This window comes from Streptomyces sp. NH27 (genome assembly GCF_056859195.1).
The window spans coordinates 1-57,671 of the sequence record NZ_JACEGK010000002.1; the positions used below are offsets into that span (position 1 = coordinate 1).

The 57,671-nt window shown below is 68.9% G+C and carries 36 protein-coding genes (1 of these 36 running past the window's edge); 11 read left to right on the plus strand and 25 right to left on the minus strand.

Going from position 1 to position 57,671, the window contains the following annotated elements; all coding sequences use genetic code 11:
- Nucleotides 1–1,138, plus strand: a 1,138-nt coding sequence (locus tag AC13HU_RS00550) for a glycosyl hydrolase family 8 (RefSeq protein ID WP_483039658.1), incomplete at its 5' end; no start/stop codon positions are given.
- 541 nt (nt 1,139–1,679) lie between these two features.
- Nucleotides 1,680–3,707 carry a HelD family protein gene (locus AC13HU_RS00555; RefSeq protein WP_483039659.1) on the plus strand — a complete coding sequence of 676 codons (2,028 nt, stop codon included), beginning with the start codon at nt 1,680–1,682 and terminating at the stop codon, nt 3,705–3,707.
- A gap of 206 nt (nt 3,708–3,913) precedes the next feature.
- On the opposite strand, the gene AC13HU_RS00560 is transcribed toward AC13HU_RS00555, so the two are convergent.
- The 17 genes from AC13HU_RS00560 to AC13HU_RS00640 all read right to left on the minus strand — a co-directional run bounded on the left by AC13HU_RS00560 (nt 3,914) and on the right by AC13HU_RS00640 (nt 36,526).
- Nucleotides 3,914–7,645 carry a beta-galactosidase gene (locus AC13HU_RS00560; protein WP_483039660.1) on the minus strand — a complete coding sequence of 1,244 codons (3,732 nt, stop codon included), beginning with the start codon at nt 7,643–7,645 and terminating at the stop codon, nt 3,914–3,916.
- Nucleotides 7,646–7,832: 187 nt separating this feature from the next.
- Entirely contained in the window at nt 7,833–10,745 is a 2,913-nt protein-coding gene (locus AC13HU_RS00565; RefSeq protein ID WP_483039661.1) for an RICIN domain-containing protein, read from the minus strand.
- 318 nt (nt 10,746–11,063) lie between these two features.
- Nucleotides 11,064–12,827, minus strand: coding sequence for a glycoside hydrolase family 35 protein (locus AC13HU_RS00570; RefSeq protein ID WP_483039662.1), 1,764 nt, complete (start codon nt 12,825–12,827; stop codon nt 11,064–11,066).
- Nucleotides 12,828–12,944: 117 nt separating this feature from the next.
- Nucleotides 12,945–14,585 (minus strand): ABC transporter substrate-binding protein, encoded by a 1,641-nt coding sequence (locus AC13HU_RS00575; protein WP_483039663.1) that lies wholly within the window; start codon nt 14,583–14,585, stop codon nt 12,945–12,947.
- A complete protein-coding gene (locus tag AC13HU_RS00580) occupies nt 14,582–15,643 on the minus strand; it encodes an ABC transporter ATP-binding protein (protein WP_483039664.1) in 1,062 nt (353 codons plus the stop codon). Before AC13HU_RS00580 ends, AC13HU_RS00575 begins: the two co-directional genes overlap by 4 nt.
- Nucleotides 15,640–16,638: an ABC transporter ATP-binding protein gene (locus tag AC13HU_RS00585; RefSeq protein ID WP_483039692.1), complete on the minus strand. Its 999-nt coding sequence runs from the start codon at nt 16,636–16,638 to the stop codon at nt 15,640–15,642. The genes AC13HU_RS00580 and AC13HU_RS00585 overlap by 4 nt, the downstream gene beginning before the upstream one ends.
- A gap of 89 nt (nt 16,639–16,727) precedes the next feature.
- On the minus strand, nt 16,728–17,645 hold the full coding sequence (locus tag AC13HU_RS00590) for an ABC transporter permease (protein ID WP_483039665.1): 918 nt from the start codon (nt 17,643–17,645) through the stop codon (nt 16,728–16,730).
- Nucleotides 17,642–18,721 carry an ABC transporter permease gene (locus tag AC13HU_RS00595; protein ID WP_483039666.1) on the minus strand — a complete coding sequence of 360 codons (1,080 nt, stop codon included), beginning with the start codon at nt 18,719–18,721 and terminating at the stop codon, nt 17,642–17,644. The genes AC13HU_RS00590 and AC13HU_RS00595 overlap by 4 nt, the downstream gene beginning before the upstream one ends.
- A gap of 105 nt (nt 18,722–18,826) precedes the next feature.
- The gene (locus AC13HU_RS00600; protein WP_483039667.1) at nt 18,827–22,441 is read right to left on the minus strand and encodes an NEW3 domain-containing protein; all 3,615 of its coding nucleotides are present in this window, start codon (nt 22,439–22,441) and stop codon (nt 18,827–18,829) included.
- A gap of 224 nt (nt 22,442–22,665) precedes the next feature.
- Nucleotides 22,666–23,052 carry an Ig-like domain-containing protein gene (locus AC13HU_RS00605; RefSeq protein ID WP_483039668.1) on the minus strand — a complete coding sequence of 129 codons (387 nt, stop codon included), beginning with the start codon at nt 23,050–23,052 and terminating at the stop codon, nt 22,666–22,668.
- 220 nt (nt 23,053–23,272) lie between these two features.
- A complete protein-coding gene (locus AC13HU_RS00610) occupies nt 23,273–26,905 on the minus strand; it encodes a glycoside hydrolase family 3 C-terminal domain-containing protein (protein ID WP_483039669.1) in 3,633 nt (1,210 codons plus the stop codon).
- A gap of 84 nt (nt 26,906–26,989) precedes the next feature.
- Complete coding sequence (locus AC13HU_RS00615; RefSeq protein ID WP_483039670.1) at nt 26,990–28,894, minus strand: beta-galactosidase; 1,905 nt, start codon at nt 28,892–28,894, stop codon at nt 26,990–26,992.
- Between the two features lie 174 nt (nt 28,895–29,068).
- Complete coding sequence (locus AC13HU_RS00620) at nt 29,069–31,879, minus strand: NEW3 domain-containing protein (RefSeq protein ID WP_483039671.1); 2,811 nt, start codon at nt 31,877–31,879, stop codon at nt 29,069–29,071.
- Between the two features lie 228 nt (nt 31,880–32,107).
- Entirely contained in the window at nt 32,108–33,328 is a 1,221-nt protein-coding gene (locus AC13HU_RS00625; protein ID WP_483039672.1) for a Gfo/Idh/MocA family protein, read from the minus strand.
- A gap of 67 nt (nt 33,329–33,395) precedes the next feature.
- Complete coding sequence (locus tag AC13HU_RS00630) at nt 33,396–34,247, minus strand: carbohydrate ABC transporter permease (RefSeq protein WP_483039673.1); 852 nt, start codon at nt 34,245–34,247, stop codon at nt 33,396–33,398.
- Nucleotides 34,240–35,220: a carbohydrate ABC transporter permease gene (locus AC13HU_RS00635; protein WP_483039693.1), complete on the minus strand. Its 981-nt coding sequence runs from the start codon at nt 35,218–35,220 to the stop codon at nt 34,240–34,242. The genes AC13HU_RS00630 and AC13HU_RS00635 overlap by 8 nt, the downstream gene beginning before the upstream one ends.
- 7 nt (nt 35,221–35,227) lie before the next feature.
- Complete coding sequence (locus AC13HU_RS00640; protein WP_483039674.1) at nt 35,228–36,526, minus strand: ABC transporter substrate-binding protein; 1,299 nt, start codon at nt 36,524–36,526, stop codon at nt 35,228–35,230.
- A 328-nt stretch (nt 36,527–36,854) separates the two neighbouring features.
- On the opposite strand from AC13HU_RS00640, the gene AC13HU_RS00645 reads away from it, so the two are divergent.
- Both AC13HU_RS00645 and AC13HU_RS00650 read left to right on the plus strand, forming a co-directional pair.
- Nucleotides 36,855–37,622, plus strand: a complete 768-nt coding sequence (locus AC13HU_RS00645) for a FadR/GntR family transcriptional regulator (protein WP_483039675.1) — start codon at nt 36,855–36,857, stop codon at nt 37,620–37,622.
- A 61-nt stretch (nt 37,623–37,683) separates the two neighbouring features.
- Nucleotides 37,684–38,727, plus strand: a complete 1,044-nt coding sequence (locus tag AC13HU_RS00650) for an enolase C-terminal domain-like protein (protein ID WP_483039676.1) — start codon at nt 37,684–37,686, stop codon at nt 38,725–38,727.
- A 338-nt stretch (nt 38,728–39,065) separates the two neighbouring features.
- Here the strand turns inward: AC13HU_RS00650 and AC13HU_RS00655 are convergent, their stop codons facing one another.
- The 6 genes from AC13HU_RS00655 to AC13HU_RS00680 are packed head-to-tail and all read right to left on the minus strand — an operon-like array spanning nt 39,066 to nt 44,697.
- A complete protein-coding gene (locus tag AC13HU_RS00655; protein ID WP_483039677.1) occupies nt 39,066–40,100 on the minus strand; it encodes a mannonate dehydratase in 1,035 nt (344 codons plus the stop codon).
- A complete protein-coding gene (locus tag AC13HU_RS00660) occupies nt 40,097–40,945 on the minus strand; it encodes a fumarylacetoacetate hydrolase family protein (protein WP_483039678.1) in 849 nt (282 codons plus the stop codon). Before AC13HU_RS00660 ends, AC13HU_RS00655 begins: the two co-directional genes overlap by 4 nt.
- A gap of 53 nt (nt 40,946–40,998) precedes the next feature.
- A complete protein-coding gene (locus AC13HU_RS00665; RefSeq protein WP_483039679.1) occupies nt 40,999–41,736 on the minus strand; it encodes an SDR family NAD(P)-dependent oxidoreductase in 738 nt (245 codons plus the stop codon).
- A complete protein-coding gene (gene eno, locus AC13HU_RS00670) occupies nt 41,733–43,016 on the minus strand; it encodes a phosphopyruvate hydratase (protein ID WP_483039680.1) in 1,284 nt (427 codons plus the stop codon). Before eno ends, AC13HU_RS00665 begins: the two co-directional genes overlap by 4 nt.
- Nucleotides 43,010–44,029 (minus strand): phosphotransferase family protein, encoded by a 1,020-nt coding sequence (locus AC13HU_RS00675; protein WP_483039681.1) that lies wholly within the window; start codon nt 44,027–44,029, stop codon nt 43,010–43,012. The genes eno and AC13HU_RS00675 overlap by 7 nt, the downstream gene beginning before the upstream one ends.
- Complete coding sequence (locus tag AC13HU_RS00680) at nt 44,026–44,697, minus strand: GntR family transcriptional regulator (protein ID WP_483039682.1); 672 nt, start codon at nt 44,695–44,697, stop codon at nt 44,026–44,028. Before AC13HU_RS00680 ends, AC13HU_RS00675 begins: the two co-directional genes overlap by 4 nt.
- 176 nt (nt 44,698–44,873) lie before the next feature.
- On the opposite strand from AC13HU_RS00680, the gene AC13HU_RS00685 reads away from it, so the two are divergent.
- The 7 genes from AC13HU_RS00685 (at nt 44,874) to AC13HU_RS00715 (ending at nt 51,410) form a co-directional block, all read left to right on the plus strand.
- Complete coding sequence (locus tag AC13HU_RS00685; protein ID WP_483039683.1) at nt 44,874–45,698, plus strand: ATP-binding cassette domain-containing protein; 825 nt, start codon at nt 44,874–44,876, stop codon at nt 45,696–45,698.
- Nucleotides 45,695–46,744 (plus strand): ABC transporter permease, encoded by a 1,050-nt coding sequence (locus tag AC13HU_RS00690; protein ID WP_483039684.1) that lies wholly within the window; start codon nt 45,695–45,697, stop codon nt 46,742–46,744. Before AC13HU_RS00685 ends, AC13HU_RS00690 begins: the two co-directional genes overlap by 4 nt.
- Before the next feature lie 79 nt (nt 46,745–46,823).
- A complete protein-coding gene (locus tag AC13HU_RS00695; protein ID WP_483039685.1) occupies nt 46,824–47,807 on the plus strand; it encodes a substrate-binding domain-containing protein in 984 nt (327 codons plus the stop codon).
- 113 nt (nt 47,808–47,920) lie between these two features.
- Nucleotides 47,921–48,688 (plus strand): SDR family oxidoreductase, encoded by a 768-nt coding sequence (locus tag AC13HU_RS00700; protein ID WP_483039686.1) that lies wholly within the window; start codon nt 47,921–47,923, stop codon nt 48,686–48,688.
- Nucleotides 48,689–48,694: 6 nt separating this feature from the next.
- Entirely contained in the window at nt 48,695–49,567 is an 873-nt protein-coding gene (locus AC13HU_RS00705) for an SMP-30/gluconolactonase/LRE family protein (protein ID WP_483039687.1), read from the plus strand.
- 4 nt (nt 49,568–49,571) lie between these two features.
- Entirely contained in the window at nt 49,572–50,522 is a 951-nt protein-coding gene (locus tag AC13HU_RS00710; RefSeq protein WP_483039688.1) for an aldose 1-epimerase, read from the plus strand.
- Between the two features lie 168 nt (nt 50,523–50,690).
- A complete protein-coding gene (locus AC13HU_RS00715; protein WP_483039689.1) occupies nt 50,691–51,410 on the plus strand; it encodes a GntR family transcriptional regulator in 720 nt (239 codons plus the stop codon).
- A 38-nt stretch (nt 51,411–51,448) separates the two neighbouring features.
- On the opposite strand, the gene AC13HU_RS00720 is transcribed toward AC13HU_RS00715, so the two are convergent.
- Together AC13HU_RS00720 and AC13HU_RS00725 are read right to left on the minus strand one after the other, a co-directional pair.
- The gene (locus AC13HU_RS00720) at nt 51,449–54,322 is read right to left on the minus strand and encodes a LamG domain-containing protein (RefSeq protein WP_483039690.1); all 2,874 of its coding nucleotides are present in this window, start codon (nt 54,320–54,322) and stop codon (nt 51,449–51,451) included.
- Nucleotides 54,323–54,579: 257 nt separating this feature from the next.
- Nucleotides 54,580–57,671, minus strand: partial view of a polysaccharide lyase family protein gene (locus tag AC13HU_RS00725; protein WP_483039691.1) — the 3' portion only. The gene runs 1,303 nt beyond the window's last position; 3,092 of the gene's 4,395 nt are visible here — the last part of the coding sequence; the start codon falls outside the window, past its right edge — the gene reads right to left on this strand; it ends in the stop codon at nt 54,580–54,582.

A 57,671-nucleotide genomic window follows, 5' to 3' on the forward strand; every position in this document is an offset into this window, starting at 1 on the left:
CGCCTTCCCCACCCACACGACCTACAAGGTCGGCGTCAGCCCCTCCGCCTCCCAGTCCGCCCGCGACGCCCTCGTCGAGAAGACCTACGACTCCTGGAAGTCGACCTACCTGGTGAAGGGCTGCGCCTCCGACGAGTACTACGTCTCCACCAAGGGCGATGACGACGCCCCCCACAACGGCACGGTCTCCGAGGCCCAGGGGTACGGCATGAACATCGTGCCGCTGATGGCCGGATACGACACCAACGCGCAGACCGAGTTCAACGGGCTGTGGCAACTGGTGAAGGACCACAAGGACCCCGACGGCCTCATGGAGTGGCAACTCGACGGCTCCAGCTGCAAGTACACCGACAGTGGCACCCCGGACTCGGCGACCGACGGCGACCTCGACATCGGCTACGGCCTGATCCTCGCCGACCGCCAGTGGGGCGGCTACACCGCCGATGCCAAGGCGTGGCTCGCCTCGTTCTACGCCCACGACGTCGCCCCCGACGGCCACCTCAAGGCCGAGGACGACGGGCCCGACACCGACACCCGGCCCTCCGACATGATGCTCGACCACCTGCGGGCGTTCGCCGCCTACGACACCGCCCACGACTGGAACAAGGTCGTCACCCGCACCGAAGCCGTCGTCAGCGAGTTCACCTCCGCGTACTCCTCGTCGGCCGGGCTGCTCTCCGACTTCGTGGTGAAGGCCGACACCACCAGCCCCAAGCCCGCACCCGCGGACTACCAGGAGGACCAGCCGGACAACATCGTCGGCTACAACTCGATCCGCGTGCCCTGGCACATGGGCACCGACGCGCTGCTCAACGGCTCCACCACGGCGGCGGTCGCCTACTCCACCGCCAAGAAGGAGTCGGCGTGCCTGAAGTCCTTGTCCGGCGGCAAGCCGGCCAAGGTGCAGCCGCACATCAAGCTCAACTGTGCCAACGGCAACGTCTCGGGCGACACCGAGGCGGAGGAGGCCGGGGACTCGGCCGGCCCCGCGGCGATGGCCTCCGGTGACCAGGCGTGGACCGACGCGATCTGGGCGCAGCTCGCCACGAACCCCTTCGAGGACGCCTACTACGGGGAGACGATCAAGATGATCGTCTCCATCGTGATGGCGGGTGACTACTGGAACCCGGCCGCCTGACGTCCTTCCGGCGGGGCGGGGCCGGGCGCTGCCGCCCTGCCCCGCCCCCGCTTTTCCCGAGCGCGGAAAAACATCGCAGTTGTTCAAGGGCGGGATATCCCATAAGGCAGACGGGCATCGGGATCGCGACCGGCAATAAACGGAACGGCGGAATGCGTGATACGTCATACGGTCAACCGTCATGGATTCGGTCGACAGGTCATGATGCGGTCCCGTACGCCCTCGGTCCTGCCGCTTCCGTCAAGTGCATCGCCAGGACCGGCGGACGGCTCCAGGTCATCGTCGTATGCACCACGTCAGACGCTCATTCGATACTCGGGGGAGTCGCGGCAGACCTTCATTTGCCCAGGTCGGAGCCTTCTTGACGCCATGACTGACGAACCCACCGCGAAACAGGACCAGGGCCACGGAACCACCGAGTAAGTCAAGACTTATCTTCGGGGAATTGTGACCGTATGATGTGGCTCGAATCGAAGGAGCCCCCCTGTTGTCACAAGTGAACGACCCTGCTGTGTGTGCGGTTGAATCGGAGCGGGCTTATGTGTCCACCTTGTACGAGCTGCTCACCGAGCGGCTTTCCGAGGCGCGAGTACACCGGGCGAGTGTGCTGAAGGCCCCGGCGGAAAGCGCTGGTGAGGCCCACGAGCGAGAGATCGCCGCTGAGCGTCTGGCCAGGGAAATCGGCCGGCTGGAGGGCGCCGAAAGAGGGCTGGTCTTCGGCCGCATCGACGGGACGGATGGCACGGCTCTGCGCATCGGGCGGATCGGCCTGCACAAGGAGGACGACGAGCTGCCTCTGCTCGTGGACTGGCGCGCGAACGCGGCGCGGCCCTTCTACGAGGCGACGCCGATCCACCCGATGAATCTGCGCCGCCGCCGGCACCTGCGCCTTGAGGAGCGCACGGTGATCTCGGTGAGCGACGAACTGCTCGACGGTACCGCCCCGACCGACGAAGACGTCGTGGGTGACGGCCCGTTGACCGAGGCCCTGTCGGCACGGCGTACGGGCAGGATGCACGCGGCTGTCGCGACGCTGCAGGTCGAGCAGGACGAGATCGTCCGCTCCGCGCACCGCGGGGTGACAGTGGTGCAGGGCGGGCCCGGTACCGGCAAGACGGTGGTCGCCCTGCACCGGGCGGCGTATGTCCTGTACGCGTTCCCGCGCGCCGCGGAGCAAGGTGTCCTGGTGGTCGGCCCGAATGCCCGGTTCCTCGACTACATCTCCCAGGTCCTTCCCTCGCTCGGTGAGAACGACGTCGTCCTGGCGACCTGCCACGCACTGGCCGGAGTGTCCACGGACACGGTGGACCCGTTCGATACGGCGCGTCTCAAGGGCAGTTCCGACCTCGCCGACGCTCTGGCCGGCCTGTTGCGCGTCCACCAAGCTCCCCATGGCGACTTCACCGTGCGGGTCGGACGGGAACCGGTTCACCTGTCCGGCGAGGAAGTCGCCACGGCACGCGAAACCGCCGTGGCAGCCGCACCGGGACACAACCCCGCACGGCAGGTGTTCAAAGAGCTCCTGGTCGACGCCGTCACCGACGCGATGCAACGAGACATGGGCGACCTTCTGGAGCAGATCGACGCCGACGCCACCGAGATGACGGGCATGGACCTCGACCGGTTCACCGGAGCCGCCCAGCGCCATGTCGAAGGTGCGGCCGACTCGGGTCCGGTCCACGAGCTGGACGTGGACGCCATCCGGGCCGATCTCCTCGACGACGCCGGCGTCGACCGAGCGGTCGAGGTGTTGTGGCCGCGGCTGATGCCCGGTGACCTCGTGAAGGCGCTCCTGACGGACGCCGACGCTCTCGCCGAGCACCTGCCCCGATCGACCGCGGAGGAGCGGTCACTTCTGCTGCGCGGCCCGGAACACCCGTGGACCGATGCCGATGCGCCGTTGCTGGACGAGGCGGCGAGCCTGGTCGACGGCCCGCCGGAGCGGACCTACGGGCACGTCGTCGTCGACGAGGCGCAGGAACTGACCGCCATGCAGTGGCGGATGATCGTCCGCCACTGCCCGGCAAGGGCGATGACCCTGGTGGGCGACTTCGCCCAGGCCGGCCCGGTCGCGACAGCCCGCGACTGGAAGGAAGCACTGAGCCCGCACGTCGGACCGCGGTTCAAACTGCACAACCTGACCGTCAGTTACCGCACCACGCAGGAGATTCTGGAGAGCGTCCGAGAACTGCTCGCGCGGATCGCTCCGGACCAGAAGCCGACCCGGTCACTGCGAAGCGGTGAGAGCCCTCGCACCGTGACCACGCCTCCGGACGGGTTGGTCACCGCCGTCGCCCAGGAACTCCGAGCCCAGAGCGCCGCGTACCCGGGCGAACTGCTGGGAGTGATCTGCGCGGACACCAGGGTGGGCGAACTGACGGCCCAAGGCATCGCACAACACGCACGCGTCGTGCCGGCATCCGAAGCACGCGGCCTGGAATTCGACGGTGTCGTCGTCATGAACCCCGAGGAGATCAGCACGGCCCGCCCCGGTGGGGAAAGGGACTTGTACGTAGCCCTGACCCGGGCCACCAAGCGCCTTTGCACCATCACCGTCCAGCCCGCCTGACGGATCAGCGCCCGCGTCGTCGCCGCGGGCGCCGACCGGGTGCGCCGCGACCCCGCCCTCGCAGCCGTCGACGCCGACTTCGTCCGCACCAAAGGCAATGCCGACGCCCCCGGGCCGACGGCGAGGAGCGGGATCTTCAGAACGGCTCTCCGGCCTGCACAACCCGTCGGGGTTGTGCAGGCCGGTGTTGTCGATCGCCTCGGGCCCTAACTGCAGGTGAGGATGGGGTCGGCCCAGTCGCCGTGGTCGTTGCCGTTGCCGTTGCCGCCGTCGCCGACGTTCAGGTCGAGGACCTGGCCGTCGGTGACGGGGACGTCGATGGTGACCGGTGTCGACTGCCCGGTGAGGACGGGGGTGGTGGTGAGGGCCTTGCCGTCGAGGATGACGGAGAAGGTGGACGAGCCCGGGTCGCCGTTGTCGATTCCGACGGTCGCGGTGAACCTGGTGCACTGTCCACCGAGGTAGATCTGCACGTCGCTGGGCGAGTTGGTGCCCAGGCCCTTGGCGTAGACGGTGCCGCCCAGCGTGAGCGGAGTGCCGTCGTTCGCGGCCTGCCCGCCGACGCTCTGGTCGCGTTCGACCGGGCCCCAGCCGTTGGTGGCCGACAGGAACGTCAGATCACTGACCTGGTTGGTGCCGGCGTGCGGCGGTTCGGGTATCGACCCGATGATCCGCTCGTCGGTGACGGTCTGGGAGTGGCCGCTCTGTTCGAACCGCACGGTGGTGGTGAGCGGGTTCACCTTGCCGGGGGTGGCCGGTGGGGTGACGTCCCAGGTGAAGGTGGCCGATGTGCCCGCGCGGACCCGTACGGAGCCGCCCGCCGCGGTGTGCCGGGTGACGGTCCAACCGTCGGGGGCCGCGAGGGTGGCGGTCACGTGGGAGGCCGCGGGCGTGCCGGCGGGCACCTCGACCGTCGTGGTCGCGGTGAAGGACTTGCCGCCCTGGACCGATCCGGGCACCTGGAGGGCGACCGACGGCTGGTGCGGGGAAGGCATGGCGTACTGCTTCTCGTTGTACCGGGGGCTGTTGTTCTGCGGGACGTTCAGGGAGGAGGCGTAGCTGCCGTAGTTGGTGAGCTCGACCTTGCCGAGCCCGCCGGTGCTTCCGTCGAGGTTCCACACGGCGATGGCGATGGTGTTCTTGCCGTCCGGGTTCAGCACCCCGTTGGGGACGGGGAAGCTGTGCTGGGGGCCGAGGTAGTTGACGTAGTTGCCCATGTCCCAGCCGTTGACGTAGATCTCGGCACGGTACTTGCGGGACGGGTCGTCGGTGAGGGTGAGCCCGAGCGAGGTGTCCTGGCCCTTGGGCAGGTGCAGGTTGACGTCGGTGGTGTACCAGGAGACGCCGGGGGTGGTGTCGGTGGCGGGCAGGGTGGTCGGGGTCCAGTTCCCGGTCGGGTAGCCGGGCAGCATGTAGCCGGCGCGCTCGCCGTACAGGCCGCCGGTGGCCAGCGGGCCGCGGACGGTGTCGACCGGGGTCTCACCGCCGCGGTTGCCCTGCAGCCGCCAGGTGATGGAGCTCAGCGGGTTCCCCACCAGGACGGCGCTGGTCAGACCGCGGACCGTGCTGTCGTCGGACCGTCCCCAGTTCTCGTCGTGTCCCATGTCCACGGTCAGGACGGAGACGACGTTGTCGCCGCCGGGCTTCACCAGGCCCGCGGGGAAGGTGTACGTCTTCTGGCCGTCGGCGGTGGAACTGCCCAGGAAGGTGCCGTTGAGCCACACCGAGGAGGCCGCCGCCCCGCCGCCGCTCGTGGTGGACAAGGTGATGCCGGTCGTCTTGCCGTCGCCGGTGAAGCGGCCGCGGTACCAGGTGGACCCGGTGTGGAAGCCGTAGTCGTCGGCGAACAGCACCGGAAGGGTGGCCGGAGTGGTGATGTCCGACGTGGTCTTGTCGGCCACCTGCCAGGACGAGTCGTTGAAGCCGGGTTGCGATTCGGGCGACTCCTGGATGTGCTTCCAGCCGGTGAGCGCGGGCACGGTGACCGCCGCCGCGGTCGGGAGCGTGCCGGTGAGGCTGCCGTCCTCCGTCGCGTGGGTGTGGACCGATCGCCCGTTCCAGGTCAGGGACTTGGCCGCGGACCAGACCTGGACCGAGCCGTCGGTGCCGATGTCGCCGGTGAGGGCGAGGGCCGTACGGTCGGCGGACGCGCCGCGCAGCAGGTGGGTGCCGCGGACCAGGACCGGGCCGGCCGCGGTGTCCTGCCGCCAGAAGGTCTTGGCGGTCGCGGTGTCGGCGAGCAGGAGCAGCAGCGGGTGACCGCCGCCGCTGATCTGGACCTGGGCCAGGCCGGTGTGCTGGTAGTTCAGCCGCAGGTCGCCGGTCGTCGCGTCCCAACTGGACGTCACGGTGCCGCCGGTGGAGGTGACGGTGGGCTTCTTGTCGTAGTGCAGGACGGTTTCGCCGTCGGAGCCGTGGTCGCCGTAGAGGACCGCGACGTCCCGGCCGCCGATGGTGGCGTTCGTCAGGATCTGCGAGGTCGAGTAGCGCAGCAGGTTCTTCGCGCCGAGGTCGTAGTCCGCCACGACGATCGAGGACTCACGGCCGTCGAGGGTCAGGGACGTGCCGGGCTGCTGCGGAACGGAGTAGGTCTGCGCGCCGAGGTCGATCTTCAGGTGCGCGCTGTCGGTGCTGGTCGCGTTCGAGTCGGCGTGCCGCAGCACATGGAACTGCGTACCGGTGTCGGGGTTGACCCGTGCGGTGTCCACGATCTTGGTGTTGTCGGTCGGGACCGCGGGCATCGCGTCGGTCTTGGTGAGCGGGGCGACGGCCTGGGTGAAGTAGCCGATCAGCTTGTCCTGGTCGTACTTCGGGTCGAGTTGGCGCGTCTCACGGATCGCGGCGCCGTAGTCGTAGGACGTGTAGTGGCTCATCATGCCCAGCCAGCCCCAGTTGGTGCCGCCGTAGGCCATGTAGAAGTTCTGCATGGTGGCGCCGACGGCGATGTTCTGCTTGTAGTACACGTCGGCGAACTGGTCGTTGTACTGCTTCGCGTAGGTGTCGTAGCCGGGCCCGCCCCAGTTGTCGAACCAGCCCCCCTGGTACTCCGCGGTCACCACCGGCTTTCCGGCCGGGTGGTCGTAGCTGATGTCCGGGACACCGCACTGCGACGGGTCGGCGCAGAACCCTCCGGGGTAGGAGTCGACTCCGTCCACGTCCAGGGCGCCCGTGCCGGAGTTGAACGTGCCGTTGTTGTTGCCGACCAGCGGCACGCTGATGCCGTCCGCCCTGGCCTTGTCCTCCAGGTGCTGCATGTACGCCCGGGCATCCGCACCGCTGTCGTAGAACTCGTTCTCGACCTGGTACTGGATCACCGTGCCGGTGCCGTTGGTGAGCTGGTGGCGGGCGAGGATGCGGTCGATCTGCGTCTGCCACTGGTCGGAGTACTTCAACCACGTCGGGTCGGTGGTGCGGGTGGAGGTGACCTTGTTGTGCAGCCAGGCGGGGAATCCCCCGCCGTCCACTTCGCCGTTGATGTACGGGCCGGGACGGGCGATCACGTACATGCCCAACTGGTCCGCCATGTCCAGCAGCTTGTCCACGTCACGCACGCCGGTGAAGTCGTAGACCCCCGGCGCGGGCGAGTGGTAGCCCCAGTCGAAGTACACCGACACGGCGTTGAAGCCGGCCGCCTTCATCTTCTGCAGCACATCGAGCCACTCGCCCTGGCTGGGCAGCCGGAAGTAGTGGAACTCGCCGGACCACAGATAGGTGCGCTTGCCGTCGATCAGGTACGAGTAACCGTCGTACGTCACCGAGTGTTTGCTGCCCGGCGGACTCGCGATCTGGCCGGATCGGCCGGACTGCGCGGCCACCGGCCGCGGCGCCGCCGTCGCACCGCCGGCCGCACTCAACCCCAGGCCGCCCAGCAGGGCGACGACCGTACCGGTCGCCAGGAAACGGTGCCGGAGCCGGCGTCTGACGCCTCTCAAGCTCATGGAAACCTCCACTAGTTGGATCACAGCGCTGAAGCGCTCCCGCTGCGGTCCCGCAGCATCGGGAGCGATCAGAGTTCGTGGACGCGGCCCGCCGGGTGGGCGCGTGCAAGGGGCCGCTCGACCGGCGCCGGTTGGTGCCGGCCGAGGGCCTGGTGTCGTATCGGCTAATCGGTGATGGTGGAGTTGCCTACTGGGCGATCACCGGGTAGTTCCATTGCTGGCTCGGCCTGGTGGCGTCGCAGGTCAGCTGCACGAGCGATGCGCCGTCGCTCGTGGAGGCTCCGTCCACGTCGAGGCACTTGCCGCTGCCGACCGAGATCACCTGGTACGCGCCGCTGCCGGGGACCTGAGCGAACCTCCACTGCTGGCTCGGCCTGGTGGTGTCGCAGGTCCACTGGACGATGGGTGCTGCGTCGCTGGTGGACGCCGCGGTCACATCGAGGCACTTGCCGCTGCTGCCCGACACCAACTGGTACGCGCCGTCGGCTGCGGGCGCCCGGACGAACTGCCATGTCTGGTTGGGCTTGTTGGTACCGCAGGGCCACTGGATGATCGATCCTCCGTCACTGGTGGACCCACCGGACACATCCACGCACTTCCCGCTGTTCCCGTTGGTGATGGGGCCCCTGTCGGTGGAGTTGACGCTGATCTCCGCCGCGGACGCGTAGCCACCGGTGGTGGAGTCGGCTTCGAGGCGGACGTAGCGAGCCGCCTGGGCGGGGAAGACCACGGTCCGGGGATCGGTGCCCGCCCGCCACTTGCCGGTGGCCACCTTGCGGAAGGCGGTGCCATCGGTGCTGGTGCAGATGGTGTAGCTCTTGATCGTGCCCTTGGCGCCACGGCCCTGCGGAGGCACGTAGGTCAGCGCGCCGACCTTGTTCACTCCGCCGAGGTCGACGGTGACGGACTGGGGCCTGCTGGACTTCTCGCTGCTCCAGACGGTCGCCGGGTCGCCGTCGAGGGCATTGCGGACCTCGCTCCCGGCGCGCTGGCTGGTGGCGGTGGCCGTGGCCTGCGCGGTGCCGGCGGGAGCGGTGACGGTGACATGGGTGAAGTCGACGTTGGCGAAGCTTCCGACCTCGAAGCCGGTCTGCCCGGTGGCGTGGCTGGTGTCGGTGACGGACGCGACACGCGTGTGGTCGATGTACGCCTCGATGGTCGAGCCCTGCATGTTCAGTGCCAGGTTGTGCCAGCTACCGGTGCCGGGCGCGGTGACGGTGCCGCCGGCCAGGGTGGTGTCGGTCGAGCTCTGGCTCTCGGTGTACAGGCTCCAGGAGCCGTCGGTGGCGAGCTTGAGGTGGTACGCGGAGCGGTCGTGGTCGGCGTGGTCGACGCGGCCGAGCAGTTCCGCCGAGGTCGACGGTTGCTCGAACCTGACGTCGGCGCCGGCCTGGTAGTCCTTCCACGCGGGGTCGCCGAGGAAGGTGGTGGGGGTGTAGTTCATGTCCGGGTGCCACGGGAGCGGGGCATGGGTGATGACCTGGCGCAGGCACCCCGTCGTTCCGGAGCCGCTGGGGCAGGTCGCGGCCTCGAACGCGCCGGCCCAGTCGTGGAAGTACCGGGGCGAGGTGCCGGCCGGGTAGGTGGAGAAGTCGTTGCGGTACGGCAGCGGTTGGGTCTGCGAGGGCGGCGGGACGGCACTGCCCTTGGCCTGATGGCTGGTGGTGGTGAGGGTGTAGACGGAGCCGGGCTGCAGGGTGAGCGAGTAGCTGCCGTTGTGGGGGGTGATGTCCGCTTCCTGGTTGAACCACTGGGCGGGATCGGTGGAGGCGACGTTGCTGTGCCAGACGTGCACGGCCTTGGTGGACAGGCCGCCCTGCACGGTGAGGTCGACGGTCTGGGCGGCCTGGGCGTCGGTGGTCTCGATGACCGTGCTGTAGTCCCGCCCGGACTTCAGCGTCACGTAGCTGCCGCTGTGCGGGTCGCCACCGCTGCCGGTGCCGGCCAGGTATCCGCTGGCGCCGTCCAGGTACTTCCAGCCCGGTTGGGCGAACTGCGTGGTGTGCGCCATGACCCAGATGTCACGGCCGACCGTGTAGGACCCGGACCAGGGCTGGTCGGCCATCAGCGGCGCGGCGCCGTAGAACGGCTCGTTGGACGGCCAGGAGCCGACCAGCGGCCACTTGATGTCCGCGGTGACCTTGGCGTCGATGTATTCGCGGTTGAGGTTGCGGGCCAGCGCCTGCGGGTTCGCACCGTCGCTGTCGTTGTCGTCCTCGGAGACCCACAGCGGCTTGTCGAGCCCCTCCGCGACGGCGCTGCCGGGGCAGCCGGTGTACGAGGGGCTCGAGTGCCAGCACACGCCGTGCAGGCCGACGACGCCGACCGCGTTGTCGAACGCGCTGTCGCCCGCGAGGTCGTCGGCGATCGACCAGTTCCCGCCGGTGTTGTCCTCGTCCGGTGCCACCAGAGCAACGGCCGAGTTGCCGGTGCGGTCGAGGTGAGCGCGCAGGGCCTCGAAGTACGTCTTGTCGGGAGTGTTCTCGTTCCAGCCGCCGAGGTAACCGACGTTCAGATGGTGGGACTTCGCGCAGCCCAGCCATGTGGTGAGGTAGTCCATGTCGTCCTGGGACCACATGTAGGGCTGCCCGGGCGAGGGGTTGTCGGGATCGTCGACCCCGATCCAGCCCGGTGCGGCCCACTCCAGGCCGACGAACCTGATGTGCGGGTTGCGGGCGGCGGCCTGTTCCATGATCCACCACTCGTAGCCGGCGTCGCAGTTCACGTGGCCCTTGGTGCGCTCGATGCTGGGCTCGGGCCCGTCGGTCGAGTTGGCGTCGCCACCGATCTCCACCTTCAGGATCTGCATGCTCGCGCCGTAGTTCGGCTTGAACAGGTAGTCCAGGATCTGGCTGCGCTGCGGCTCCGGATAGTCGATCAGCGCGCGGGAGTTCGCACCGCCACCGCTGACAGTGCCGATGCCGTCGAAGGTCCGGCCGGGCGAGCTTCCGTTCACGGTGATCGACGTGGCCGTGGCCGCACCGGCTCGGGCCGGGGCCAGCAGGACCGCCACCGAAGCGATGATCACCGCCAGGACCGCGGCAAGCGCCACGAAGCGGCTCTCACCGCCTGTCCATCGTCGTTCCCAGTGCGTGTACATGTGACTGCCTCCTCGAGGACCATGTCCTCGTCAAGTGGAGTGACGGCCGACTCGGTGGAACGAAGCGGGAAAGGGGCGACCAAGAAATCCAACCGAATCGAACTCAACCGATCAGATTCGCTCAGCGGCCAGAGGCTAGGCAGGTTCCCGCACTGCGTCAAGGTTTCACGCCGGTAACTTCCGCTGTGCGGACTGGCGTGCCACGCCGACGCATGACAACGAGGCGTCGGACGGCGCCAGGAACGCCCGGCGGCGAACGCTCAGGAACGCCCATCCAGTGGACAGAAACCGACACCACCTACGGTGCCGGGCCGCGGGTCATCCCAGATCCGGGGCGTCGCGGATGGCGACCGTCGGCCCTGCCCGGTGGAGCTCCAGGACCACGATCTCGTTGCGGCCGGCCGTCCAGACGGGGGCCGGCGCGTAAAGGGTGCGCCCTGGGCCGCGGCTCCAGTAGCGGCCCAGGGCGAAGCCGTTGACCCACACCATGCCCTTGGTCCAGCCGGGCAGGGCGATGAAGGCGTCGGCAGGGGCGTCGAGTTCGACGTCGAGGCGATGGAAGGCCGGGTGCCGGTCCGCGGGTTGCGGGCTGAACCGGAGCCCGGTCAGGTCGCAGAGGGGGAGCGGCCGGATGTCCCAGTCGAACTGGAACTGGGTGTCGACGCGTACTCCGCCGGTGATACCTTTGCGGTCGCCGAGCAGGGGGCCGTAGTTGATCCGGCCCATGTTCTCCACCAGTATCTCCAGTTCGGCGCCGTCCGCCGGCACGTCGACCGGCAGTTCGGCGAGCGGGTGGTCGCGGTCGAGGACGCCGATGGGGGTGCCGTCGAGGAAGACCTGCCCGCGGTCGGCGAGGCCGTCGACGCGCAACATCGCGGCGGGCACCGGCCCGCGCAGCCGCGTGCGGTAGTGGATCAGCCCCAGGTTCTGCCCCAACGCCTCCATGGGCTCGGGCGACAGGCGGCGAACGGCGGTGGAAAGGACGTCCAGCGACTCCCGCAGTGTCGTGGTGCCCGTGACGTTCAGCGAGCGTGGGGCGAGCCGGTCGGGCGGCGGGGGCGGCTCGTGCGCGATGGGGCCGGTGTACCGGGCGATGACGTCCCGGAAGGCGTGGAACTTCGCGGTCAGCTCGCCCGCCTCACCGACCGGGGCCCCGTAGTCGTAGCTGGTGCAGGTGGGTTGGTAGGTGTTCCCGTCGTGGTTGGCGCCGTTCCACCAGCCGAAGTTGGTGCCGCCGTGGCCCATGTAGATGTTGACCGAGGCGCCTTGGGCGAGCATGCGGTCCAGGTCGGCGGCGGCTTCCTCGGGGTCGCGGACGTGGTGCTTCTCGCCCCAGTGGTCGAACCAGCCGTTCCAGTACTCCATGCACATGAGCGGGCCGGTCGGTTGGTGGCGGCGGAGCACCGCGAGCGATTCCTCGGGGTCGGAACCGAAGGTCGCGGTGGCCAGGATTCCGGGTACGGTGCCGCCGCGCAGGACGTGATCGGTGGCGCCGTCGGCGGTGAACAGCAGGCAGTCGGCGCCTCGGCGGACCAGCCCCTGCCGCAGGTGTTCGAGGTAGCCGGTGTCGTTGCCGTAGCTTCCGTACTCGTTCTCGATCTGCAGGGCCACCACCGGTCCGCCGTTGCCGGCCAGCAGCGGGACGAGGACGGGCAGCAGCACGTCGAACCAGGCGTCCACGGCGCTGAGGTAGCGTGCGTCGCCGCGCCGCAGGCGCAGCGCGGGATCCGCCAGGAGCCAACCGGGCAGACCGCCGAACTCCCACTCCGCGCAGATGTACGGCCCCGGTCGGACGATCACGTCCAGACCGAGCCGGCCGGCGGTGGTGATGAAGGCGGCGACATCGGCCGGCCCGGTGAAGTCGTAGCGCCCCGGGACGGGTTCGTGGAAGTTCCAGGCGACATAGGTCTCGACGGTGTTGACGCCCATGGCGCGCAGCCGCCGCAGACGGTCCTCCCACAGTTGCGGGTGGACCCGGAAGTAGTGAATGGCCGCGGACACGATCTGATGAGGCGCCGCTGCGCGCAGCAGACCGGAATCGGTGAGGGTCAGCTCCGCGGCTGCGGGTGGCGTGGCGTTCACGGCTCTCCTAGAAGAACGGGCAGGAGGGGATATGCCGGGCGGGCGGCAGGGGAGTGCCGCCCGCCCGGAGTCGCCGGGGTGGCGCCGGTAGCGCCCGATCCCGGAAGGCGGCGTCCGTCAGGAGGCCGGACGCAGGTGTTGCAGCGTGAGCGTGGTGTCCGGGCCGGCGGAGGTGTACGGGGTGTACTGCGCGCTGTCCGGGGTCGGCCAGCCGGTCCAGTGGGTGGTGGTGATGTCGGCGAACGATGCCGAGGCACCGATCGGTATGAACGGCGCCTGCTGGGCGAGGATGTTCAGGGCCGGCCCGGTGAGCTGCGCCAGTTTCGCGGTGTCGGCGGGGTCCACGGCGGCCATCTGCTGGATCAGCTTCGTGTAGGCAGGGTCGTCGAAGCGTCCGAAGTCGGCCGTGGCGGGCTTCCCGAGCGGCTTCGCGTTGTCGCCGCTGAACGCCGCCAGGGCGCCGTAGATGCTGCCGTCGCCGGACGGCGGGGTGAACGCGGTCTCCATGTCGAAGTCGCCGACCGGTTCCTTCTGCGTGAAGGTGGCGTCGGGCATGTTGGTCACGGTCACGTCGAGCCCCAGGGCCCTCTTCCACTGGTCCTTGAGCGCCGCGCCCATGTCCACCCAGTTCGCGTACGGCTGGTAGATGTTGAGCGTGAGCGGGTAGCTCTTGCCGGCCTTGGTGAGCCGGCCGCCGCGCACGCTCCATCCGCCGGCGGCCAGTTCACTCCTGGCACCGGTCACGTCCTGTTGCAGGACCTTGCCGGCGAGATCGGACGGGAGCCAGGTGCGGCCGAGCGTGTTGTTCAGGCCGGACGGGTTGACGGCCGGCTGCCCGGTGCCCATCACCTTCAGGATGTCGTCGACCTTGAGGGCCTTGGTGAGGGCCTGCCGCACGTGGACATCGCCCGTGGGGCCACGTTGCGTGTTGAACAGCACGCCTTCCGAGCCGATGAGGGCGTACACCTGGTACTGGTGGTGCGCGGCGTCCGGCGCCACGAAGTTCTGCTGCGCGCCCTGCCAGGACATGGTGCTCCAGTCGAGCTGGTTCTTCAGCAGCAGGCTCCTCGTGCTGGACTCCTGGGCCGCGACGATCGCCACCTTCTTCACGTGCGGGAAGGCGCCGTTCCAGTAGTCGCCGCGGATCTTCAACGTGATCTGCTGGGGGCTGAAGGAGTCGAGCGAAACCGGTCCGGTGCCCACCGGGTCCGGGTTGGTGAAGGTCTTCACGTTCCGGGTCGCCCAGATGTGCTCGGGATAGACGTCGCGTCTGCCGAACGCGCTCAGATCGGTGAAGGCGGGCCGGGGGTAGTGCACCACGACCGTCGACGCGTCGGGCGCGTCCACGGACGTGTACTGGGCTCCGGTGACATTCAACTCGGGGTGCTTGAGCGGCACTTCCAGGCTGAACTTCACGTCGTTCGCGGTGAACGCCCGGCCGTCCGACCACTTCACCCCGCTGTGCAGATGGAAGGTGAGGGTCCTCCCGCCGTCGCTGAACGCCCAGGAGTCGGCGAGCCACTTCTGCGGCGTCGTGTGCTGCGGGTCCACCCGGATCAGGGGCTCGTAGAAGAACGCCACACCGGCGTTGGGCGCGGGGGCGAACGGATTCCAGCCCTTCTGGAACGACTGGTAGGGGCCCGTGGTCAGCCGCACCGTGTCCGTCGCCGAGGACGACGTGGTGTGGGCGGTGCTGCACGCGGTCAGTACGGACGCGGTGGCGACCACCGCGATCCCCGCACTCAGCAGGCGTTTCATGAGAGGTCCTTTCCGAGGTGCTGCTCTTCGAGTTCGGCCGAACGGCCGTGTTGGTGGAGCCAGCAGTGCGCCCACTGGCCGTCGTCGAACGTGGTGCGGTCCGGGAACGAGCGCCGGCAGTCGTCCATCGCGAACGGGCAGCGGGGATGGAACCGGCATCCGGCGGGCGGATCGGCCAGGTCCGGTGGTTCCCCCAGGTCCGCGGTGCCCGGCTGGTCCCGCAGCCCGCCACCCGGCCGGTCCGGGTCGGGCGAGGAGTCGATGAGCAACCGCGTGTAGGGGTGTTTGGGCGACTGGATCACCGCTTCCTTGGGCCCGCCCTCGACCATCTGCCCCGCGTACATCACCCGGACCTCGTCGCACAGGTAGCGGGCGCTGGCGATGTCGTGGGTGATGTAGAGCAGCGCGAGACCGTCCTCGTCACGCAGCTTCGCCAGCAGGTTGAGCACGTCCAGCCGGATGGAGACGTCCAGCATGCTGATCGGCTCGTCGCCGAGCAGGACGCTCGGCCGCACGGCCAACGCTCTGGCGATGGAGATCCGCTGGAGTTGCCCGCCGGACATCTCGTGCGGGCGCTTGTCGATGAACTCCTCGGCGGGGGTCAGATTGACCTTCCGCAGCAACTCCAGTACCTGCTCCTCGACTTCGCTGCGGGTGCGGGCGTGCCCGTGGATCTGCAGGGCGCGCCCCAGGATGTGCCGCACCCGGTGCAGCCTGTTCAGCGACGAGAAGGGGTCCTGGAAGATCAGCTGGACCTGGCGGAAGTAGCCGCGCCCGGCCTTGGGCGCCGGCCGCCCGCTCAGCCGGATCTCCCCGGAGGTGACGGGATGGAACTGGGCCAGCAGCCTGGCCAGCGTGGTCTTGCCGCTTCCGCTCTCGCCCACCAGGGCCACGACCCGCCCTCGACGCAGGGTGACGCTCGCGTGCTCGACGGCGTGCACGGTGGACTTGCGGCCGAGGGCGTCCCGCACGGTGAAGTGCTTGGTGACGTCGACCGCTTCCAGCACGGTGGCGGCGTCGTCGTGGCGGGAGCCGGCGTCGGGCGTCGTGGAGGTCATGGAGTCGTCACCTGTCCGTCGGGGTGCCGGTACAGCACGCAGGCCACCTGCCGGTCGCCGGTGTCCGAGGGGACGGCCCGCAGTTCGGGGAGAACCTGCGTGCAGGTGTCCATGCGATGGGCGCACCGGGGGGCGAAGGCGCACCCGGGCGGCGGGTTGCGCAGGTCGGGTGGGCTGCCGGGGATGCTGGAAAGCCGTGACACGGGGGCGTGCAGCGGCGGGAAGGCGTCGCGCAGCCCGCGCGTGTAGGGGTGTTTCGGGTCGGTGTAGAGCTGCCGTGCGGGCCCGGTCTCCACGACGCGCCCGCCGTACATGATGGCGATGCGGTCCGCGAGTTCGATGAGCAGGGACAGATCGTGCGTCACGAAGATCACGGAGAAGCCCAACTCGCGTTGCAGGCGCAGGATCTGGATCAGGATCTGCCGCTGCATCACCACGTCCACGGCCGTGGTCGGCTCGTCCATCACCACGAGTTCCGGATCGCAGGCCAGGGCGAGGGCGATCAGGGCGCGCTGCCGCATCCCGCCGGACAGTTCATGGGGGTAGGAGCGGGCGCGGTCGGGTGCGATGCCGACCATGCGCAGCAGCCGGGCGGTGCGTTCGTCGGTCTCCGCTCGACTGATGCCCTTGTGGTGCTCGGCGATGACGTCGGCGAACTGCGCGCCCAGGCGCATGACCGGGTTGAACGCGGCCATCGCGCTCTGCAGGACGATCGCCAGCTCCGTCCAGCGCAGTCGCCGCAGGCTGCGTTCGTCCAGCGTGACCAGGTCCACCGGTTCCCGGTGCGCGGGGTGGTAGCGGATCTGTCCGCCCGTGGTGAGCGCCGGCGGGCGTTGCAGGCGGGTGAGGGCCGTGACCAGGGTGCTCTTGCCCGAACCGGACTCCCCGGCGATACCGAGGATCTCGCCGCGCCGCAGCGTGAACGACACGTCCTGGCACGCGGGTACGGGGCCCTTGTCGGTGAGGTACTCGACCGTCAGGGCCGACACCTCCATGAGGAGGTCGGTGCCCGTCGGACCAGGGCCGGGCACCGCGCCGGCCCGGGTTCCCGGGTTCGGCGAGGACTGTGGTGTCTGCGAGGTGTTCACGCGGCCTCCCGGACCGTACGGCCGGCGCGCCGCGACGCCAGATACGCCGCAGCTCGGCGCCGTGCGGCGCGGTTGCTGTACTTGAGGGTGGGGTTGCCGACCTCGTCCACGCCGAAGTTCACCAGGGCGGTGGCGGTGCCGATGAGCGCGATGCACAGGCCGGGCGGTGCGAACCACCACCACATGCCCCGCAACACGCCTTCCTGCTGCTGGGCCAGGGCGATCATGGTTCCCCAGGTGATGGTGTCGCCTCCGCCGATGCCCAGGAAGCGCAGGCCCGCTTCCGAGAACACCCCGACCACCACCGCACGCAGGAACAGCGAGGACAGGATTCCGGTCAGGTGCGGCATGATCTCCACGAAGATCATCCGGCGGCGGCTCTCGCCGATCATGCGCAGGGCGACGGCGAAGTCGCGGTTGCGGAGCGACAGGGTCTGGGAACGCAGGTAGCGGGCGGAGACCGGCCACTCGAAGACCGCGATCAGCAGGGCGATCGTGAGGGAGCTGACCTTGCTGAGGTAGCCGGCCACGATGAGCATCAACGGAAAGCTCGGCAGTGTGGCGAACACATTGGTGAAGGAGGTGAGGACCTGGTCGGTCCTGCCGCCCAGGAACCCGCCGGTGACCCCGATCGCCATCGCCAGGGCCGTGGCCAGCAGCCCGGAGACCAGGCCCACCACGACCGAACCGCGGCAGCCGGTGATCAGCTGGGCCAGCACGTCCTGACCCGACGTGGTGGTGCCGAGGAGATGGCTGCCGGAGGGCGCGGAGCCCAGCGCCGAGTAGTCGATACGGTGCGGATCGGTGTGGAACACGCTGCCGACCAGCCACGGCCCGACGAGGGCGAGCAGGACGAAGAGGCCGATGACGACCAGCCCGGTGCGGACCTTGCCGCTTGCCAGGAACTCCCTCACCGTTCCTCCCTCGTCCTCGGGTCCAGCAGGACGTAGACGGAGTCGGCGATGAGGTTCGCCACCAGCACGCCGAGCGTGATCATCAGGAAGATCGTCTGCATGAGCGGGTAGTCGTGGCTGGTGACGCCCTGGAAGAGCAGGTAGCCGAGGCCGGGATAGGTGAAGACGATCTCGGCGAAGACGACTCCGCCGAAGATCGAACCCAACGCCAGGGCCAGCCCGCTGACATTGGGCAGCAGGGCGTTGCGCGCGGCATAGCGCAGCATCACCCGGCGCCGGCTGAGGCCCTTGGCCCGGGCGAGCAGGACGTAGTCCTCACTGACCGTGGTGACCATGACATTGCGCATGGAGAACGACCATCCGTTGACGCCGATGAAGATCAGGGTGAACGCCGGCAGGGCGCCGTAGCGGAGCACGCTGAGCAGGAACCAGAAGTTGTTGAGCTGGAAGGGGACGTTCGGGTCGTAGCCACCGGAGATCGGGAACCAGCCCAGGGAGAACCCGAAGACGTACACCACCAGCAGGGCGAGCCAGAAGGGCGGAAGGGAGTACAGGAAGGTGGTGACGGGGGTGAAGAGCGAGTCGAAGCGCCCGCCCGGCCGCCAGCCCGTGTAGGCGCCCGCGAGCGTGCCGAGCAGCCACCCGAGCACGGTCGTGCTGCCGGCCAGCAGCACGGTCCACGGCAGCGCCGAGGCCACCAGGCTCGACACCGGGGTCGGGTAGTGACTCGTCGACAGCCCGAAGTCCAGGTGGGCGAGACTGTTCCAGTAGCCGAGGTACTGGTGGAAGAGGTCGTGGGTGGGGTCACCGTAGAAGAGCCGCACCGCTTTGACGCTCGCGGCGTTGGGCGTCACGCCCGTGGTCTGCTGGAGATTCCTCAGCAGTGTCGCCGCGGGGTCGCCCGGCATGAACCGCGGAATCAGGAAGTTCAAGGTGATGGCGGCCCACGCCGTCACGAGGTAGAACCCCAGCCGGCGCAACAGGAACATCCATCGTGCCGGAGAGCCCGACCGCGTCCGGCGGCCTTCCCGGACAGCGGGCGGCGCCTCGACCGCCTGGGTGAGTCCATCAGCCATCCCTGCTCCGTTTCGTTCGTCGACTTCTCGAAGTGCCCGTGGGACACGGTGTGTTCGATGAGGAGGGACGGTCGGCGCCGTGGCCGGCGCCGACCGTCCGGCGGGTCAGCCGACCGTGGTGGCGAAGATGTGCAGGCCCGAGCTGTCGGGGAGGGTCAGGTAGGCGATGGTCTTGCCTGCCTGGAGGGTGACGGAGGTGCCGTAGATGTTGACGGGGATGTCGGTGCTGCCGCCCCGGCCGGCGTTGCGCCGGGGGAGGGTGGCGAGGATGTCGCTGCCGGTCGCGGGACTGGTGCGGGTCCAGTCGTTGACGGTGAGGGCGTAGGACTGGGTGGTGCCGTCGGTGTAGGTGACGGTGCCGGTGCCCGAGACATCGCCGGTGCCGGTGGCCAGGAAGCCGAGCTTGGCGCCGGTTCCGGTGAGCGCGACGGTCTGGCCGCCGGCGTTGATGTTGTCGGGGGTGCCCGGTGTGGTGTCGGGCCAGGTGAAGGTCAGCCCGTCGTGGGTGATCTGGGCTCCGGGGGTGAGCCCGGCGGCGGTGAGGGTCTGCGCCGACAGGCTCCGGCCGCCGCCGTCCAGGTCGCCCGCGGCGGGGTTACTGTCGTCGCTGATGCCGGCGTTGTCGAACGCGGCCTGGACGGAGTTGTAGGGCACGGCGATCTGTCCGGTGGCTTCGTCGGTGACGGGTGCGCCGCGGTAAGTGGCCCTCGCCGTCAGGGTGTTGGCGCCCGGCTTGGCGTCGGCGGGCGGGGTGACCTGCCAGGTGGTCGTGGCGGTCTGCCCGGCCTTGAGGGACGGGAAGGTCGCCGGGGTGGTCGCTTTGGCGGTCCAGCCGGCGGGTGCGGTCAGCGCGACGGTGGCGTCGGGCAGGTCATGGCTGCTGCCGTTGGTGTAGGTGGTGGTCACGGTGGCGGTGGTGCCGGATTTGACGAGCGTGGGCGTGGTGATGGCGACGGGGTCGGGTACCGCGATCTGTGTGGTGGTTTCGGTGCTGGTCCTGGCGCCGTCGTAGGTCGCCTGTGTCACCAGGGAGTTGGTGCCGGGTTTGACGTCGGTGGGGGGTGTGAGGTGCCAGGTGGTGGTGAGGGTCTTGCCGGGGGCGAGGCTGCGGGTGCCGGCGCCGGTGGTGGGCTTGGCGGTCCAGCCCTTGGGTGCGACGAGGGACAGCGAGGTGTGGTGGAGGGTGGTCGTGCCGGTGTTGGTGTAGGTCGAGGTGACCGTGGCGGTGCCGCCGCGCTGGACGGTGGTCGGGGCGTCCATCGTCACGGGGGCCTTGACGTGCTGGGGTGCGCTGTAGGTGAGGAAGCGGATGTTGGCGGTGGAGCCGTTGGTGCCGGTTGCGGTGTAGCTGATGTTCTGGTCGCCGGTGGTGTAGGTGGCGGTGCCCTGGGCGGTGACGGTGCCGAGTTGGTGCCAGGTTTTGTCGTAGACCTTGGCGGTGGTGGTGCCGTCGGCGACGAGGTATCCGTCGGAGGGGACGGTGGTGGGGAAGGTGACGGTCTTGCCGTTCAGGGTGATGGACGGGTTGGTGACGCTGCCGCCGGATGCCTGGAGTTGGAACTGCAGGGGCTGCGCGTCATGGGTGTTGGTGTACTTCCATGTGCTGGTGGTGCCGTCGCTCGGCGCGGTGAGGGCGTCGGCGGGGTACTCGACGTTGTAGAGATTCCACTCCTTGCCCGGTTGCACGGTCTCCAGGTGCCAGTAGGAACTCATGTCCTGCATGGCCGTCATCTGCTGGTCGGTGAAGGCGTGCGCGTTGCGGGCGGCCTCCCACTCCTTCCAGGCGCCCAGGACCTGGTCGGTGTTGCCGCTCGCCTTGAGCGCCGAGACACTGGTCTGCATGCCGGCACCGGCGTTGAAGGCCGCCATCTTCGACAGCTCCCACTCCTGGGACAGCACGGAATCGCCGGGTCCGTAGCCGCGCCAGCCCATCATGTGGGGCATGTAGTTCCGGTCGTAGTACGGCTGGAACTGCATCGCGGTGGGTGGCCAGCCGGTGCCGCCCAGATCACCGTTCTCCGCGCCCCAACCCACCCGGGTGGTCGCGTCCCACGTGCCGGGCAGCAGGTTGCTGGCCTCGGAGATGAAGTCGTCGCTGCTGTCGAGCTTGCGGTACGTGCCGTTGACCAGCCTGGTGGTGCCGAACAGCCCGTAACCCGCCAGCGAGGCGGTCTCCAGACCGTCGTAGGACATGGCCTTGACACCCGTGGTGTTCGAGATCTGGGCGAGGCGGCCGGCGATTTCGGGGATGATCGGCATGCCGCCGACGAACTGGCCGTAGGCGTAGCGCTGGATGCGGGTCAGGTCGCTACCGGCCGGTTCGGCGGCCGCGGTGGTTCCCCACATGGCGCGGGAGTTGAGAGTGACCTGGTATTCGGTGGCGGAGCCGGGGACCTTGGTCACGGCGCCGTAGTTGAGGAGTTCGTTGCCGACGCGCAGGATGTTCTCGTTGCCGCCGGTGAAGATGGCGTCGCCGTCGACGTAGGCGGTCTTGGCGTCCGCGGCCAGGGGACGGGTGAGTTTGACGGATCCCATGGTGGCGAGCCCGTCGCTGGGCGCGGGGGTGACGTAGGGGTCGTTGGTGTCGATCAGGTTCGACAGCGTGTGGACCCCGACCTTGAGCCCGTAGCCGGCGGCGGTGTCGACCAGCCCGGTGGCTCCGGCGTCCGAGCCGCCGAAGGCGGAGTCGAACTGGTAGTGCCCCGCGGACTGCCATGGCCCGTCCGCGCCCGGCAGCGAGTAGAGGTAGCGGATCCCGGCCTTGTTGGCGTACTTGCTGGCGTCCGTGACATCGGCGGTGTCGAGGTCGCTGAGCACCAGGAAGGACTGCGATGCGCCCTGCGAGGTCTTCTCCCACTGGCCGTCGACCTTCGTGTGCGGCAGTGCCTGTCCGGTCTCGATGTGCGAGAGGGTGTTGAGGACGTCGCCGGGCGCGGTGCCGAACAGGGCGATCTTCGAGCCCTTGATCTGCGCGTCGCCGCCGCTCAACGGAGGGATGGGCTCGTTCGACTCGTGCTCGTCGTCCCAACCCACGTACCGGTGGCGGGTCTTGGTGTAGTCGTACGTGTACGCCTGAAGGATGCTGCCCCAGGTCGTCTGGTGTGCGGCGAACCAGCCGTAGGGCCAGTTGAAGAGCGGTTCCTGGGTTCCCTCGGTGTAGCTCATGCTCTTGAACTCGTCGGGCCAGCCGGCGGGCGTCTTGTCGTTGAGCCCGTGGATGCCGATCGCGAAGTCGTTGTCGTGCACCACACCGACGGTCTCGCCGACGGTCTGCGTGATGCTGGTGGTGATCGGGCCCCACAGCAGGGTTTCCACGTCCACCCCGGAGGGGGCGTCGAGGCTGGTCACCTCGAACGTCGAATAGCCGGCGCCGGCGGCGACCTTGACGCCGACCCTGATGTTCTTCCCGCCGAAGGTGAAGGTGTAGGTCGACTTCGCCGCGTTGTACGACAGGGCGGTGGGCTTCTGCTCGGCGCCGTCGACGACGAGCCTGATCAGCGGGGTCTTGTGCTGGGTGTCGGCGTAGTTCCGGTCATGTGCCGGGTCGAGCAGGCTCGTGACCGTGCCCGTGGCGTCCAGGCCGATGCGCAGCGATCCGGCCTGAATGGTGAACCGGCTCGCGCTGGACGCGGCGTGTGCGGCGGGCGCGAAGGTCGCCGCCATGGCGAGTACCAGCACCGGCGTCGCTGCTCTCGAAATCGTGCTTCGTCGCTTTCTCATGAGGTCTCCTCTGCTGGGCGGATGAGTGCGGGTGCGGTGATCTGCCGGGTGGAAGTGACGGACTGGCCGGGGGCGACGCGGTCGCCCGACCATGAGGCCGCTTGCACGCGGCAGGGCTACGGAGGCGTTTCGGACGGCGCGGGAGCCGGTGTCGGTGTGCGTCGTGGTCACCGTCGTGGTGGAACCGGCCCGCGCTGTCCGCGGCGCGTCGTGCTGACGGTTCGTCAGCGGTGCACGGTGATGGCCACGGAACCGGTGACGCCGTTGACGGTCGCCTTGATCGTGGCCACGCCGTCGCTGACCGCGGTGACGAGGCCCTTGTCGTTGACCGTGGCGACGGTGGGGTCGCTGCTGGTGTAGCGGACGTGGGCCTTGGTCAGGTCGACGAAGGAGCCGTCGTTGTCGACCGCCTCGACGACGTGGTCGGCCTGGACGCTCATGTTGCGGTCCGGTTCGTCGGCCGGGGTGGTGTCGTCCTTGATCCAGCGGTTCCTGCCGGTGAGGTCGAGGGTGTCGCCCGCCGTGTACGCCAGGCGAGCGAAGCAAGCGCGGCGAGGACGACGCGCCGTCGCGAGGAACTGCGTAATCTCATCAGGCGACTTTCTGACCATAGGATTGATGACGGGACCGGGCGCCGTCGGCGCCGTTCGTCCCCTCCTTCGCGGCCTAAGAGCGGTCGGTCTACGCCCCGAACCGCAGTGGATCGGCTCCAGGGCACTGCGGACAGCGGGATGCGGACAGCGGGATGCGTCAGCCGGCCGAGACCCTTCGCACCGTGCTGCGAACTCGCCGATGCGAAGGGGACACCCGAGGCCGGCTGCCTGTTGCGGGTCAGCCGATCGCGGTGGCGAAGACGTGCATGCTCGGCGCGTCGGGGAGGGTCAGGTAGGCGACGGTCCTGCCTGTCTGGAGGGCGACGGTCGCGCCGTAGACGTGGACCGGGATGTCGGTGCTGCCGCCGCCGCTGGCGTTGCGGTGCGGGAGGGTGGCGAGGATGTCGCTGCCGGGTGCGGGGGCGTTGTTGTTGGTCCAGTCGTTGATGGCGAGGGAGTAGGTCTGGGTGCTGCCGTCGGTGTAGGTGATGGTGCCGGTGCCGGAGGTGTCACCCGCTCCGGTGGCCAGGAAGCCGATCTTGCTGCCCGTTCCGGTGAGCGGGAAGGACTGGCCGTCGGCGCTGGTGTTGTCGGGAGTGCCGGGTGCGGCGTCCGGCCAGGTGAAGGTCACGCCGTCGTGGGTGACCTGGGCCCCGGGGGTGAGACCGGCCGCGGCGAGGGTCTGTGCCGAGAAGCTCCGGCCGCCGCCGTCGAAGTCGCCCTCGGCGGTGTTGTTGTCGTCGCTGACAGCCACGTTGTCGAACGTGGCACTGAGCGCCGGATAGGCCACCACGACCTGGCCGACCGCTTCGTCGTCGCTCCGCGCACCGGCATAGCTGGCCCGCGCCGACAGCGGGTAGCCGCCGGGCTCGGCGTCCGCGGCTGCGGTGACCTGCCAGGTGGACGTGACGGACTGCCCGGGGGTGATGCGGGAGAAGGTGGTCGGCGTGGTCGCCTGTACGGCGAGGCCGCTCGCGGGCGTCAGGGCTACGGAGGCGTTCCGCAGCGTGTGGGAGCCGGAGTTGGTGTACGTCGTGGTCACCGTCGTGGTGGAGCCGGCCTTCGCGATCTGCGGCGCGGTGACGGCGAGCTTGTGGTGCACGGTGATGGCCACGGAACCGGTGACGCCGTTGACGGTCGCCTTGATCGTGGCGACGCCGTTGTTGACGGCGGTGACGAGGCCCTTGCTGTTGACCGTGGCGACGGTGGGGTCGCTGCTGGTGTAGTGGACGTGGGCCTTGGTCAGGTCGACGAAGGAGCCGTCGTTGTCGACCGCCTCCACGACGTGGTCGGCCTGGACGCTCATGTTGCGGTCCGGTTCGTCGGCGGGCGTGGTGTCGTCCTTGATCCAGCGGTTCCTGCCGGTGAGGTCGAGGGTCTGGCCCGCCGTGTACTCCACGTTCTCCGGCTGCACCGTGACGGTCTGCACCTTCGGGGTCCAGCTACCGTGCACATCCACCGTGGCGGCACCGGCGACGTCGGCGGCGTCCGGGCCGACCTGGAACCGGTACGGTCCGTCGTGGACGACGTTCTTCGCCGCCTTGCTGTCCCACAGCGCCAGGTCGGAGATGTTGACCCGAAGCTCGATGTGCTGGCTGGCGCCGGGCTTGAGCACCTGGGTCTTCTCGAAGCCGGCGAGCCGCTCCTTGGGCAGTTCCACACCCGGCACGCTGAACGGCGTCGAGGCGTACAGCTGGGCGACCGTCGCCCCCGGCACGCTGCCGGTGTTCTTCACGTCGAAGCCGACCTTCACCGTGCCGTCGGCCGACACCGAGGACCTGTCGGCCTTGATGGGGGAGTAGGCGAACGTGCTGTAGCTCAGCCCGTAGCCGAACGGGTATGTCGGCGTCCCGGTGAAGTACTGGTAGGTGCGGCCCAGTCCGCCGGTGGCGCCCGGTGTCAGACCGTAGTTGGCCATCGCCGGCAGTTGCGAGGCGTCCTTGTACCAGGTGAAGTCCAGGTGCCCGCTGGGGTTCTGCTTGCCGAACAGCACATCCGCCAGCGCCGTGCCCTGGCTCTCGCCGTTGTACGAGCTGAAGACCACGGCCGGGAACCTGCCCTGGACGTCGTCGATCTTGACCGGACCGTCCGACTGGATCGCCAGCGCGGTACGGGGGTTGCCTATCGCGGTGACCTGGTCGATCAGCGAGCCGTAGTTGCCGGGCATGTTCAGGTTGCCGCGATCGAGGCCCTCGTTGGTGTTGTTCGTGGTGGTGCCGACGAACACCACGACCAGGTCGGCGCTCTTGATGTCCGCGGTGGTCTGCGCGGACAGCACCGCCGACGTGCCGGAGTTCGCGGTGGAGGACGTGTTGGCGGCGTCGAAGACCACGTCGGCGCCCGGGTTGGCGGCCTTGACCTGGTCGGTGATGCCCTGCACGGCGCTGACCTGCAACTTGGGGGAGCTGGAGTAGCCGCCGAGGGTGACCTGGTCGGCCAGGTTCCCGACGATGACGACCTTGTTGAGCTTGGCCGGGTCCGCCGGAAGCAGCGACTGGTTCGTCCCGGCCACCTTGTCGTTCTTCAGCAGCACCAGCGAGTTGTCCGCGACCTTCCGCGCCAGCGCCTGGTGCGCCGGAGACTGGATCACGTCCTTGGTGATCTTCGTGTACGGGTTCTGGCTCGGCGGGTCGAACTCACCGGTCTCCATGCGGACGGTGAACATGTGCACCAGCGCGTTGTCGATCACCCCCTCGCTGAGCACACCGTCCTTGATCGCCTCTCCGATGTTCTGCGTGGTCGCCTCGGGGCCACCGCAGTTGGAGTTGGTGCCGGCCCGCAGCGCCCACGCCTGCCCACCCGCCATGGCGGGGATCTTCTGCCCGGTGGCGGTGTTGGTCCAGGTGCCGCTGCGGCCCTGCTTGTCGGTGGTCCATCCGGGCGGAGCCCAGTTGGCGCCGGACCCCCCGTTCCCGTACACCGTCTCCACGCCTCCGCAGTCGGAGGTGGTGTACCCGTCGAAACCGTAGCTGCGCTGCGCGATCTGGTTGTCCAGGTACGTGTTCGCGACCGTCGGGGTGCCGTTGACCTCGTCGTACGCGGTCATCAGCCCGGCGACGTGCGACTTCTCGATCAGGCTCTTGAACGGTGCGGTGTAGTAGTCGTGGATGTCCGCGTCGCCGGCGACCGAGTTGCTGGCGAACCGGTTGTCCTCCACGTTGTAGAGGGAGTAGTGCTTGGCTGTCGCGGCGACCTTCAGATACTTGCTGGTCGGCTTGCCGTCCGGGCTCTGGCCCTGGTCGCCGTCGACGTAGGCGCCGGCCATCTGCGAGACCAGGTACGGGTCCTCGCCGAACGCCTCGTTGGTGCGGCCCCATCGCGGGTCGCGGTCCATGTTGACGTTGGGCGCCCAGTAGGACAGCGCGCCGTAGTTCGCCGCCGACAGTCCCAGGTCGTTCTGCGCGACGCCCCACAGCGACTTGTCCAGGAAGCCGCGTGCCTCGTCCGAGATCGCCGTGGTCTCCTGGTACATCAGGCTCTTGTCCCAGCTCATCGTGGCGGCGAAGTTGCTGGGGAAGCTGGTGGCGTGCACCGGCTTGTGGGCGCCGCCGTCGGTCGGGCCCGGGTTGGTGTCGTTCCCGAGGTCGTTGACGCCGTGCTGGCCTTCACTGCCGTAGGAGTAGTCCTGCACTCCCAGCCGGGGGATGCCGCCGATGCCGTCGGAGTTCAGCTGCTGGACCTTCTCGTCGAGCGTCATCCGCGAGACCAGGTCCGCGGCGCGCTCCTGGAAGGAGTAGTGGGTGTCCAGGTAGATCGGCTCGGTGTCCATTGCCGCCGCCGGTCGCGAGAAACCGGCCAGACTGCTCACACAGACCAGCGACGACAGCACGGCCAGGAGGACACGCCGTCGTGGGGAACTGCGTTGTGCCATCAGTTGACTCCTCGATCGCGGAATTGAGGTGAACTGTGTGCCGCAGGCGCTGCCGGCTCTCGCCGAGCAGCCGAACGCCGGTGGTCAGTGCAGGCTTCTTTCGAGGGAGACCGGTGCGGGCCGGGTCTGATGCAGATCGAGAATGACGATCTCGTTGTGTCCCTGCTTGAGCCAGGGAGCCGGGCAGTAAAGGCGCTGTTGCGGGCCGACCCTCCAATACCGGCCGAGGTTGTTGCCGTTGACCCAGACCACGCCTTTCGTCCACTGTGAAAGGTCGAGGTAGGTGTCGCCCACCGAATTCAGCTCGACCATCGCCCGGAAGAAGATCCCAGGTCGATCCGGCTGACGCAGACGAGGCTTCAGACCGTGGACGAAGCGACCGTCCATGGGCAGCAGGAAAACCTCCCAATCGGCCAACTCGCCGGTCAGGGCGCCGGCGTCACGGATGGCGACCGACTCCGTGATTCCCTTTCGGTCGATCATTCCGGGGTTGACATTGACCCGTCCCATTCCCTCGACGAGGATGTCGAGAACCGGATCGTCGCCGACCTGGGCGGACGAGGGCAGCGGAAGAGGGTCGTTGTTGTTGGTCATGTGCAACTCGCTCGCGAGCGCATCCGGTAGCACCGGCCGGGACATGCCGCCGACGTAGTTGTCGGCAAGGAACACGGTGGCGTAGTCGTGCACCTTCTGGATGTCGAGCGTCCCCCCGGAATAGCCCGCGAGCTTCTTTCGGTACATGATGAAGCCGGAGTTCTGGCCGTACATTTCGAACGGCTGCGGATCGACCGTCAGTTTCGCAGGAAGAGCAGGAGGGAGATTCTCCCACAGCGACGCGTACGGTGCAGGGGTGAACGACATCTCGCTGACCGTGGGGATCGGCGCGGGAATATCTGGGAGGGGAGCCTTCAGATAGCCGCCGATCAGGCTGCGGTACTTGGCGTACTGTGCCGTGGCCACGCCCTGCTCGGATATCGGTGCACCGAAGTCATAGCTCGTGATCTGCGGCTGATACGCGTCGGGCTCGTTTGCGCCGGCGAAGAAGCCGAAACTGGTCCCGCCGTGGATCATGTACAGATTGAATGACAGCCCGCCATCCATGAAATCCTGCAGACTTCCGGAGATGTCCCCGCCCGGGAATCCGCCGTCGCCCCAGTGGGACATCGCCCCCGGATACACCTCTCCCGCCATCGCCGGGACGGCCGGGTACGCACGCCGGGCGGCCGCGATCTGCGATGCGTCACCGCCGCTGAGAGCCACAGCGGCGCCTGGCAGGTCCGTGTGGTACCCGTTGTCCGATTCCAGCGCCCACTCGACCCCTTCGAGATAGAAGGGACCGTTGACCCCGTTGTCGAGCCACAACTGCCGGATTTCTTGGAGGTACTCGTTGTCGAAGTAGTACTCGTTTTCGACCTGAATCATCAGGATCGGCCCCCCGTTGGCCACCATCAGCCGCCTGATCCGCGGAGCCAGCCGGGCGATGTAGCGGCTCGCCGCCGCCATGAAGCGCGGATCGTCGGCGGTCTTGACCCGGAGCTCGATGTCCGGATCCCGTAGCAGGTACGACGGAAGGCCGCCCAGATCCCACTCACCGCACACGTACGGACCGGGCCGGAGCAGCACCCACATGCCCTCGGCCTGACACAGCCGGATGAACGCCTCGAAGTTCCGGCGGTCCGTGTGGAAGTCGAAGACCCCGGGCCGCTCCTCGAGGTAGTTCCACATCAGGTACAACGAGATGGTGTTCATTCCCATGGCCTTGGCCATCCGGATTCGATGCTGCCAGTACTGCACCGGGATCCGCGCCGGATGCATCTCGCCACTGCGGATCTGGAACGGATTTCCGTCGAGGAGGAACTGGCTTCCGTCTGCGGCGAAGCCGAACGAGTGACCGCTGCCCGTCGTCGATCCGTACGCGGTGCCGCCCGTGACGGTCATCGCGGCCAGTGAACTCAGCGTGCTGGCGATCAGGAATTGACGTCTTTCCATGGTTCACTCCCAGCTGTCTCGATAGATGACGTTGCTTTCCGACGAAGGTGTATCCCGCAGCCGTCAACGGCTCGGGCTCGCCATGAGCCTGCTGCGAACGGCGTCCCCGACTCACCGTGCAGGGCGGCGTCTTGGACCACCTCGCCGGCCTGTTGCGCAGTACTGCGAGTTCCCTCAGCCGGTGGCGGTGGTGCCGGCCTTGGCGAGCGTGGGCGTGGTGATGGCGACGGGGTCGGGTACCGCGATCTGTGTGGTGGTTTCGGTGCTGGTCCTGGCGCCGTCGTAGGTCGTCTGTGTCACCAGGGAGTTGGTGCCGGGTTTGACGTCGGTGGGGGGTGTGAGGTGCCAGGTGGTGGTGAGGGTCTTGCCGGGGGCGAGGCTGCGGGTGCCGGCGCCGGTGGTGGGCTTGGCGGTCCAGCCCTTGGGTGCGACGAGGGACAGGGAGGTGTGGTGGAGGGTGGTCGTGCCGGTGTTGGTGTAGCTGGTGGTCACGGTGGCGGTGCCGCCGCGCTGGACGGTGGTCGGGGCGTCCATCGTCACGGGGGCCTTGACGTGCTGGGGTGCGCTGTAGGTGAGGAAGCGGATGTTGGCGGTGGAGCCGTTGGTGCCGGTTGCGGTGTAGCTGATGTTCTGGTCGCCGGTGGTGTAGGTGGCGGTGCCCTGGGCGGTGACGGTGCTGAGTTGGTGCCAGGTTTTGTCGTAGACCTTGGCGGTGGTGGTGCCGTCGGCGACGAGGTATCCGTCGGAGGGGACGGTGGTGGGGAAGGTGACGGTCTTGCCGTTCAGGGTGATGGACGGGTTGGTGACGCTGCCGCCGGATGCCTGGAGTTGGAACTGCAGGGGCTGCGCGTCGTGGGTGTTGGTGTACTTCCATGTGCTGGTGGTGCCGTCGCTCGGCGCGGTGAGGGCGTCGGCGGGGTACTCGACGTTGTAGAGATTCCACTCCTTGCCCGGTTGTACGGTCTCCAGGTGCCAGTAGGAGTTAGGGTCCTGCATGGCCGTCATCTGCGCCGGGGTGAAGGCGTGCGCGTTGCGGGCGGCCTCCCACTCCTTCCAGGCGCCCAGGACCTGGTCGGTGTTGCCGCTCGACTTGAGCGCCGAGACACTGGCCTGTAGTCCGGCACCGGCGTTGAAGGCGGCCATCTTGGAGAGCTGCCACTCCTGGGAGAGGACCGAGTCGCTCGGACTGTAGGAGACCCAACCCATCATCTGGGGAAGGTAGTTGCGCTGGTAGTAGGACTGGTGGTCGTAGCGCTCCTGCAAGCTGGTGCAGCAGGTCTCTCCCCAGCTCGCCCGACCGGTCGCGTCCCAGGTGCCCGGAAGGACGTTGCTGGCCTCGGAGATGAAGTCGTCGGTGGAGTCGATCTTCCGGTACATGCCGTTGACCAGCTTGTTGGTCGCGAACGTTCCGTAGCCGGCCAGGGTGCCGGTCTCCAGGCCGTCGAAGGACATGGCCTTGATCCCGGTGGTGTTGAAGATCTGCGCGAGCCGGCCGGCCACCTCGGGGATCATCGGCATTCCGGCGACGAACTCGCCGTAGGCGTAGCGCTGCATCCGGGTCAGGTCGGTGCCGGCCGGGTACGACGCCGCGGTCGTCCCCCACATGGCGCGGGAGTCGATGGTGACCTCGTACTCGTTCGTGGCGCCTGGCACCTTGGTCACCGCGCCGAAGTTCAGCAGTTCGTCCCCCACTCGCAGGACGTTCTCGCTCCCGCCGGTGAAGATGGTGTCGGAGTCGACGTACACCGCCTTCGACGAGGCATCCAGTGGCCTGGTCAGCTTGACCGAGCCCATCGTCGCCAACCCCGGATCGGGGGTCGGTGTCACGTACGGGTCATTGGTGTCGACCAGATTGGAGAGCGTGTGCACGCCCACCCGTTCCCCGCCGGTAGCTGCCGTAGCGGCCAGCCCGGTGGCTCCGGCGTCCGAGCCGCCGAAGGCGGAGTCGAACTGGTAGTGCCCCGCGGACTGCCATGGTCCGTCCGCGCCCGGCAGCGAGTAGACATACCGCATCCCGCCCTTGCCGGCGTACTTGTCGGCGTCCGTGACATCGGCGGTGTCGAGGTCGCTGAGCACCAGGAAGGACTGGGACGCGCCCTGTGAGGTCTTCTCCCACTGGCCGTCGACCTTCGTGTGCGGCAGCCCCTGTCCGGTCTCGATGTGCGAGAGGGTGTTGAGGACATCGCCGGGCGCGGTGCCGAACAGGGCGATCTTCGAGCCCTTGATCAGCGCGTCCGAACCGCTCAACGGAGGGACCGGCTCGTTCGGCTCGTGGCTGTCTCCCCAACCCACGTACCGGTGGCGGGTCTTGGTGTAGTCGTACGTGTACGCCTGAAGGATGCTGCCCCAGTCGGTCTGGGAGGCGCTGAACCAGCCGAAGGCCCAACTGGCCGGCACACCGACCTTGGGCGGCCCGTCGGGGTAGCTCAGCGCGTCGTACTCGTCGGGCCAGCCGCCGACCGTCTTGTCGTTGAGCTCGTGGATGCCGATCGCGAAGTCGTCGTCGTGCACCACGCCGACGGTCTCGCCGACGGTCTGGGTGATGCTGGTGGTGATCGGGCCCCACAGCAGAGTCTGTACGTCCACTCCGGAGGGGGCGTCGAGGCTGGTCACCTCGAGCGTGGAGTAGCCGGCGCCGGCGGCGACCTTGACGCCGACCTTGATGTTCTTCCCGCCGAAGGTGAAGGTGTAGGTCGACTTCGCCGCGTTGTACGACAGGGCGGTGGGCTTCTGCTCGGCGCCGTCGACGACGAGCCTGATCAGCGGGGTCTTGTGCTGGGTGTCGGCGTAGTTCCGGTCATGTGCCGGGTCGAGCAGGCTCGTGACCGTGCCCGTGGCGTCCAGGCCGATGCGCAGCGAACCCGCCTGAATGGTGAACCGGCTCGCGCTGGACGCGGCATGTGCGGCGGGCGCGAAGGTCGCCGCCATCGCGAGCACCAGCACCGGCGCCGCTGCTCTCGAAATCGTGCTTCGTCGCTTTCCCACGAGGTCTCCTCTACTGGGCGGGATACGTGAATCCGGGTGCGAAGCGGGCGTGCGGGACGGGGCCGAGCGCCGGCGCATGGCTTGGGACCGGGCTACCGCAGTGCACGGGCGAGTGGGGTGGGACGTGTCCGCAGGTGATGACGGTCAGGCCGGACGGGATGTTGCGGGCAGCAGCAGCAGCATTCGGCGGCCGGCGGCGACCGGCGGCGGCCGGCCGCCGACTCCGGTTCAGTTCCCTGCTGCCGGATCTCCGGTGTGCGGTTGCCCCGAGTGGGGCCTGGCCTGGCCGCCGTCGAAGTACGCGGCGGTGGCGGGGTCGGGCGGCGGCACTTCGACCACCTGCCCCCCGTTGCGCAGGGAGACGGTGGCGGCGTATCCGGCGGCGACCGCCTCGCGCGCGGCGACCGGGGAGGTGACGGTGGTCCCGCCTTCGGCGAGGAACCGCAGGAACTCCTGGACCAGTACGGGGTCCGCCCCGCCGTGCGTGCCTGGCGGAGTCCGGACAGGCACCGTGATGTCGGCGTCCGCCCGGTAGTCCGACCGGTGGTTCCACACCTTGACGACCGCGCCCTCGCCGTCGCCGAAGTTCTCCAGCCGTCCCTCGGTGCCGATGACCGTGTAGTTGCGCCAGTAGTCCGGGGTGAAGTGGCACTGCTGATAGCTGGCGAACACGCCGTTGTCCAGCTGCATCTGCATCATGCTCAGGTCCTCGACGTCGACGACCGGATTGAGGTCGCGCAGGCTGAGCGGCGGCCAGTTCTTGTCCGGCGCGATCCAGTCCGTCATGCGTTCCCCGGTGCGCTCCCGGCGGGAGTCGATGGTCCCGTAGACCGTCAGCCCGCCCATGGCGTTCACGCGACGGGAGTATCCGCCGGCCAGCCAGTGGATGACATCGATATCATGCGCTCCCTTCTGGAGCAGGAGTCCGGTGGTGTTCCGCCGGTCGGCGTGCCAGTCCTTGAAGTAGAAGTCCCCGCCGTGGCCCACGAAGTGACGGCACCAGATCGCCTTCACCGCACCGATGCGACCCTCGGCGATGACCTGGCGGATGGTGGTGATGACCGGCATGTGCCGCATGTTGTGGCCGACGTAGAGCGGTGTCCCGAACTCCCGGGCGGCGGCCAGCAGCCGGTCGCACGCCGCGGTGGTGATGGCGAGCGGCTTGTCCAGGAACACCGGGACCCCGGCCCGCAGGAAGTCCAGGCCGATCGCCTCGTGGGTGTGGTCCGGGGTGAGGACGAAGACGCCGTCGAGGTCGGCCCGCAGCAGATCGCGATGGTCGGTCACGGCGCGTACGCCGGGACCGAACCGGTCGCGCGTCTTCCGCAGCTGTACCGGGTCGCGGTCGCAACAGGCGACGATCCGGGACCCCGCTTCCGGCCGGTGAGCGAGGTCGACGAGGTCGCTGCGTACGCCCAGGCCGATCACACCGAGGCTGAGGTCGTTCATGCCGGAGTCCTTTCGCCGTACGGGGTGGAGTGGTGCTGGTCAGGGGCAAACCGTGCAGGGAGGGGTGCTAACCCTTGCTTCCGGTGAACGCGATGCCCCGGATGAAGTGCCGTTGCAGAAGGATGAAGACGATGATCATCGGTGCGGTCGCCATGATGGAGCCCGCCATGAGGAGCGAGTAGTCGGTCTTGTGCTCGCCCTGGAGAGTGGCCAGGCCGGCCGACAGCGTCATCTTCGAGGGGTCGGTGCTGATGACGAGCGGGTACATGAGGTCGTTCCACGACCACAGGGCGGTGAGGATGGTCAGGGCCAGCAGGCCCGGCCGGGCCAGCGGCAGGGCGATGTGCCAGAACACCCGGAGCGGGTTGGCGCCGTCGAGGCGGGCGGCCTCCTCGACGTCCTTGGGCAGCGCCAGGAAGAACTGGCGCAGCAGGAACGTGCCGAACGCGCTGAACATCCCGGGAACGGTCAGGCCCTGTAGCGAGTTCAGCCAGCCCAGGTGCTCGATGATGACGTACTGCGGGATCAGGAACAGCAGACCCGGCACCATCAGGACCGACAGGAACAGGCTGAACAGCAGGTTGCTGCCGCGGAAGCGGAGCCGGGCGAACGCGTAGGCCGCGAGCGAGGAGAACACCAGCTGGCCGGCGGTGCGGCCGATGGTCATGGCGACGGAGTTGACGAACATCTGCCGGAAGGGCAGGACGTCGAAGACCCGGCTGTAGTTGGACCACTGCCACTTGTCGGGCAGGAAGGTGAGGGGGACGTGCGTGGTCTCGCTGAAGGTCTTGAGCGAGGTGAGCGCCTCCCACACGAACGGCCCGAGCATGATGACGGCGCCGACGATCAGAACGGTGTGGGTGGCGATCGTCCGGGCGTGGCGGCTCAGCGGCCGGCCGGAAGCAGAGTTGTCAGGCATAGTGCACCCACCTCTTCTGGAGCCGGAACTGGACGAACGTCATCAGGAGGATGAAGCCGACCAGCACGAACGCGACGGCGGCACCGAAACCGATGTCGTGCTCGACGAACGCCTTCTGGTAGAAGAGGTACGAGATGGTCCGGACCCGGGGGAGCGCCGGATTCGCCGTGCCCGCCGCGCCGCCGGGAGTGCTCATCATCATGTAGGCGAGATCGAACATCTGCAGTGAGTTGATCACCGTCAGCACGGTCGCGAAGAAGATGCTGGGGCTCAGCAGCGGCACCGTGATCCGGAAGAACATCCGTATCGGGCCGGCACCGTCCATCGTGGCGGCTTCGTAGTACTCCGACGGAATGCCCTGGAGACCGGCCAGGAAGATCACCATGTTGTAGCCGAGGGACATCCAGATACCGATGGCCGCCAGCCCGTACAGGGCGAGGGAGGGGTCCGAGGCCCAGTACTGGCCGGGGATGCCGACCTTGGCCAGCAGGAAGTTCAGCAGGCCGAAGTCGCCGTCGTAGATCCATCGCCACAGCATGGCGATGGCCACCGGCATGGTGACGACCGGCAGGAAGTACAGCGCCCGGTAGATCGAACGCCCCCGCAGCCCACGCTGGTTGAGCAGTGCGGCGACTATGACGGCGAGCGGGATGCCCGCGAGCTGGAAGCCGGTGTAGAGCAGCGTGTTGACCACGGACTGGCCCACCGACGACTCGTGCACCAAAGCGTGGTAGTTGGCCGCTCCGATCCAGTGGTGCCCGCCGAACGGCCCCGACTTGGTGAAGCTGTAGTAGAAGGTCTGGACGATGGGCCACAGGTAGAAGACCGACAGCCCGATGAGCATGGGCGCGACCATGAGGTAGGCCCACAGGTGCTCGCCCCGGTGCTGGAGACCGCGGCGTGCGACGGCGCGGAGCGGGCGGCGGGGACCGCTGCCCCGGGTGGAGCGTGGTGCGGAGACGGTTCTGGCCATGGTCACCTCACTGCTCCTTGCTCAGCGCCTTGTTCATCAGCTTGGCCATCTGCCGGGCCGTGTCACCGACGTCCTTCGAGCCCGACCAGGCCGGCGCGAAGACCGTGGGCTCCTGGGACTGCCAGGCGTCGCTGTTCTCGGACGTCGGCAGCGGCACCGCGTACGGCACCTCGTCGAGGAACGACTGCAGGTGGAACTGGGGGGTGGCCGTCACCCATTCCTTCTGGGTGCCGTTGTAGGCCGGGATGACGCCGCCGTACTTCGCCTCGGTCTGCGCGGCCTGCTGCGAGCCGAGGTACGCGACGAACTCCGCGGCCTCCTTGGGATGTTTCGTCCTGGCGTAGGCGACGTTGGCGAGTCCATGGATGATGGAGGCGCGTTTGGCGCCCTGGGGCAGCACGGTCACGTCGACGTCGTTCTTGATGGTGTCGTTCTTGGCGAACTCCAGCGTGTTCCATGAGCCGCCGTAGTACATGGCGATCTTGCCGGACTCGAACAGCTGGGCAGGGTAGGTGTCCGTCATCGACTTCAGCGAAGGAGAGGAGCCCTGCTTGATCAGGTCCGTCCAGAACCGCAGCCCGCTGATCGCGGCCGGCTGGTCGTAGCCGGAGGACTTGCCGTCGGGCGAGATGACGTGTCCGCCGGCCTGGTAGATGGTGTCGTAGTAGTTCTCCTGGCCGAAGGGCGGCGCCAGGATGCCGTAGACGCCCTTCGAGGAGTCGGTGAGCTTGTGGGCCGCGTCGGAGAGGGTCTGCCAGTTCCAGGTGTTGTCCGGGTACTTCACCCCGGCGGCGTCGAAGAGCTTCTTGTTGTACCAGAGGCCCACGGTGTCGAAGTCCTTCGGCACGCCGTACTGCTTGCCGTGGTAGTTGTAGAGGGAGACCAGGCTCGCGGGGTAGTTCTTCATGCTCAAGCCGTCCTGCTTGAGCTGGTCGTCGAGCGGCAGCAGTATGTTGTTCGAGGCGTAGAGCTGGGCGTGGGGGCCGTTCATCCAGAACACGTCGGGCGCGCTCCCGCTGGTGGCGTCCGCCTGGAGCTTGGTCCAGAACTCCTGGCTCGCGGTGAGCTGGATGGAGATGTGGATCTTCGGGTGGGCCGCCTCGAACGCGTCGACGATGCGCTGCATGGCCGGCTGCTGGCTGCTGTCCCAGATGCGGTAGCTCAGATCGACCTTGCCGTCGCTGCTTCCTCCGCCCCCGCCGCAGGCGGCCGAGCCCATGAGCAGGCCGGAGATCGCGAGAAGAGCGCCCCAACGGGTTGCGGATCGCCGGGCGAAGCGCGGACGTCTGACTGATCGAGTACGCATGGCTGGCGCCTTTCGTGCATGGAACGGTCGAGATGTATCGGAAACATCGCTGGGGCACGTTCTCGGAACCGGTTGCAAGCGCCCTGGATAGGCGCGCTGTTCACGCCTGGGCGAGGTCGATTTTCCCTCGGATGATCGCGAGGGTGGGCCGTTGCAGCTCGCTCGGAGCGAGACTGAGTGTGGTGCGCCCGACCCATCGCGTCAAGGTCTTAGATGTGATTAAGTTCCCTCCTGAGTCAATGAATAGAGCAGAAACATTGGGTGCAGGCGGGAGGTGCCGGGTGATACTGGGGTCGCGAACAACCCGGAAGATGCGAGGGAGCACGACTTGACGTCAGAACCGTCATCCGCAGGCCGTTCGGCGGGCAGCGCGGGCGGGTACCGTCCCGGCTACGAGATCGCGGCCGAACGCATCCTTGAGTACATCGTCAAGGAGCGGCTCGCCCCCGGTACCCGGCTGCCCACCGAGAAGGACCTGGCCGACGCCGTCGAGATGAGCCGGACGGTGGTCAGGGAAGCGGTGAAGATCCTCTCCGCGGTGGGGCGGCTGTCCGTGCAGAAGGGGCGCGGCATCTATGTCGCCGAACCGGAGAGCGCGAAGTGGCAGGAGTCGTTCTCCCGGTTCCTGCCGGCCGATCTGCGGCAGGTGGACGAGATGTTCGAGTTCCGCCGTCACCTGGAGACCGCGATGGCGCGTCTGGCCGCGCAGCGGGCAACTCCCGCGCAGGTCAAGGCGATCCGCGAGGCGGCCGCTCAGTCGATGACGGCGGCGCTGGACGGCGGCGTGGAGGGCTTCAGCCGGGCCGACGAGGCGTTCCACGCCGCGGTCGGCACGGCGGCGTCGAACGTGTTCTTCGCCGCGACGGTCGACTCGGTGCAACGGCTGCAGCGGCAGGTCAGCGTCATAGGGCTGGCCGGCGTCGCGGGCGGGTCGCTCGTCGTGGCCGCCGAACAGCACCTGGCGATCGGGGAGGCCATCACTTCGGGGGACGAGGAGCGGGTGGAGTCGCTGATGGCCGAGCACATCGACATGACGGTCAGTCAGTTCCAGCGGGAGATCCGCAAGCGACTCCTTCCCGACGACGCCTCTTCCTGATCCACCCGATTCCACCCGATTGCATTCGATCCACCCGATTCCACGGACCCGAAGGATGGCCATGCGTATCACTGATGTCACGGTGGAACTCGTCGATCTGCCCGCGCAGCCGCCGTTCCGCTGGCGCCACGGGCTGCCGGGCTCCGAGGGTCCGGTGACCGGCGGCATCCTGCGCATCCACACCGACGACGGCCTGGTGGGAGAGGCGCACACCCGGCGCGGCCTCATCGTGGCCGACCTCGTGGAGCGCCGGATCCGTGCGGACCTGCTGGGCCGGGACGCGCTCGCCCGCGAGCTGCTCTGGCACCGCCTGTGGGAGCTCGACCGGATAGAGGAGTTTCCGATCTACGCGCTCGGACTGGTCGACGTCGCCCTGTGGGACATCGCGGCGAAGGCCGCGGAAGTGCCGCTGTACCGTCTGCTCGGTTCGTACCGCGAGGCGTTGCCCGCCTACGCGAGCACGGTCACGTTCTCCAGCGTGGCGGAGTACCTCGACGTCGCCGACCAGTGCCTGGCGGCGGGCTACTCCGCCGTCAAGCTGCATGCCTGGGGCGACGCCCGTGCGGACGCCGAGCTGTGCCAGAAGTTGCGCGCCCATGTCGGTGACGCGGTGCCGCTGATGTACGACGGCTCGGCCGGCTTCGACCTGGCCGACGCGGTCTACCTGGGCCGGGCGCTGGAGGAGGCCGGTTACACCTGGTACGAGGAGCCGATGCGGGAGTTCAGCGTCACCTCGTACCGATGGCTCGGCGAACGGGTCCGCGTCCCCCTGCTCGTCGCGGAGACGTCGGACGGCGTGCACCTGAACGCGGCGGACTTCATCGCGGCCGGCGCGGCGGGCTACGTCCGGACGAGTGCGCAGTACAAGGGCGGCGTCACCGGTGCGCTCAGGATCGCCCACCTCGCCGACAGTTTCCAACTGCGGGCCGAGGTGCACGGATCGGGCATCGTCAACGCCCACTTGTGCATGGCGATCGCGAACACCACGTACTACGAGTCCCTCGTCTACTCCAACCCCGTCGTACGCGAGCCCGCGGTGAGTGCCGACGGGATGGTGCACGCCCCCACGGCCCCGGGCGTCGGATACGGCGAGGAAGGCTGGTGACGCGGAGCCGCGGCAGCGTAGGCGAGTCTCCCCCTGGCGTCCACGACGGACACCCGCCTGCCCGCGTACGGCGTCGCGACCGGCGCCGTCCGCCCGCTGTGGACGCCCGCTGTGGACGGCCGGCAGCCCCGAACCGGTGACCGCAGTAGGGTCGCGTAGACACTCGGGTACGAGCTCCGATGGTGGAGCCGTCGGGGCTGCCGGCCGTCCCGCTCGCTACGAGCGGGACGGTAGTACGGGCGTCTCCGGACGAGCCCCTCCCTGACATCGTCGGGTGAGGCATGCCGTTCTGCGGGTCGGCCCGAGAGCCTGCCGGGCGGAGGTCGCCCGGCAGGTTTTCAGTCGAGGTCGAGCGCGTTGAGGATGCCCTGGAGATAGCCGAGTGCGTGGGCGCGCCCGCGACTGCAGTATGCCTCGGAGGAGGTGTCCATCCAGGTGTCGCGGTCGCCGATCATGGCCGGCACGTGATCGTCGATCAGGAAGCCGTCGAAACCCGCGTCGTGGAGCCGGCGGATCACCCGGGCCGGGTGGTAGTTGCCCTCGCCGAGGAAGCACTCGCGGAAGGCGGGGACCGTGCCCTGGACGTCGCGGAAGTGGACGTAGAAGATCGCACCGACGGGCCCGAGGGTGTCGATGACCTCGTTGACCGCATCCTCGCCACCCATCTCGGACACCGTGCCGAGGCAGAAGTTCACCCCCCACGAGGGGCTCTCCTTGGCCTGCGCACGGGCGGCCACGAGGGAGCCGGGCGAGGTGAAGATGCGGGCGGCGCCGCCGAGCGGCTCGTCGACCGGCGGGTCGTCGGGGTGCAGTGCCAGACGCACGCCGACCTCTTCGGCGACGGGGAGGACCGCGTCGAGGAAGTACTGGTGGTTGGCCCACATCTGTTCGGCCGTCAGAGGCTCTTCGAGCGGTGCGGTCGGCGAGAGCCGGTAGGACGCGAGGGCGTTGCCGGCGCCCACTTCGGCGAGGTCGAAGGCGGTGACCTTGGCGCCGCCGCGGCCGGCAGCCTTCATGTCGGTGCGCCAGACGAAGGTGGGCAGCCAGTTGTAGCCGAGCAGGTCGAAACCGGCCGCCGCCATGTTGCGGATGGTTCTGCGGTAGTTGGCGATCTGCTCGTCCCGGCCGGGTAGCCCGCGCTGGATCTTCCAGAAGTGGGCGAGGGGGACGTTCTCCAGCCCGTCGACGGTCAGGCCGTCGCCGTCGCAGCGCTCGCGCAGCGCTCGCAGCTCTTCCAGGCTCCAGAACCCCTGTTCGCCCGGGAGCAGGTTCGGGGTGTGGAACTGCACGCTGGTCAGACCGAGTTGGTGGGCGAAGGTGGCCGTCCGGTCGTCGTAGACGTCGATGTGGCCGAGGGAGAGCCGGATCGTCATGCCCGCACCGCCTTCTGGCTCTGCCGGCCGAGGCCGTCGATCTCGACCTCGACGCCATCGCCTTCGCCGAGGTAGGGGAACCGGCCGGAGGCCGCTACGCCCTCCGGGGTGCCGGTGTTGACGAGGTCGCCGGGTTCGAGCACGGTGACCTGGCTGAGCTGGTAGATCAGCGTGGCGATGCTGAAGACCATGTCGGCCGTCGTGGAGTTCTGCCGAACTTCGCCGTTGACCCAGGAGCGCAACCCCAACGCCTGGGGGTCGGGCAACTCGTCGGGCGTGACGAGCCAGGGGCCGAGCGGGTTGAAGGTCTCACAGCTCTTGCCCTTGGACCACTGGCCTCCGCTGATCTCCATCTGGAACTCGCGCTCGGACAGGTCGTTGGAGACGGCGTATCCCGCGATGTGGTCGAGGGCTTGGTCGGGTGAGTCCAGGTAGCGGGCTCGGCGGCCGATGACGACGGCGAGTTCCACCTCCCAGTCCGTCTTGCTCGATCCGCGCGGAAGGAGGATGTCGTCGTAGGGGCCGACCACGGTGTTCGGTGCCTTGTAGAACATCACCGGGTGCGGCGGCGGAGCGGCTCCGGTCTCGGCGGCGTGGGCGGCGTAGTTCATGCCGATGCACAGCACCACACCGGGGCGGGCGATGGGTGCGCCGACGCGCATCCCGGCCGGGACCGGCGGAAGGGTGCCCGCGGCGAGCGCCGCCCGGACCCGGGCCGGGCCGTCGCCCGCCAGGAAGGCGCCGTCGATGTCGGGGGTCAGCTGACGCAGGTCGAGGTGCTCACCGTCCGGGGTGAGCACGACGGGTATCTCCGCGCCGGGGGCGCCGAGGCGCATCAATCGCATGTGAACTCCGTCTACAGGGTCGAGCGGTACGGGTGGGGATCGCGGGAGTCCGGTCAGCCGGCCAGCAGGCCGCCGTCCAGCACGAGTTCGGTGCCGGTGATGAACGAGGCGGCGTCGGAGGCCAGGTAGAGGGCGGCCTGGGCGATCTCGTCGGGCTGTCCCAGGCGCCCCATGGGCTGACGGGCGACAAGACCCGCGCGGGCCTGCTCGGGGTCGTCGGCGGCGGCGAGCAGGCGCCCCACCCACGGCGAGTCGACGGTGCCGGGACAGATCGAGTTGCAGCGGATGCCGGTGCCCGCGTACTGCACGGCGACCTGCTTGGTGAAAGCGACGACCGCGCCCTTGCTGGCGCAGTAGGCGGCGCGGTCCTTGAGACCGATGAGCCCGGCGGCCGAGGCGGTGTTGACGATGACCCCGTAGCTCTGCGCCAGCATGGTGGGCAGCGCGAACTTGGTGCCGAGGAAGACGCCGCGGGCGTTGACCGCGAAGACCCGGTCCCACTCCTCGACCGAGCAGGCGATCGGGTCGGTGGTGGAGGATGCGCCGGCGTTGTTGCAGAGGACATCGATCCGACCGGTCTCGTCCAGGGCCTTTGCCAGGCCCGCCGAAACCGAATCGGCGTCGGTGACGTCGACGCGCAGCGGCGTGGTGCCCTCCGGAACGTCGTCGGGGGCGAGGTCCGCGGCGTAGACGCGGGCGCCCTCGGCGTGGAACAGGCGAGCCATCTCGCGGCCGATGCCGGAGCCGGCCCCGGTGACGATGACAGTGCGTCCGTCGAATTGCGTGCTCATACGGTTTCCCTCCCAGGTCGTCCGCCCGGCCACGGCCCGGCGAAGACGGTTTCCTCGGTCGCCTCAAGTTCCAGCAGGCGGTTCCACTTGGCGGTGCGCTCGGACCGGTGGGTCGAGCCGACCTTGATCTGGCCGGCGCGCCAGCCGACGGCCAGATCGGCGAGCCAGCTGTCCTCGGTCTCTCCGGAGCGGGCGGAGACCACGGTTCGGTATCCCGCGGTGCGGGCCAGTTCCACGACCGAGCGGGAACTGCTGACCAGTCCGTTCTGGTTCACCTTGACCAGCACGGAGTTGGCGACGCCGTCGGTGATACCGCGCCGCAGCCGCTCGACGGAGGTGACGAACAGGTCGTCGCCGACGAGTTCGACGCGCTCGCCGAGTACTGCGGTGGCTTCCTGCCAGCCCTCCCAGTCGTCCTCGGCGAGGGCGTCCTCGACCGAGATCACGGGGTAGCGGTCGCACCAGTCGGCGATCTCGGCGATCAGCGCCGAGGCCGTCAGCTCCCGCTGCTCAAGGGCCAGTCGGTAGCGGCCGTCGTGGAAGAACTGCGTGGCGGCCACGTCGATCGCGATCGCGACGTCCGTTCCGGGTGTGAAGCCGGCCGCCTGGATCGCCTCGGTGAGCAGGTCGAGCGCCGCACGATTGGTCCCCAGCGGAAGGCCGAGGCCGCCCTCGTCGGCCACGAGCGCGGCCTGGGCGTGGCCGCGTGCCAGCGCCAGCCGGGTGGCCGCTTCGCGGACGGCGACCGCCCATTCGACGGCCTGGGCGAAGCTCGTCGCGCCTACCGGGACGGCCAGGAAGTCCTGGACGTCGAGCATCCGGCCGGCGTGGGCCCCGCCGGACAGGACGTTGACCATGGGCATGGGCAGCAGCAAGGGCCCGGTGTCGGCGGCCAGGTAGCGGGCCAGCGAGGTGCCGTGGGCGGCAGCCGCGGCACGCTGGGCGGCGAGGGATACGGACAGGACGGCGTTGGCTCCCACACCGGCGAAGGAAGGGGACGGGTCGGCCGCGCGCAGTGCCGCGTCCACCTGGTCGGGGGCCAGGCCCGTCACCAACGGCGCGAGGATGTCGGTGACGTGGCCGACGGCCGTGCGGACGCCGCGTCCGCCGTATCGTTCACCGCCGTCCCGCAACTCCACTGCCTCGTGCGAGCCCGCCGAGGCGCCGGAAGGCACCAGGGCGACTCCCTGGGCGCCGCCTTGGAGGTCGACTCGTGCGGCGACCGTGGGGCGCCCGCGCGAGTCGAGGGCCTCCCAGGCGTCTACATTCGTGATCAGCATCTGTTCTCCGTGATCTTCGCCCAGACTTCCTCGATCGCCGGGTCGTCTGCCCGGAGCAGGTCGAGGGCCAGGATTCGTACCTTCGCGGCGGTCGCCGGGTCCAGGTATCCAGCAGGTGACAGGCCGTCGACCCGGGCGAGCAGCAGGCAGGCGGTGTGCCAGCCGATTCGCTCCACCGGCGGCCGCCGGCCCGAGTCGAGGATGGCCCGGTGCGCGTCCAGGAACTGCTCCGCGGCGGACGCGAACTCCAGTGCCCGGTGCGGCAGGTGCATCGCCTTCAAGGCGAGATGGCACTGGAGGAAGGCGAGGTCGAAGACGGCCGCGCCGACGTGGGCGACCTCGAAGTCGAGCACCATCAGCCCGTCCGGACCGACCAGGACGTTCTTGGGGGAGAAGTCACCGTGGACCAGGCAGTCGCGCCGGCCGCGCAGTTCGGCGGCCAGGTCGACGACACGCTCGGCAACGTCGGGGTGGGCGGCGGCGACCGCGCCGTGGAAGGGGTCCAGGCGTAGCTGGTCCAGCGCCTCGTAGTCGTCGAAACGAGCGGCCACGTGCGCGGCTTCCCAGGTGCGGTCCTGCCAGGTGCCGAGCACGGTGCCGAGGGTCCGTGCCGTCGCGGCGGTGCCGTTTGCGGGATCGGATGCCTCGCCGAGCAGGACGCTCTTCCAGGAGAGCCAGTCGGCCGGCGCGGCGGTCATCACGATCGTGTGCTGCTCGGCGTCGGCGTGCACCAGTTGCGGCGTGTACTGCGGGGTCAGGCCGTGCAGCAGTTCCAGGGCGGCGGCCTCGGTCATGGCCCGTTCGGGCTTGGCCGTCCAGTGCCCGGCCACCAGTAGCCGGCTGAGTGCCCGTTTGATCACCAGGCGAGCAGGCGCGGCCTCGACGAGCAGGGTCTCCCCGGAGACACCGCCGGACAGGGGGATCACGCGCGGCGGTTGGAGCAGGGACTCCCGGTACAGGTACCCGACCGGGTCGCGCGTGGGCGTGTCGTGGGAATCGTGATCGGTGCTCATTCGCTGAAGTACCCCGGGTGTTGGGCCCGCAACTGCGGGCCGCTGTCCAGAACGCGGTGGGCATGGCGGCGGATGTGCGCCCGGCCGCCTGGGGCGTCGCCGGCCTCCAATGCGTCGACGATGGCCGTGTGTTCGTCGATCAGGCCCAGCACGGTGTCCGGGTCGGGCAGGCTGAGCCGACGCAAGCGGTCGAGGTGCATCTTCAACGGCTGGATGACCTGCCAGGCCGTGTGGTAACCGCTGAGCGCGAAGAGCTGCCCGTGCAGCGCCTCGTCGGCGGCGAAGAATCCGTCCAGATCGTGGGTCCGGTGGCAGTGCTCCTGCTCCACCAGCAGTGCGCGCAGGACGCTGACGTCCCGGTCCGGCTTCTCGCATGCGGCGGAGAAGGCGGCGGTCTCCAGGCTCTCCCTGATGAACCGCGCCTGTTCCACGTCGCTGAGCCGGATCAGTTCGACCCGCGTCCCCACCTGCGGGACCACGGACACCATTCCGGCTTCCGCGAGCCGGGCGATCGCCTCGCGCAGCGGGGTGCGGCTGACATGGAGTCGCTCGGCCAGCTCGGTCTCGGACAGAGCGGCCCCCGGCGGTATCCGGAGGTCGCGGATGGCCGACGCGAGTTCGTCGTAGACGCGGTCGGACGTCCGTTGCCGGACGCGACTTCTGCCCACGGATGCGAGCGTCTGCATCCCAAAGTCTCGATCTGGTTTCACGAAAAGAATCCTTGCATACTGGCGTACTTGTATGCAAGCGTGGCTACGGTCACACTGCTTGCGGATCACGACCGGAAGCACGACGACCACTGCAGAGCATCCGAGTCGCCAACAAGAGAGGAGGACTCGTGTCGATGGATCTGTCGAATACGACACCACCCGCCGCCCCCAAGGACGCAGGAACACCGGTCCTTTCGGCCACCGGCATCTCCAAGCGCTTCGGTCACGTCACCGCGCTGACCGACGTGTCGTTGGAGGTCGCCCCGGGCGAAGTCGTGGCCCTGATGGGCGACAACGGCGCGGGCAAGTCGACTCTGATCAAGATCCTTTCCGGCGCGCTGGCGCCCGACGGCGGTGAGCTGCGCGTCCGCGGTCAGAAGGTCAACTTCGCCAGCCCCTCGGACGCCCGGTCGGCCGGGATCGAGACCGTCTACCAGGACCTCGCCCTCGCCGACGACCTGTCCGCCCCGGCCAACCTGTTCCTGGGCCGCGAGTACAAGAAGCCCGGCATGCTCGGTCGCCTCGGCGTCCTGGACGTCAGGCGGATGCAGACCGAGGCCGAGGACTACCTGCGTGACCTCGGCACCCGCATCCCCGACTACAGGGCCCCGGTGCGCATGTTCTCGGGCGGCCAGCGCCAGAGCGTGGCGATCGCACGTGCCGGGAAGTGGGCGCGCGAGCTGGTCATCATGGACGAGCCCACCGCCGCCCTCGGCCTGGTCCAGACCGAACAGGTGGCCCGGCTCATCAAGCGCACCCGGGACCAGGGCATCGCCGTCATCGTCATCAGCCACAGCGTGCCGTTCGTCTTCGATGTGGCCGACCGGATCGTGGTGCTCCGTCTGGGCACCGCCGCCGCGACGCTGTCCCCGGCCACGACCTCGCACGACGGGATCGTCGCCGCCATCACCGGCGCCGCGCCCAGCACCCCCACCGACCCCCAGGGGAGGACGGCATGACCTCGAACAGCTCGACCGCCCAAGTGTCCACGGCCGGCGCCGAAGATCTGCCGCTGCCGCGCCGGCTGGCCGGCGCCCTGACCGGTAACTGGGTCTTCCTCGCGCTGCTGATCCTGGTCGCGGTCTTCTCGGTCAAGGCGGGCGGGACCTTCTTCAACACCGACAACTTCCGCAACATCCTCTTCAATGCCTCCGGCACGATGCTGCTCGCCGTCGGGACCGCCTTCCTCATCATCGGCGGCCAGTTGGACCTGTCGATCGGCTCGGTGCTGGTGTTCAGCGAGGTCGTCGCCGCCAAGGTGATCGTCGCGCTCGCCGGCTCCTCCGCCGCGGGCTACCCCCACGCGTGGGTGGCCATCACCGTCGGCATCGTCGTCGCCGTCGTGGTCGGCGCGGCCTGGGGCCTGCTGAACGGCGTGCTCGTGACCCGGCTGAAGATCCCCTCGTTCGTCATCACCCTCGGCACGCTCGGCATGGCGATGGGCCTGGCCCAGGTCATCACCAAGGGCACCGACGTCACCGGCCTGCCACCGCAGATCGTCACCGGCCTGGGCCTGCGCAAGGAACTCGGGCTGCCCCTGCCGGTGTGGATCGCCGCTGCCGTGACACTGGTCGCCGGACTGGTGCTGGCCAAGACGAAGTTCGGCCGCTACACCTACGCCATCGGCTCCAACGCCGAGGGCGCGCGTCGCAGCGGCATCAAGGTCGCCCGGCACCAGATCGTGCTGTTCGTCATCATGGGTGCCCTTGCGGGCCTCGCCGGGCTGCTCGACGTCGCCCGCTACACCACCACCGAGGTCAGCGGCCACAGCAGCGACAACCTCGTCGCCATCGCCGCGGTCATCATCGGCGGGGCCAGCCTGTTCGGTGGACGAGGCACGCTCTTCGGCACCGCCGTCGGGATCATGATCCCGGCCGTGCTCAACAACGGCCTGGTCATCATCAACGTCCAGCCCTTCTGGCAGACCGTGGCCATCGGCGCGATCCTCATCGTCGCCGTCGCGTTCGACGACATCAAACGCCGCCAGCAACTACGCGCCTCCTGACGACCGGTGCGCCCGGCCGGCGCACCGGTCCTCCGCCCCGTTCCCCTCCACCGCTCACAGCAGAAGCTCGGAGTACGTCATGTCCCATAGAGTTACCCGCCTCGCGTTGGCGGCCACGACCGCTGTGGTCGCCCTGACCTCCGCGGCATGCTCCTCGTCCGGCTCCGGCACCTCCACCGCCTCCGGTGGTGGCGGCAAGCACTACACCGTCGCGTTCATTCCGGGGTGTACCTGCGATCCGTATTACTCGACGGAGACCGCGGGGTTCAAGGCGGCCGCGAAGGCCGCGGGTATGACCGCGATCGTCCAGGGATCGGCGGACTTCCAGGCGTCCGAGCAGATCCCGGTGCTCCAGGCCGTCGTGCAGCGCAAGCCCGACGCGATCGTCATCGACCCGACCGACGCGAACGCGCTGGCCGGCCCCATCGAAGCCGCCATCGCCCAGGGCATCCCGGTCATGACGACCGGCAACGACGTCAACTCCAAGAAGATCTTCACCTCCATCGCGGCCAGCTCCGTCGACGGCGGCAAACTCGGCGCCCAGGAACTGATCAAGCAGGCACCCAACGGCGGCGACGTGGTGTTCGTCCACATCAAACCCGGCGTCAGCTCCATCGACGACCGCGACAAGGGCTTCAAGCAAGCCTTCGCGGGCAACACCAAATACCACGTACTGCCCGAGCTCTACGCCGGCCAGGACTCCGCCACCCAGGCCGCGAGCCTGGTCCAGGCCGCGATCGCCGCCCACCCCAAACTCGTCGCCATCTTCGCCTCCAACGTCATCACCGCCGAAGGCGCCGCCAACGCCATCCAAACAGCCGGCAAACAAGGCAAGATCGCAGTCCTCGGCTACGACGCCGGACCGCAAGAAGTCACCGACCTCAACGCCGGCACACTCACCGCACTCGTCTCCCAGAACCCCTACCGCATCGGCCAACTGGCCGTACAGAACGCGAAGCAGTACCTGGGTGGCAAGCACGACCTCCCGAAGGAGCAACCGCTGGTCCCGGTCGTCGTCACCAAGGCAACCCTTGCCGACAACCAGACCGCCCTCTACAAGTGACCTGACCGAACACACAACTGGCACATCACGGGTCGGGTGAGGTGCGAAGCTCCCGGGCCATCCCCTGGCCCGGACTCACCCGAAGTCCCGCAGCACGGAAGGATACGGACCCGATGGAGTTCGATGGCAGGACCGCGCTGGTCACGGGCGGTTCGAGCGGGATCGGCTTGGCCGCGGCCAAGCTCCTCACGGCGCGCGGTGCGAACGTGGTCTGTGCCGCGCTCGCCGCGCCCGACACACCCGACCCGGACCTCACCTACGAGGCCGCCGACGTCACCGACGAGGAGTCCGTCGCCGCCGTCGTCGACCGCGTGATGCGCCGGCACGGCCGCCTCGACATCCTGGTCACCAGTGCCGGGATCCAGCGCTACGGCGCCGCCGCCGACACCAGCACCGAGAGCTGGCAGGAAGTCATGGACGTGAACGTGCGAGGCGCCTTCTACGCCGTCAAGCACGCCCTGCCGGCCCTGCGCGCCTCGGGCGCCGGCTCCATCGTGCTGGTCTCCTCCGTCCAGGCATTCGTCACCCAGACGAACGTCGCCGCCTACACCGCGAGCAAAGGCGCCCTCAACGCCCTGGCCCGTTCCGTTGCCGTCGATGAAGCGCAGCATGGCGTGCGGGCCAACGCCGTCTGCCCGGGCTCCGTCGACACCCCTATGTTGCGTGCCTCCGCCGCCGGCCTCGCCGACCACCCCGACACGGCCGAGTCGTTGATCGCGACCTGGGGGCGCAGCCACCCGCTCGGCCGCGTCGCCCGCGCCGAGGAGGTCGCCGAAGCCATCGCCTTCCTCGCGAGCGACCGCGCGAGCTTCGTGACCGGCATCGCCCTGCCCGTCGACGGCGGCCTGCTCGCCCAGGCCGCCGTCGCCCTCCCGGAGTGACCCACCATGACTGACGACATCGAGACCAGCATCGCGTTCCCGGCCGCCGCACGCGTCGGAGAGGGCCCGTTCTGGGATGAGGAGACCGGCCGCCTGCACTGGGTGGACATCCTTGCCGGGAGGATCCACACCAGCGATCCGACCGCGCCCGGTCCGGCGACGCTCGCCTTGCCGACGTTCGTCGGCGCCGCCGTCCCGAAGTCCGCCGGCGGCTTCGTCACGGCCACCAGCGAGGGGTTCACCGACGTCGCGCCGGACGGCAGTTGGACCACCCGGCTGCGCGTGCTCGGCCCGGACGATCGCATGAACGACGCCAAGTGCGACCACCGTGGTCGCCTGTGGTCGGGCAGTTGCGCGCTCGACTTCACCGCCGGGCGCGGCGCGCTGCACCTGCTGAGCGGGGGGCCCGTCTGGCAGTCCGAACAGGTCCTGGAAGGGCTCACCCAGCCCAACGGCATGGACTGGAGCCCGGACCGCCGCACCTTCTACCTCATCGACACCGCGGCCCGGGAGTTGAACGCCTTCGACGTCCTGCCCGACGCCCCGCACCTGGCCCACCGCCGGGTCCTGTCCGGCTTCGCCGGCATCGACGGCGTACCCGACGGCATGAGCGTCGACGCACAGGGATGCCTGTGGGTGGCGATGTGGGGCGGGGGACGCCTGGTGCGACTCTCACCCGGGGGCGAGGTGCTGACGCAGATCCCCGTGCCCGTCACGCAGCCGTCCTCGTGCGCCTTCGGCGGCTCGGGCCTCGACGTCCTCTACGTCACCACCGCCCGCGAGGGTCTCGCCCTCGATCCGGACGCGCTCGACGGCTCGGTTCTCGCCGTGCGCGGCCTCGGCGTCACCGGCCTGCCGGCCCACCGTTTCGGAGGGTGACCTCATGCCCGACACGCTGCGTCTGCACAGCGAGCGGCTGACCGTGGACGTCACTCCGGGCAACGGGGCGGACATCACCGCACTCGTCGACCGCCGCAGTGGCGTCGACGTGCTGTTCCGCAGCCCCTGGGCCGGCCCCGACCTGGCCGGCTCGCCGATGACCGGCGACAGCCAGGTCGACTGGCTCGCCCGGTACGGCGGCGGCTGGCAGCAACTCGTCCCCAACGCGGGAGCCGAGCGAACCGTCGACGGTGTCCGCCGCGGCTACCACGGCGAGGCCGCGATCGCCGACTGGTCGGTCGAACGCGCCGACGAGTCCCACGCCGAGCTCACCACCCACCTGACGACCGCTCCGCTGCACCTGACCCGCTCCCTGCGGGTGGCGGGGGCGACCCTTCACGTCCATGACACCGTGACGAACACGGGCGACGAGCAGGTCCCGGTGATGTGGGTGCAACACCCCGGCTTCGGGGCGCCGTTCATCGACGGGAAGGCCACGCTCACCGTGCCCGCCCGCAGCGTCCTCACCGACGCCGAACAGCCCGGCACCCTCCTGCCTCCGGACGTCCTGGCCGCCTTCCCGCTGGTGGCGACCGACGACGGCGCCACGGTCGACCTGCGCCGGGTTCCCGGTCCGCACAGCCAGGTCTCCGTCTTCGCCTGCCTCACCGACTTCACCGAGGGCTGGTACGCCATCGACAGCCCCAGCGCGGGCTTCGGCCTCCGCGTCGCATGGGACCTCGGCGTGTTCCCGCACGCCTGGCTGTGGCAGGAGTGCCACGCCAGCGCCGAATTCCCCTGGTATCAGCGGGCCTACGTCGTCGCGATCGAACCGGCCAACGTGATCCCCGGCGCACCCTCACCCACCTGCCCCGAGCGCGGCAGGGCCCCCTTGCTGCAAAGTGGTGCCACCTGGTCCAGCGACATCTCGGTCACCATCGTCGACCGGAGTTGACAGCGGGTCCGTCCGGCCCGGCACCCCGCCGGCAGGCCCTTCGCCGCGCCCCGGGCCGGGGCCGGCCGTCCGGGCCTGACGGAACGGCGCCCGGCCGGACGCCTCGCTCTGCGGCCGTGTCCGTCGAGAAGTCGTCGTTCGTCGGACGACTGTGCCACTATCAGGGCCGTGACACCGGACAGCACCCAGTCGAGCGCGACGCGCGCGTTGGCCGCCGTGGGAGGCGCGCGCAGGCGCGAGCGCACCTCCGACCGCGTCTACAACGAGTTGCTCTCGGCCATCCTCGAACTGCGCCTGCCCCCGGGATCATCGCTGTCCGAGACCGAGCTGTCCGAGCAACTTCACGTCAGCCGCACACCGCTGCGTGAAGCGATCACGCGCCTGGTCGAGGCCGGGCTGGTCTCGGTCGTCCCGCAGGTCGGCACCCGGGTCGAGCCGATCCGGCTGCACGACGTGGAGCAGGCGCGGTTCGTGCGCGAAAGCCTGGAGACCTCGGCCGTCACCGTCGCGTGCGCGAAGCCCGAGCGGAACGTCCAGCCGCTGCGCACGCTGGTCGCCCAGCAGCAGGACTGCCTGAAGACCGGGGACCTGGAGGGCTTCCTCGCCGCCGACGACGGTCTGCACCGTCAGATCTTCGAACTCGCCGGTTACCCGGGCGTCTGGCAGACCATACAACCGGCGAAGATGCTGCTCGACCGGATCCGGCGGCTCAGCCTGCCCGACTCGACGACGGTCCGGGAACTGATCGCCGAACACACGGCCATCGTGGACGCCTTGGAGGCCGGCGACCCAGTGCGCGCCCACGAAGTCGTCAGCGCGCATGCCCGCCGCGTGTCCGACCACGCCCCGAGGCTCCTGGCCAAGCATCCGGACTACTTCGGGGAGTGATCCGGGACGGGTCGTCGCCCGTCCCGGACCCCAGGTCGTCAGCTCAGCGTCAGTCCGGACGAGGAACTGGTGATGGTGTGGCTGACTCCGTTCAGCCGCACTCCGGACAAGGTGGCCGCGAGCCCCCGCGGCACCGAGGCGTCCTTGAGGTTCGGCTTCGCACCGTCAGGGGTGTAGCCGAACAGGTCGCTGATGATGACGTCGGCGAACTTGCCGGCACCGACGAGGACGAAGGTCATCACGTCGCCCGCGATGACGCCGACATTTGCCGAGTTGACGGTCCACGCGCTGCCGAAGCCGGGGCGGCTGTCCGTCCAGTCGGCCGGATCCACCGGGTACGCGGTGGCGGTCACCACCTCGGTGGCAGTCGTGCCGGAGCCTTCGTCGAAGGGGAAGCGGAGTACGAGGGCGGGGTCGATGCGGCCGCCGCCCGCCGGACCGCGAACGTGGGTGTGCGCGATCTCCCTGGCCGTCAGGGCGCGGGTGTAGACGCGGGGTTCGTCGATGGCGCCGGAGAACCTCCGGGACTGGTCGGACGGGGAGTTGCCGATCACGACCGGGACCGCGGCCGAGGCGTCGACCGTGCCGGCCTGGGCCTTGGTGGCCTGCTGCACGCCGTCGACGTAGATGGTCATGGCAGCGCCGTCATAGACGGCGGCGACATGGTGCCAGGACCCGGTCGGCACGGTTGTGGTGGTGACCAGTTCGCTCCATCCGCCGCCGAGGCTGAGCGCGAAGGACAGCTTCCCCCCGGCTCCGGCGCGCAGCACGTAGCCGCCGTTGCCGGCGGCCCAGGTGTCCTTCGCGATGATGCTCGCCTGAAAGACCTGGCTCGGCCAGCTTGCGGCGTTGATCCAGGCGGTGACCGTCAGGGCCGCACCGGGGTTGAGCGCGGGCCGGTCCGTGACGGCCAGTGGGGCCGCGGGGGCGAGGGCGCCGGCCTGGGACAGCGGCCCCTGGTGGGTGATCCCCGAGAAGGTGGCGAGCATCTTCAGGAACGACGGGTAGTCACCGAAGCGGGCGAATGCCTGGGCGGTCAGGGCGGGCCAGGCAGCGTAGGCACCAAGGGTGCCGTGGTCCGGGCGGGGGACCGGGGCCTCGGAATCCTTCAACGACAGCGCGCGCATCCAGTCCGCGTCCAGCAGTTCGGTGCTGACGAAACTCTTCATCTCCTTCTGCTGCGTGGCGGTCAGGTCGTCGGCCAGCAGGTTGGAGGCGATGGCGAAGTCCACCACCGTACGCACGGTGACCAGGGTCCCGTCGGCGTGCCGGCAGTTCCACACACCCTCCCCCGGCACGTAGAGGTCCAGGACGTGCGGCAGGAGGTTCACCGCCGCGGCGGAGAGCGTGGCAGCCTGCGAGGCGTTCCCGGCTTTCTTCTGCAGGGCGCCGGCCTGGTTCATCATCCACACATTGGCGGCGTTCATCGAGGCGACCTGGTTGACGTACTTCGGCAGCACCTCCAGCAGGTTGCCGTTCTGTCCGTAGTCGGCGAGGTCCTGCCCGGCCGGGACCAGGCTCTGCCAGTGTGTGGCGCTGTCGGTCAGGTGCTGGAGCACCGTCGAGCCCGCGACCGCGGTGTCGAGGAAGGCGGTGTCACCGCTGTAGTTGACGTAGTTGAGGGTCGTGGTGAACACCGTCATATCGTTGGCCGAGTACCAGGGCCCGACCCCGTTGCCCTGGACGATGTCCACGGCGTAGCAGCCGTAGATGTCCTTCCCGAGCCAGTACGCCGTCAGCGCCCGCATCATCGCCGGGTCGAGCAGCGAAAGGATCACGGAACCGTAGGAGGTGTCCCAGAAGTAGGTCACCGTGCCGGCGTACTCGGGGGCACCGGTGATGTAGACCCGGTCGAAGCCGCTGTACGAACCGGTGCGCCCGAGAAGGGTGTTGAACGACGGGCCCAGGTTCGTCCGCTCGCAGCACAGCACCGAGAGGATGCTCGTGTAGTACAGGCGGGCGATGGCGTCACCAGTGGCGGAGCCGTCCGTGGACAGCACCGGAAGCGAGCCGGAGTAGTGCGGGTTGCCCGCGGTGAATGCCTGGGCCCAGCGCGTTGACCATGCGTCCGCCACCCCTGCGAACACGGTGCCGAAGTCCGCCGACGAGTCGCCGGCCTGCGCGATGACGTCCGTCGCGTCCGAGACCGCCGCGAGTGGCTTGCCGGTGGAGGTGTCGCCGACGGCCATGACGAGGTGCACGGTCGCGGTCGCGCCGGGGGCGACGGTCAGTGCCCACTGGACGGTGCCGGCGGCCCCGGAAGCGGTCCACTCGGCCCCGGAGTCGGCTGCGAAGGCCGCCACCGCGGGGCTGGACTTGTCGGAGACGAGCACGCTCGTGGCCGGCGAGCCCACGGTGGTGGCGGTGAAGTTCGAGTCGCCGGGCCGCGGTTGGCTCCAGGTCCAACCGTCGGTGGCCTTGCGGACGCGCGGATTCAGACTCACCCCCAGCGTGGTCGTGACCGAGGCACCGGTGGGGTTGGTCACCGATATCTGCCACAGCACCTGGTTGGCCTCGAAACCCAGCCGTGTCGCGGTCCGGACCGTCAGACCGGTCGGCGTCGTCGCCTTGCGCAGGATCTCGTAGGCCGACCAGCGCGACGAGTCCGTGGGCAGGCTCGCTCCGTCGACCGTGAGGTCCCCGCACGAACCGCCTTGTACGTAGGGGGCCAAGGTGAAGTTCGTGATGCCCATGATGTTCGGGTCGGCGTTGAGCCCACCGTAGAAGTTGAATATGCCCGGCAGGTGCTGCAAGGCGGACTGCGGCAGCCAGTCGCTGGTCAGCGAGTCCAGCGGTGGCGGCGACCCGGCCGGAGTGGCGGCCAGGGCAGCGGGGAGCAAAGGGGCCGCCCACGCGGCCAGTGTGCCGGCCCCGGTCAAGGTCAGGAAGGTACGGCGGCTGAGTGAGCTCAAGGAGTCCTCCGGGTCAGCTTGCACGTTTGCATGGGTATTCGTCTTGGCATGCGTCGTCAGGTTCGGGGAGCCGCGCCAGTGGGTCCGAGCCCAGGACACGGGCGGGTGCCGCTACTTGGCGGTGATGCTTCGCGGCCGGCGTCGTTCGGGTCGGTCCTGATCACGACGCGGCGAGGGGGCGCTCCTGCGCAGGCTCGTTGAAACCTGCGCAGGAGACGGTGCCCTCGGGCGGACGGCACTACTTCCACAACACGGCACTAACCTCCGATGGCGAAGCCGTCGTAGGCCAGCCATGATCCGGACGTGGTCGTGATGGTCACGGTGTTCTGCCCGTTCTTGAGCTCTGCGGCGGGCAAGGTGATGGTCTGGGTGGAGGGCTTGATGACCTCACCTGCCGCGCCGTCACCGAAGCGGTAGCCGTCGCCGCCGCCGGCCGGCAGCTGGATCGACTGCCCGGTCCCGCCGTCGAGGGCGACGCTGATCGTGGGCGGGGTGGTTTCCTGGGTGTCGAGCAGCCACAAACTCAAGGTCAGGTCGTTCGTGGGGACCTTGGCGAGGTTGAAGTTCAGCGTGAAGGTGTGCTGTTGGGAACCGGCCCAACTGTCCGCCGGGCCCGGCTGGAGGTAACTCCACTGCGGCGCGGACACGCCGGAACCCGTCGCGGAGACGTAGGGGGTGGCGTCCGAGGGGTAGGAGATTCCGGCGGTGAACCCGGTGTCCTGCTGGGCGGTGTAGTTGACGTCGTGGGGGAAGGCCGAGCTGTAGCTGGAGTAGCCGTCGGGCGAGAGGGCGAATTCGGTGGCGCACACGATGGGCGCCGCTGCCCGGTACGTGGCCGGCCGCAGGCCCACCGTGATGATCTGGTGTCCGGTGTACTGGATCGTGACGTCGGAGCCGGTTCCCGAGGGTTCCACCGTCAGCGTGGCTCCGTCGGGGTCTTCGGCGGGGTTCTCCAGTTGCGCCTCGGTGACCTTGAACGGCAGGTGCAGGGTGGCGGTGCCGGACTTGCCGGCCACTTCGAGGAGGCGTGCGGTGAGCGGGAACCCGGCGGGACCGGCCGTCTGCTGTACCGGGTTGGCCTGCTTGAGGGTCTGCACCACCAGGTTGCCGACCTGCTGGTTCTTGCCGTCCACTACCGAAATGAGCGAGTTCGCCCCCGCCGGGTAGGTGCCGGTGTGCGAGGCGGGTACGGCGCCGGGCTGTAGCGGGGTCTGGACGCCCCAGCCGTACTGGGTGGCGTTCGTGGCGTCGAAGGCCCCGGTGTGGTCGGTGATCGAGTAGTTGTAGGTGATCGGCCCGGACTGGTAGAGCCGGTAGTTGGTGTTCCACAGGCTGTTGAAGGCGTAGGAGAACGCCGAGCCGTTGGTGGGCTGCACCGAGGTCAGGTCGGGGGTCGCGGTGTCGTCCAGGCGCCCGGGGCGGGGCTGGAGCTCCATGCTGCGGATGTGGTCGAACTCCATGAGCGGTGCGTTCGGCGTGGACAGGGTCACGCCGCTGGTGACGCCGTTGGTGGTGCTGGACAGGTCGGCGTAGCTGCGCACCGACTGCCAGTCCATGGCTGATCCGGGCATCTGGCCGTTCGCCAGCTGCACCGAGGTGTCGGGCGTCTCGTAGGTGACGGTGGGGGCGTCCTGCTTGAACGGGAAGGCGAAGTAGCCCTCTTCCGGGGTGGTCACCTTGGTCTTGTCGATGCTGTCGGAGATGTCGAGGCGGGCGGTGGCGGCGTAGAGCGTGAGGGTGCTGCCCGCGGAGTCGACGCCGGTGGCCTCGCCGTCCGGGTCCTTGCCGTTGGCCGTGTCCGGGTAGGTGATCGCAATGGTGGTGCTCACCGGTCCGGTCGACTTGAGGGCGATGGTGGCGCCGGCCGGGGACCACTGGTTCGCCGCGGTCGTCCGCCCGTCCCGGTTCGGGTTGGGCCGGTACACGTACTGGTTGAGCTTGAAGGCCGAGCCCTGGTCGACCAGTTCACGTCCGGTGGCCTTGTCGATGATCGAGGTGACCACGCCCGTGGTCGAGTCGACGCTGACCTTGTAGTACTGGTTCTGCAACACGCCCGGGGCGGAGCCGGAGCCCGGGGTCCAGCCGAGCGAGGGATCGGCTGTGGTGGCGGTGTCGGGCCCGGATCTCAGTTCGTAGGTCCGGTAGCCCAGGGCCGGCACGTCGGCGGCGAGGAACCTGATCCGGGTACTGCTCACCGACTCGTAGGGCACCGCGGCGTTGCGGCCCACGTCCCACAGCTGTCCGGCCCAGCCCGCGGGAACGGTGCTGGTCACGACGTCGCTGCGTTGCCAGGACAGCGAGTTGAACACCGCCAGGCCCGGGTCGGCCGACGTGTTGGCCACCTGATCACTGAGGGACCCGACCGCTGTGTCCATGGCGTCCTGGCTCAGCCGCCCGGCCTTGTCGGCGTGGGTCTTCTTCACCGCCCACTGCGGGTCGGGGTCGAGCAGGCTCGGACTGGCCCAGGTGTGTTCGGTGTAGAGCTCTTCCTCCTGGTACGCCGAGTCCACCAGGCACTGGGCCGTGGGGTCGGGTGCCTGCACGCCGGCCAGGGCGCCGAGGGTCTCCGCGCTCGTGGTCCGGGACTGCGCCTGCATGTTCTCGCCGGTCTCGTAGGCGGATGAACCGGCGCCGTCGGACCACCAGTCGGTGTAGTCGCCCTGCCTGACCGGCAGCCGGGCGGCGTCCACCGAGGTGGGGTCGGGCCGGTAGCCGTCAGCGGAGGTCTGGCCCTGGGCGGTGGCGGCGTCCTTGGCGTACATCGAAGTGGTGGAGACGACCAGCTTGGGCCAGGCGTACTGCTGGCTGAAGTCCTTCACCACGTCGGACAGGCCCACCATCGGCGGATTGCTGTCCTCGAAGAACATCAGCGGGTACACCGACTGCGGGTACCTGGAGACCTGTAGGCCCTGGATGTTCTCGTTGAGGATGCTGTCGGCCACGTACTGGACGTCCGCGCCCGTGATGACCGGTGCGGTGATGGGGGTGTACGGGAGCGGGTGGGTCGAGCTGTCGTTGTTCGACCAGGGCGCCAGCTTCTTGAAGAACTTGTCGTTGAGGTTGGGCGTCGGATCCCACTGGTAGCCCTCGTCGTAGACATGGGCGCCGAAGAAGGTGAGCACCTTGCTGCCGTCCGGGGCCTGCCAGTTGAACACGGCCGGTGAGTCCTGGGAGGCGTGAGGCGTCGTCCAGCGCCCGGTGTGATCGGGGTTGCTGCCGTTGATGAGCAGTTTGACACCCTGTCGAGCGAGCATCTGGATGTCCTGGGCGGTCACGCCGGTCGGGTCGTCCTGGATGGCGGTGGTGGCGCTCACCCCGAACTTCTTCCCCAGCGCGGCCCCCTTGCTCA

What these genes read in the sequence shown, in the direction of transcription:
- AC13HU_RS00560 (WP_483039660.1), bottom strand. Translation starts at nt 7,645, where the DNA reads ATGAGCTTGAGAGGCGTCAGACGCCGGCTCCGGCACCGTTTCCTGGCG.
- AC13HU_RS00565 (WP_483039661.1), bottom strand. Translation starts at nt 10,745, where the DNA reads ATGTACACGCACTGGGAACGACGATGGACAGGCGGTGAGAGCCGCTTC.
- AC13HU_RS00575 (WP_483039663.1), bottom strand. Translation starts at nt 14,585, where the DNA reads ATGAAACGCCTGCTGAGTGCGGGGATCGCGGTGGTCGCCACCGCGTCC.
- AC13HU_RS00580 (WP_483039664.1), bottom strand. Translation starts at nt 15,643, where the DNA reads ATGACCTCCACGACGCCCGACGCCGGCTCCCGCCACGACGACGCCGCC.
- AC13HU_RS00585 (WP_483039692.1), bottom strand. Translation starts at nt 16,638, where the DNA reads ATGGAGGTGTCGGCCCTGACGGTCGAGTACCTCACCGACAAGGGCCCC.
- AC13HU_RS00595 (WP_483039666.1), bottom strand. Translation starts at nt 18,721, where the DNA reads ATGGCTGATGGACTCACCCAGGCGGTCGAGGCGCCGCCCGCTGTCCGG.
- AC13HU_RS00600 (WP_483039667.1), bottom strand. Translation starts at nt 22,441, where the DNA reads ATGAGAAAGCGACGAAGCACGATTTCGAGAGCAGCGACGCCGGTGCTG.
- AC13HU_RS00605 (WP_483039668.1), bottom strand. Translation starts at nt 23,052, where the DNA reads ATGGTCAGAAAGTCGCCTGATGAGATTACGCAGTTCCTCGCGACGGCG.
- AC13HU_RS00610 (WP_483039669.1), bottom strand. Translation starts at nt 26,905, where the DNA reads ATGGCACAACGCAGTTCCCCACGACGGCGTGTCCTCCTGGCCGTGCTG.
- AC13HU_RS00615 (WP_483039670.1), bottom strand. Translation starts at nt 28,894, where the DNA reads ATGGAAAGACGTCAATTCCTGATCGCCAGCACGCTGAGTTCACTGGCC.
- AC13HU_RS00625 (WP_483039672.1), bottom strand. Translation starts at nt 33,328, where the DNA reads ATGAACGACCTCAGCCTCGGTGTGATCGGCCTGGGCGTACGCAGCGAC.
- AC13HU_RS00630 (WP_483039673.1), bottom strand. Translation starts at nt 34,247, where the DNA reads ATGCCTGACAACTCTGCTTCCGGCCGGCCGCTGAGCCGCCACGCCCGG.
- AC13HU_RS00635 (WP_483039693.1), bottom strand. Translation starts at nt 35,220, where the DNA reads ATGGCCAGAACCGTCTCCGCACCACGCTCCACCCGGGGCAGCGGTCCC.
- AC13HU_RS00640 (WP_483039674.1), bottom strand. Translation starts at nt 36,526, where the DNA reads ATGCGTACTCGATCAGTCAGACGTCCGCGCTTCGCCCGGCGATCCGCA.
- AC13HU_RS00650 (WP_483039676.1), top strand. Translation starts at nt 37,684, where the DNA reads ATGCGTATCACTGATGTCACGGTGGAACTCGTCGATCTGCCCGCGCAG.
- AC13HU_RS00655 (WP_483039677.1), bottom strand. Translation starts at nt 40,100, where the DNA reads ATGACGATCCGGCTCTCCCTCGGCCACATCGACGTCTACGACGACCGG.
- AC13HU_RS00660 (WP_483039678.1), bottom strand. Translation starts at nt 40,945, where the DNA reads ATGCGATTGATGCGCCTCGGCGCCCCCGGCGCGGAGATACCCGTCGTG.
- AC13HU_RS00665 (WP_483039679.1), bottom strand. Translation starts at nt 41,736, where the DNA reads ATGAGCACGCAATTCGACGGACGCACTGTCATCGTCACCGGGGCCGGC.
- eno (WP_483039680.1), bottom strand. Translation starts at nt 43,016, where the DNA reads ATGCTGATCACGAATGTAGACGCCTGGGAGGCCCTCGACTCGCGCGGG.
- AC13HU_RS00675 (WP_483039681.1), bottom strand. Translation starts at nt 44,029, where the DNA reads ATGAGCACCGATCACGATTCCCACGACACGCCCACGCGCGACCCGGTC.
- AC13HU_RS00685 (WP_483039683.1), top strand. Translation starts at nt 44,874, where the DNA reads ATGGATCTGTCGAATACGACACCACCCGCCGCCCCCAAGGACGCAGGA.
- AC13HU_RS00690 (WP_483039684.1), top strand. Translation starts at nt 45,695, where the DNA reads ATGACCTCGAACAGCTCGACCGCCCAAGTGTCCACGGCCGGCGCCGAA.
- AC13HU_RS00695 (WP_483039685.1), top strand. Translation starts at nt 46,824, where the DNA reads ATGTCCCATAGAGTTACCCGCCTCGCGTTGGCGGCCACGACCGCTGTG.
- AC13HU_RS00700 (WP_483039686.1), top strand. Translation starts at nt 47,921, where the DNA reads ATGGAGTTCGATGGCAGGACCGCGCTGGTCACGGGCGGTTCGAGCGGG.
- AC13HU_RS00705 (WP_483039687.1), top strand. Translation starts at nt 48,695, where the DNA reads ATGACTGACGACATCGAGACCAGCATCGCGTTCCCGGCCGCCGCACGC.
- AC13HU_RS00710 (WP_483039688.1), top strand. Translation starts at nt 49,572, where the DNA reads ATGCCCGACACGCTGCGTCTGCACAGCGAGCGGCTGACCGTGGACGTC.